This is a genomic window from Clavibacter sp. B3I6 (assembly GCF_030816895.1).
In the GTDB taxonomy this organism is placed as follows: domain Bacteria; phylum Actinomycetota; class Actinomycetes; order Actinomycetales; family Microbacteriaceae; genus Clavibacter.
Window position 1 is genome coordinate 2466387 of sequence record NZ_JAUSYL010000001.1, and the last position, 55835, is coordinate 2522221.

Annotated in this window: 50 protein-coding genes and 5 pseudogenes (2 of these 55 cut by a window edge); 22 read left to right on the forward strand and 33 right to left on the reverse strand. The window is 74.7% G+C overall.

Annotated features, from left to right (window positions below):
- A protein-coding gene (locus tag QFZ62_RS12005; RefSeq protein WP_307506027.1) for a hypothetical protein crosses the window boundary here: on the reverse strand, window positions 1–127 show its 5' end (the start). It extends 281 nt beyond the left edge of the window; 127 of the gene's 408 nt are visible here — the first part of the coding sequence; its start codon is at window positions 125–127; its stop codon lies off the left edge, out of view.
- A 179-nt stretch (window positions 128–306) separates the two neighbouring features.
- Between QFZ62_RS12005 and opgC the strand changes: the two genes are divergently transcribed.
- From opgC to QFZ62_RS12030, 5 genes are all read left to right on the forward strand, one after another.
- Complete coding sequence (opgC, locus tag QFZ62_RS12010; protein ID WP_307506029.1) at window positions 307–2835, forward strand: OpgC domain-containing protein; 2529 nt, start codon at window positions 307–309, stop codon at window positions 2833–2835.
- A 168-nt stretch (window positions 2836–3003) separates the two neighbouring features.
- Complete coding sequence (locus tag QFZ62_RS12015) at window positions 3004–3339, forward strand: STAS domain-containing protein (RefSeq protein WP_307506032.1); 336 nt, start codon at window positions 3004–3006, stop codon at window positions 3337–3339.
- Window positions 3332–3754, forward strand: coding sequence for an ATP-binding protein (locus QFZ62_RS12020; protein WP_307506035.1), 423 nt, complete (start codon window positions 3332–3334; stop codon window positions 3752–3754). Before QFZ62_RS12015 ends, QFZ62_RS12020 begins: the two co-directional genes overlap by 8 nt.
- The gene (locus tag QFZ62_RS12025) at window positions 3754–5082 is read left to right on the forward strand and encodes a PP2C family protein-serine/threonine phosphatase (RefSeq protein ID WP_307506038.1); all 1329 of its coding nucleotides are present in this window, start codon (window positions 3754–3756) and stop codon (window positions 5080–5082) included. Before QFZ62_RS12020 ends, QFZ62_RS12025 begins: the two co-directional genes overlap by 1 nt.
- Before the next feature lie 107 nt (window positions 5083–5189).
- Complete coding sequence (locus QFZ62_RS12030) at window positions 5190–6422, forward strand: PP2C family protein-serine/threonine phosphatase (protein WP_307506040.1); 1233 nt, start codon at window positions 5190–5192, stop codon at window positions 6420–6422.
- A 54-nt stretch (window positions 6423–6476) separates the two neighbouring features.
- Here the strand turns inward: QFZ62_RS12030 and QFZ62_RS12035 are convergent, their stop codons facing one another.
- Complete coding sequence (locus QFZ62_RS12035; RefSeq protein WP_307506043.1) at window positions 6477–7034, reverse strand: DUF2087 domain-containing protein; 558 nt, start codon at window positions 7032–7034, stop codon at window positions 6477–6479.
- 106 nt (window positions 7035–7140) lie between these two features.
- Between QFZ62_RS12035 and QFZ62_RS12040 the strand changes: the two genes are divergently transcribed.
- From QFZ62_RS12040 to QFZ62_RS12050, 3 genes are all read left to right on the forward strand, one after another.
- Window positions 7141–7314 carry an antitoxin gene (locus tag QFZ62_RS12040; protein WP_307506045.1) on the forward strand — a complete coding sequence of 58 codons (174 nt, stop codon included), beginning with the start codon at window positions 7141–7143 and terminating at the stop codon, window positions 7312–7314.
- 127 nt (window positions 7315–7441) lie between these two features.
- The gene (locus tag QFZ62_RS12045; RefSeq protein ID WP_307506048.1) at window positions 7442–7594 is read left to right on the forward strand and encodes a hypothetical protein; all 153 of its coding nucleotides are present in this window, start codon (window positions 7442–7444) and stop codon (window positions 7592–7594) included.
- A 124-nt stretch (window positions 7595–7718) separates the two neighbouring features.
- Window positions 7719–8000 carry a hypothetical protein gene (locus tag QFZ62_RS12050; RefSeq protein WP_307506051.1) on the forward strand — a complete coding sequence of 94 codons (282 nt, stop codon included), beginning with the start codon at window positions 7719–7721 and terminating at the stop codon, window positions 7998–8000.
- 75 nt (window positions 8001–8075) lie between these two features.
- Here the strand turns inward: QFZ62_RS12050 and QFZ62_RS12055 are convergent, their stop codons facing one another.
- The 5 genes from QFZ62_RS12055 to QFZ62_RS12075 all read right to left on the reverse strand — a co-directional run bounded on the left by QFZ62_RS12055 (window position 8076) and on the right by QFZ62_RS12075 (window position 14442).
- A complete protein-coding gene (locus QFZ62_RS12055) occupies window positions 8076–8267 on the reverse strand; it encodes a DUF2795 domain-containing protein (protein WP_094127534.1) in 192 nt (63 codons plus the stop codon).
- A gap of 22 nt (window positions 8268–8289) precedes the next feature.
- A complete protein-coding gene (locus QFZ62_RS12060; protein WP_307506054.1) occupies window positions 8290–9255 on the reverse strand; it encodes a glycosyltransferase in 966 nt (321 codons plus the stop codon).
- Complete coding sequence (rfaE2, locus tag QFZ62_RS12065; RefSeq protein WP_307506057.1) at window positions 9252–10856, reverse strand: D-glycero-beta-D-manno-heptose 1-phosphate adenylyltransferase; 1605 nt, start codon at window positions 10854–10856, stop codon at window positions 9252–9254. Before rfaE2 ends, QFZ62_RS12060 begins: the two co-directional genes overlap by 4 nt.
- Entirely contained in the window at window positions 10853–12343 is a 1491-nt protein-coding gene (locus QFZ62_RS12070; RefSeq protein WP_307506060.1) for an aldehyde dehydrogenase, read from the reverse strand. Before QFZ62_RS12070 ends, rfaE2 begins: the two co-directional genes overlap by 4 nt.
- 188 nt (window positions 12344–12531) lie before the next feature.
- Window positions 12532–14442: a glycoside hydrolase family 127 protein gene (locus tag QFZ62_RS12075; protein ID WP_307506063.1), complete on the reverse strand. Its 1911-nt coding sequence runs from the start codon at window positions 14440–14442 to the stop codon at window positions 12532–12534.
- A gap of 194 nt (window positions 14443–14636) precedes the next feature.
- Here QFZ62_RS12075 and QFZ62_RS12080 point away from each other — a divergent pair, with 194 nt between their 5' ends.
- Window positions 14637–15623, forward strand: a complete 987-nt coding sequence (locus QFZ62_RS12080; RefSeq protein ID WP_307506065.1) for a LacI family DNA-binding transcriptional regulator — start codon at window positions 14637–14639, stop codon at window positions 15621–15623.
- 218 nt (window positions 15624–15841) lie between these two features.
- Here QFZ62_RS12080 and QFZ62_RS12085 read toward each other — a convergent pair whose 3' ends face one another.
- The 4 genes from QFZ62_RS12085 to QFZ62_RS12100 all read right to left on the reverse strand — a co-directional run bounded on the left by QFZ62_RS12085 (window position 15842) and on the right by QFZ62_RS12100 (window position 21048).
- Window positions 15842–17638, reverse strand: a complete 1797-nt coding sequence (locus tag QFZ62_RS12085) for a beta-galactosidase family protein (protein WP_307506068.1) — start codon at window positions 17636–17638, stop codon at window positions 15842–15844.
- An 88-nt stretch (window positions 17639–17726) separates the two neighbouring features.
- Window positions 17727–19082 carry an ABC transporter substrate-binding protein gene (locus tag QFZ62_RS12090; protein WP_307506071.1) on the reverse strand — a complete coding sequence of 452 codons (1356 nt, stop codon included), beginning with the start codon at window positions 19080–19082 and terminating at the stop codon, window positions 17727–17729.
- A gap of 68 nt (window positions 19083–19150) precedes the next feature.
- Complete coding sequence (locus QFZ62_RS12095) at window positions 19151–20101, reverse strand: carbohydrate ABC transporter permease (protein ID WP_307506072.1); 951 nt, start codon at window positions 20099–20101, stop codon at window positions 19151–19153.
- Window positions 20102–20103: 2 nt separating this feature from the next.
- On the reverse strand, window positions 20104–21048 hold the full coding sequence (locus QFZ62_RS12100; RefSeq protein WP_307506074.1) for a carbohydrate ABC transporter permease: 945 nt from the start codon (window positions 21046–21048) through the stop codon (window positions 20104–20106).
- An 87-nt stretch (window positions 21049–21135) separates the two neighbouring features.
- On the opposite strand from QFZ62_RS12100, the gene QFZ62_RS12105 reads away from it, so the two are divergent.
- Both QFZ62_RS12105 and QFZ62_RS12110 read left to right on the forward strand, forming a co-directional pair.
- Window positions 21136–22185: a LacI family DNA-binding transcriptional regulator gene (locus QFZ62_RS12105; protein ID WP_307506077.1), complete on the forward strand. Its 1050-nt coding sequence runs from the start codon at window positions 21136–21138 to the stop codon at window positions 22183–22185.
- A gap of 86 nt (window positions 22186–22271) precedes the next feature.
- A complete protein-coding gene (locus QFZ62_RS12110; RefSeq protein WP_307506080.1) occupies window positions 22272–23408 on the forward strand; it encodes a glycosyltransferase family 9 protein in 1137 nt (378 codons plus the stop codon).
- A 3-nt stretch (window positions 23409–23411) separates the two neighbouring features.
- Here the strand turns inward: QFZ62_RS12110 and QFZ62_RS12115 are convergent, their stop codons facing one another.
- The 14 genes and pseudogenes from QFZ62_RS12115 to QFZ62_RS12180 all read right to left on the reverse strand — a co-directional run bounded on the left by QFZ62_RS12115 (window position 23412) and on the right by QFZ62_RS12180 (window position 38885).
- On the reverse strand, window positions 23412–24725 hold the full coding sequence (locus QFZ62_RS12115) for an alpha/beta hydrolase (RefSeq protein ID WP_307506081.1): 1314 nt from the start codon (window positions 24723–24725) through the stop codon (window positions 23412–23414).
- Between the two features lie 168 nt (window positions 24726–24893).
- Window positions 24894–26348 (reverse strand): glycoside hydrolase family 26 protein, encoded by a 1455-nt coding sequence (locus QFZ62_RS12120; protein WP_307506083.1) that lies wholly within the window; start codon window positions 26346–26348, stop codon window positions 24894–24896.
- A gap of 146 nt (window positions 26349–26494) precedes the next feature.
- Window positions 26495–27499: a glycoside hydrolase family 26 protein gene (locus QFZ62_RS12125; protein WP_307506086.1), complete on the reverse strand. Its 1005-nt coding sequence runs from the start codon at window positions 27497–27499 to the stop codon at window positions 26495–26497.
- A gap of 88 nt (window positions 27500–27587) precedes the next feature.
- Entirely contained in the window at window positions 27588–28097 is a 510-nt protein-coding gene (locus tag QFZ62_RS12130; RefSeq protein WP_307506089.1) for a luciferase family protein, read from the reverse strand.
- Between the two features lie 109 nt (window positions 28098–28206).
- Window positions 28207–28941: an SDR family oxidoreductase gene (locus tag QFZ62_RS12135; RefSeq protein WP_307506091.1), complete on the reverse strand. Its 735-nt coding sequence runs from the start codon at window positions 28939–28941 to the stop codon at window positions 28207–28209.
- 77 nt (window positions 28942–29018) lie between these two features.
- Window positions 29019–30397: pseudogene (locus QFZ62_RS12140) on the reverse strand (PfkB family carbohydrate kinase).
- On the reverse strand, window positions 30394–32349 hold the full coding sequence (locus QFZ62_RS12145; RefSeq protein ID WP_307506093.1) for a glycosyltransferase: 1956 nt from the start codon (window positions 32347–32349) through the stop codon (window positions 30394–30396). Before QFZ62_RS12145 ends, QFZ62_RS12140 begins: the two are co-directional and overlap by 4 nt.
- An 8-nt stretch (window positions 32350–32357) precedes the next feature.
- Window positions 32358–33428, reverse strand: a complete 1071-nt coding sequence (locus tag QFZ62_RS12150) for a glycosyltransferase (RefSeq protein ID WP_307506096.1) — start codon at window positions 33426–33428, stop codon at window positions 32358–32360.
- Window positions 33425–34525 (reverse strand): glycosyltransferase family 9 protein, encoded by a 1101-nt coding sequence (locus QFZ62_RS12155; RefSeq protein WP_307507793.1) that lies wholly within the window; start codon window positions 34523–34525, stop codon window positions 33425–33427. Before QFZ62_RS12155 ends, QFZ62_RS12150 begins: the two co-directional genes overlap by 4 nt.
- A gap of 21 nt (window positions 34526–34546) precedes the next feature.
- Window positions 34547–35038 (reverse strand): annotated as a pseudogene (locus tag QFZ62_RS12160) (D-glycero-alpha-D-manno-heptose-1,7-bisphosphate 7-phosphatase); the annotation flags it as partial.
- A 165-nt stretch (window positions 35039–35203) separates the two neighbouring features.
- Window positions 35204–35863: a hypothetical protein gene (locus QFZ62_RS12165; RefSeq protein ID WP_307506099.1), complete on the reverse strand. Its 660-nt coding sequence runs from the start codon at window positions 35861–35863 to the stop codon at window positions 35204–35206.
- Window positions 35857–36702 carry an endonuclease/exonuclease/phosphatase family protein gene (locus tag QFZ62_RS12170; RefSeq protein WP_307506102.1) on the reverse strand — a complete coding sequence of 282 codons (846 nt, stop codon included), beginning with the start codon at window positions 36700–36702 and terminating at the stop codon, window positions 35857–35859. The genes QFZ62_RS12165 and QFZ62_RS12170 overlap by 7 nt, the downstream gene beginning before the upstream one ends.
- 129 nt (window positions 36703–36831) lie before the next feature.
- Complete coding sequence (locus tag QFZ62_RS12175) at window positions 36832–38142, reverse strand: ABC transporter permease (RefSeq protein WP_307506106.1); 1311 nt, start codon at window positions 38140–38142, stop codon at window positions 36832–36834.
- Complete coding sequence (locus QFZ62_RS12180; RefSeq protein WP_307506109.1) at window positions 38139–38885, reverse strand: ABC transporter ATP-binding protein; 747 nt, start codon at window positions 38883–38885, stop codon at window positions 38139–38141. The genes QFZ62_RS12175 and QFZ62_RS12180 overlap by 4 nt, the downstream gene beginning before the upstream one ends.
- Window positions 38886–39053: 168 nt before the next feature.
- On the opposite strand from QFZ62_RS12180, the gene QFZ62_RS12185 reads away from it, so the two are divergent.
- Both QFZ62_RS12185 and QFZ62_RS12190 read left to right on the forward strand, forming a co-directional pair.
- On the forward strand, window positions 39054–40316 hold the full coding sequence (locus QFZ62_RS12185; RefSeq protein ID WP_307506112.1) for a sensor histidine kinase: 1263 nt from the start codon (window positions 39054–39056) through the stop codon (window positions 40314–40316).
- On the forward strand, window positions 40313–40996 hold the full coding sequence (locus QFZ62_RS12190) for a response regulator transcription factor (RefSeq protein ID WP_307506115.1): 684 nt from the start codon (window positions 40313–40315) through the stop codon (window positions 40994–40996). Before QFZ62_RS12185 ends, QFZ62_RS12190 begins: the two co-directional genes overlap by 4 nt.
- 302 nt (window positions 40997–41298) lie before the next feature.
- Here QFZ62_RS12190 and QFZ62_RS12195 read toward each other — a convergent pair.
- From QFZ62_RS12195 to bla, 3 genes and pseudogenes are all read right to left on the reverse strand, one after another.
- Window positions 41299–42084: pseudogene (locus tag QFZ62_RS12195) on the reverse strand (DMT family transporter); the annotation flags it as partial.
- Window positions 42065–42436, reverse strand: a complete 372-nt coding sequence (locus QFZ62_RS12200; protein WP_307506116.1) for a metalloregulator ArsR/SmtB family transcription factor — start codon at window positions 42434–42436, stop codon at window positions 42065–42067. The gene QFZ62_RS12200 and the pseudogene QFZ62_RS12195, both read right to left, overlap by 20 nt.
- A gap of 91 nt (window positions 42437–42527) precedes the next feature.
- Window positions 42528–43520 carry a class A beta-lactamase gene (bla, locus tag QFZ62_RS12205; RefSeq protein WP_307506119.1) on the reverse strand — a complete coding sequence of 331 codons (993 nt, stop codon included), beginning with the start codon at window positions 43518–43520 and terminating at the stop codon, window positions 42528–42530.
- 268 nt (window positions 43521–43788) lie between these two features.
- Between bla and QFZ62_RS12210 the strand changes: the two genes are divergently transcribed.
- Both QFZ62_RS12210 and QFZ62_RS12215 read left to right on the forward strand, forming a co-directional pair.
- On the forward strand, window positions 43789–44454 hold the full coding sequence (locus QFZ62_RS12210; protein ID WP_307506122.1) for a DedA family protein: 666 nt from the start codon (window positions 43789–43791) through the stop codon (window positions 44452–44454).
- Between the two features lie 71 nt (window positions 44455–44525).
- Window positions 44526–45609 (forward strand): annotated as a pseudogene (locus QFZ62_RS12215) (glycosyltransferase family 9 protein).
- 51 nt (window positions 45610–45660) lie between these two features.
- Here the strand turns inward: QFZ62_RS12215 and QFZ62_RS12220 are convergent.
- Together QFZ62_RS12220 and QFZ62_RS12225 are read right to left on the reverse strand one after the other, a co-directional pair.
- Window positions 45661–46725: a S66 peptidase family protein gene (locus QFZ62_RS12220; RefSeq protein WP_307506125.1), complete on the reverse strand. Its 1065-nt coding sequence runs from the start codon at window positions 46723–46725 to the stop codon at window positions 45661–45663.
- A gap of 94 nt (window positions 46726–46819) precedes the next feature.
- Window positions 46820–47491, reverse strand: a complete 672-nt coding sequence (locus QFZ62_RS12225; RefSeq protein WP_307506128.1) for a response regulator transcription factor — start codon at window positions 47489–47491, stop codon at window positions 46820–46822.
- Between the two features lie 124 nt (window positions 47492–47615).
- Between QFZ62_RS12225 and QFZ62_RS12230 the strand changes: the two genes are divergently transcribed.
- Complete coding sequence (locus QFZ62_RS12230) at window positions 47616–47897, forward strand: GlsB/YeaQ/YmgE family stress response membrane protein (protein WP_307506129.1); 282 nt, start codon at window positions 47616–47618, stop codon at window positions 47895–47897.
- A 114-nt stretch (window positions 47898–48011) separates the two neighbouring features.
- On the opposite strand, the gene QFZ62_RS12235 is transcribed toward QFZ62_RS12230, so the two are convergent.
- Together QFZ62_RS12235 and QFZ62_RS12240 are read right to left on the reverse strand one after the other, a co-directional pair.
- Entirely contained in the window at window positions 48012–48848 is an 837-nt protein-coding gene (locus QFZ62_RS12235) for a ferritin-like domain-containing protein (RefSeq protein WP_307506132.1), read from the reverse strand.
- Window positions 48849–48987: 139 nt separating this feature from the next.
- Window positions 48988–49815, reverse strand: coding sequence for a sugar phosphate isomerase/epimerase (locus QFZ62_RS12240; protein ID WP_307506134.1), 828 nt, complete (start codon window positions 49813–49815; stop codon window positions 48988–48990).
- A 176-nt stretch (window positions 49816–49991) separates the two neighbouring features.
- Here QFZ62_RS12240 and QFZ62_RS12245 point away from each other — a divergent pair, with 176 nt between their 5' ends.
- The 6 genes and pseudogenes from QFZ62_RS12245 to QFZ62_RS12270 all read left to right on the forward strand — a co-directional run bounded on the left by QFZ62_RS12245 (window position 49992) and on the right by QFZ62_RS12270 (window position 55004).
- Window positions 49992–50723, forward strand: a complete 732-nt coding sequence (locus QFZ62_RS12245) for a ThuA domain-containing protein (RefSeq protein WP_307506136.1) — start codon at window positions 49992–49994, stop codon at window positions 50721–50723.
- Window positions 50720–51808: a Gfo/Idh/MocA family protein gene (locus QFZ62_RS12250; RefSeq protein ID WP_307506138.1), complete on the forward strand. Its 1089-nt coding sequence runs from the start codon at window positions 50720–50722 to the stop codon at window positions 51806–51808. Before QFZ62_RS12245 ends, QFZ62_RS12250 begins: the two co-directional genes overlap by 4 nt.
- 114 nt (window positions 51809–51922) lie before the next feature.
- Window positions 51923–52535, forward strand: a pseudogene (locus tag QFZ62_RS12255) (nitroreductase family protein).
- Window positions 52536–52727: 192 nt separating this feature from the next.
- Complete coding sequence (locus tag QFZ62_RS12260; protein WP_307506139.1) at window positions 52728–52898, forward strand: hypothetical protein; 171 nt, start codon at window positions 52728–52730, stop codon at window positions 52896–52898.
- A gap of 134 nt (window positions 52899–53032) precedes the next feature.
- The gene (locus tag QFZ62_RS12265; protein WP_307506141.1) at window positions 53033–53491 is read left to right on the forward strand and encodes a cytochrome c oxidase subunit 4; all 459 of its coding nucleotides are present in this window, start codon (window positions 53033–53035) and stop codon (window positions 53489–53491) included.
- A 130-nt stretch (window positions 53492–53621) separates the two neighbouring features.
- On the forward strand, window positions 53622–55004 hold the full coding sequence (locus tag QFZ62_RS12270; RefSeq protein WP_307506144.1) for a serine hydrolase: 1383 nt from the start codon (window positions 53622–53624) through the stop codon (window positions 55002–55004).
- 87 nt (window positions 55005–55091) lie between these two features.
- Here the strand turns inward: QFZ62_RS12270 and QFZ62_RS12275 are convergent, their stop codons facing one another.
- On the reverse strand, window positions 55092–55835 hold the 3' end of the coding sequence (locus QFZ62_RS12275) for a catalase (RefSeq protein WP_307506145.1). Its footprint extends 921 nt past the window's final position; only the last 744 of its 1665 coding nucleotides appear in the window; its start codon lies off the right edge, out of view; it ends in the stop codon at window positions 55092–55094.

The window sequence follows — 55835 nt, forward strand, 5'->3', positions numbered from 1 at the left end:
CGGCGTTCCAGGCGAGCGCGATGGAGGTCTCGATCCCCTGGCGGGTGATGCGCCGCTCGGTGGGAGCGTGCTCGCGTGCGGTCGACACCGTGTTCTCCTCGGCCAGCCGACGGCCGCCCCTGCTCATCGAGCTCGTCGCTCGGCATCGAGGATATCCGGCGCGTCGCCCCGCCCGCCACTCGGCGGCGGCCCGCGGATGCGGGGCGGGCCCGCGCGGGGCGCGGCCCGGCGCATCACCCGCCCCCGCGTCCGCGTAGGCTCGGCCCGACGCGCATCTCGGGGGAGCATCGGCGTCGGGGGAGCAGGATGCGCACGCGGGACCACCAGGGGCACGGTCGGGCCGCCTCGCCGCGCCCGCGTCCGCGGATCCTCCGCGCGCTCGCCGTCGCGGGGCTCGCCGCCGCCGCGCTGGTCGCCGGCCCGATGCCGGCGACCGCCGCAGCCGCGCCCGCTACCGTCCCCGCCCGCGACCTCCCCGCCGTCCTCGTGCCCGACAGCGGCGCGTACCTCGGCGCCACCATCGACTGGAGCCGCGACAGCGCCGCCGCGCAGGCCGACCGGCTGGGGGCGCCCGCCGCCGTCTACGCGCACTCCGGATCCGTGCCGATGGCCGACGGCGAGATCACCTACCTCCGCCAGTTCGCGCAGCAGGCCGCCGCCGTCGGCGCGATCCCCGTCCTCACCCTCGAGCCGTCGGTGCCGCTCGCCGAGATCGACGACGACGCGGCCGCCGAGCTCGCGGCGGACGTGCGCACCGTCCTCGGATCCGCCGACGCGCCCGCCTACGTGCGCTTCGCCCCCGACATGAACACGCCATGGTCGGCGTGGGGCCTGCAGCCGGGCGCCTACCGCGCGGCCTTCGCGGCGGTGGCGGGCGCGGTGCACGCCGAGCTGCCCGGGTCCGCCGTGGTGTGGTCCCCGAGCTGGGGCGGCTCCTACCCGTTCGGCGCCGACCGGCCCGCGTCCGACGCGGACCTCCGCGCCCTCGACACCTCGGGCGACGGCGTCCTCGACCAGACCGACGACCCCTACGGCCCGTACCTGCCGGCCGCCGGGGACGTGGACGTGGTCGGGCTCTCCGTCTTCCACGACGACTCGCCGGAGGGCCGCGTGGTGATGACGCTCCCCGCCGACGGCGAGCTGGCGGCGCGGCTCGGGCCGACCGAGGTCCCCGCGGAGGGCGCTGCGCCCGACGACTTCGTCGCGCGCTTCTCCACCCCGGACGCCACGCCGCTCCTCCTCGAGACCGCCGCCCTGACGAGCCCCGCCGCGGAGGCGGGCGGGCCTGCGGCGCTCGACGTGCAGCGGGCGTGGTGGCGGCAGGTCATGGCGGCCGCCGGCGACGACGCCTACCCGACCCTCGCCGCGGTGCTCTGGACCGATGCGACGACCGCGCGGGACGGCGTGCCGATCCAGTGGGGCGTGAGCGAGGTCCCCGACGTCGCCGCGGCCTTCGCCGCCGACCTCGCGGGCAGCGCCCTCATCCCCGGTCCCGTCCTCGATCCCGTCGCCGCGTCCGCCGCCGCCTCGGGGCCGGGCGTCATCCCGCCGGGGTGGAGCGTCGCCGTCGCCGTGCTGGTGCTCCTCGTCGCGGCGGCCCTGTACGTCCTCGCGACGCGGCCCCGGATCCGCGCGCGCCTCGCGTACGCGGAGCCCGGCCGCCGCGACCTCCGCATCGACACGATGCGCGGCATCGCCATCGTGTTCGTCGTCGTCAACCACGTGGGCCTCGTCTCGGCCTTCCAGACCATCACGCAGGAGGGCGTGGGCGTCGTCTCCGGCGCCGAGCTGTTCGTGCTGCTGTCGGGGGTCGTGCTCGGCCTCGTGCACCGGCCCGCGATCGAGGCGGGCGGCATGCGGGAGGTCGCCGGGCGCACCACGCGCCGCGCGGTGAAGCTCTACGTGACCGCGCTCGTCGTGGTGCTCGTCGTCTTCCTCCTCAGCCGGATCCCCGGCGTCGACGGCACGGTCGTCACCACCTTCACCGACGAGGGCACGGGCGCGGCCGGCGCGGGCGCGTCCGGCACCGTCTACGACCTCTACGCGGGGAGCGAGCAGCTGTTCGCGTACCCCGTGTCCCTGCCCGCGGTGATCGACCTCCTGCTGCTGCGGGTCGGGCCGTGGCAGTTCAACATCATGGGCCTCTACGTGGTGCTCCTCGCGGTGTCGCCGCTGATCCTCCTGCTCCTCGCCCGCCGCCGGTGGCCGCTCGTGCTCGCGGGGAGCGTCGCGCTGCACATCGTGGGCGCCGTCGCCCCCACGCGCCTGCTGCCGTCCCAGTTCGAGGACTCGTTCCCGCTGCTGTCCTGGCAGCTGCTCTTCGTGGTCGGGATGGTCGCGGGGTACCACCGCCGGAGCATCCTCGCGTGGTGGTCGTCGCGCGCCGGCCGCGTGGTCCTGCCCGCGTGCGTGCTGCTCGCCGTGCTCCTCGGGCTGTTCGCGTGGAGCAACCCGTACCTCGCGGATCCGCTCGACGTGCGGCTCTCGCTCCTGCCGGACGCCACGTACCAGCAGGTCTACGACGCGTGGTTCCAGCGCACGCGGGTCGAGCCCGGGCGGCTCCTCGACGTGCTGCTGGTGGTGGTCGTGGGCTACGCGGCGCTCACCGCGTTCTGGCGGCCGATCCACCGGGCGCTCGGCTGGTTCCTCGTGCCGCTCGGGCAGGCGACGCTCTACGTCTTCATCATGCACGTGCTCCTGGCCCTGGTCGCCGCGAACATCCCGGGCCTCGCGTCCTCGGGGGTGGTGGTCGGCACGCTCGCCTACGTGGTGATCCTGGGGCTCCTCTGGCTGATGGTGCGCACCCGGTTCCTGTTCCGCCTCGTGCCGCGCTGACCGGCGGGGAGACGGGTCCTCGCGGCGCCCCACGGGATTCCCCAGCATGGGAGACTGAGCGCGAACGGGGTGCGGGACGACGGGCGGACGCGTGCGAGGGGCACGCGGGGACGCCCACCCGCCGACCGACCGGATCCGGTCGGCCCGACCGCGACAGGGGGAGAGCTGATGGCATTCACGACGACCACCGCGATCGTCGACGAGACGACGGTGGTGACGCCGGACGGGATGCTCAACATGGCATCCGCGCCCGAGCTGCGACGCGCGATCGAGGAGGCCGTGATCGACGGCCCCGCCCGCGTGGTGGTGGACCTCTCCTCCGTCCCCTTCATCGACTCGTCCGGCCTGGGCGCGCTCATCGGCTGCCTGAAGGTCGCCCGCGACCGCGGCGGCGACCTCCGCATCGCGGCGCCCGGCGCGCAGGTGTCGATGGTGCTCAAGCTCTCCAACCTCGACCGCGTCCTCCTCTCCTCCCCGACCCCCGAGGCGGCCTACCGTGACTGAGACCACGCGGACCATGACCCTCCAGGCGCCGCCGGACGACGTCGACGCCGTGCACGAGCTCGTCGCCCGGCTCTGGGACGACCGCCCCGACGTCAGCGACCTCGACCGCATGGCGTTCGAGACCGCCCTGGTGGAGCTCGCCTCCAACGTGATCGAGCACGCCGACAGCGGCGAGGGCGTCTCCTGCGTGGTCAGCGTCACGGTCGACGACGGCACCATGAGCGCCAGGCTCCGCGACGGCGCCGAGCCCGGTGACTTCCGCCTCGCCCCGCGCGAGATGCCGGGCGTCGACGCCGAGTCGGGCCGCGGGCTCGCCATGGTGCAGCTCCTCTGCGACGAGCTCACCTACGAGCGGGTGGGTGACGAGAACGTGTGGAGCGTGCGCCGGACCCGGATCGAGCCCGAGGCGAGCTGATGACCGCCTCCTCGTCGGTGCCCGCCTGGAGATCCCGCACCACCTGGCTGCTCGCCGCGGACGACGACGCCCCGGCGATCGACCTGGGCTCGGCCGGCAGCTCGACGACGATGGGCCCGTCCGCCCTGCTCAAGCAGGGGCCGATGGTGGTGCTGTACGCCGCGGCGCTCCTGATGGGGCTCGTGGTGCCGTCGCTGGCCGTCGCCGACCCGGGCGCGCTGCTCGCCTCCGCGGGCCTCCTCGCGGTGGCCACCCTGCTGGCGGCGCTCGTCACGGTCCGGCCGGACCTCGCCCGCCTCACGAACCTCGTGCCCGTGCTCGACTTCGCGGTCGTGGCCGTCCTGCGCCTCGCGACGGGCGAGAACGCGTCCATCTACGGGTCGCTCCTCGTGCTGCCCGTGGTGTGGCTCGGCGCGAACCGCGGGCGCTGGCACATCCTCACGGTCTTCGTCGGCGTCTACCTGACCCTCGCCCTGCCCGGGCTGCTGCACCTGCGGGGGCAGAACGAGAACGAGCTCTGGCGCGGGCTCTACAGCGCGCTCGCGTTCGCGTTCGCGGCCTTCGTGGTCAACGAGCTGTCGCGCCTCGCGCGGCGGAGCCTCGACGCCGCCCGGGACCGCGAGCGGGCGTCGGAGGAGGAGCTGGCGCGGGCGTCGGCGGTGCAGCAGGCGCTGCTGCCCAAGACGTCGGTGCCGCTGCCCGGCTACCAGGTGGCCGGGGCGTGCCTCCCCTCCAAGTCCGTCGGCGGCGACTTCTTCGACTGGTACCCGGTGAAGGAAGGGCTCGCCTTCACGCTGGGCGACGTGATGGGCAAGGGCGTCGGCGCCGGCATCATCGCGGCGACCGCGCGCGCCGTGGTCCGGAGCGCCAAGAACGTGCCGGATCCGGTGGCCGCCATCGAGCGCACCGCCGACTGCTTCACGGCGGAGCTCGGCGAGACGAGCACCTTCGCGACGGTCTTCCACGCGCGCGTCCGGGCCGAGGACGACACCGTCCTGTTCGCCGACGCGGGCCACGGCCTCTCGGCGCTGGTCCGGGCGGACGGATCCTGGGAGCGGCTGGCCTCGAACGACCTCCCCGTGGGCGTCCCCGGCGCCGCCGGCTGGACGACGCACGAGGTGCGGCTCGCGCCGGGCGACCTCATCGTCACCTTCAGCGACGGCGTGCTCGACCTCTACGACGGCACCCTCCGCGCGGTCGACCATGTGGTCGAGCTCGCGCGGGCGTCCTCGTCGGCCGAGGACCTCGTGGGGCGGATCACGGCGCTCGCCTCCGAGCAGGCGAACCCCGACGACGTGACCGTGCTGGTGCTGCGCCGCGAAGCCTGACGGCACGCCCGGCACGGGTCCGCGCGCAGGGCCGCCACCTAGACTCGGCCGCAGGCGCCGCGGTCCGGGGGATCGGCCGTCGACGGACTCAGGGGGATCGGATGGCCATGCAGGAACCCGTCGCGCGCTCGGGCGGATCGGATCCGGCGGGCCGGCCCACGGGCGTCCGCACCGGCGTGGACGAGCAGGCGCGGCTGCGTGCCGTGCAGTCCCTCCGGCTGGTGGGATCCACCGCGGAGGAGCGCTTCGACCGGGTGACCCGGCTGGCGCGCGAGCTGTTCGACGTGCCCGTCGCGGAGATCAATCTCCTCAGCGAGGCCGAGCAGTTCACCAAGTCGCCGCAGCCCGCGGGCGTCTCCCTGATCTCGGACCGCGCGCAGTCGTTCTGCGACATCACCATCCGCTCGCCGGAGATCCTCGTGGTGCCGGACGCGACGAAGGACGAGCGCTTCGCGCACCGGACCACCGTGACCGGCCCCCGCCACATCCGCTTCTACGCGGGACGCCCGCTCGTGTCCGGCGGCCAGGCGGTCGGCACGCTCTGCCTCGTGGACACGGAGCCGCGCGAGCTCCGGCCCGCGCAGGAGAAGCTCCTCGACGAGATGGGCGCCTGGGTCGAGCGCGAGCTCCGCGACAGCGCCGACGAGGAGGTCGCCGGGGAGGTGCAGCGGCGCCTGCTGCCCGTCGACCGGCCGCTGTGGCCGGACTACGACCTGGCGGGGATCAGCATCCCGTCCCGCGGCGTCGGCGGCGACTTCTACGCGTGGGGCGAGGACGTCGACGGCCTGCACGTGACCGTGGCCGACGTCATGGGCAAGGGCGCGGGCGCGGCGATCCTCGCGAGCGCCGTCCGCTCCGGGTTCCAGGCGCACCGCGGGCCCGACGTCGAGGGCACCGTCACCGCGGTGCAGGCGCAGCTCCAGCCCGACCTCGACGCGACCGAGACCTTCGCGACGTTCCTGCACTGCCGCATCGACGGATCCACGGGCCGCTTCGCGTACGCCGACGGCGGCCACGGCCTCACCGTGCTGCTCCGCGCCGACGGCACGCACGAGACGCTGCCGGCGCTCGGCCTGCCGCTCGGCGTCGTGCCGGACGCCACCTGGTCGGCGGGCCGCGGCGTGCTCCGCGCCGGGGACCGCCTCCTCGCCTTCACCGACGGCGCGCTCGACCTCTTCGACGGATCGCTCGACAGCGTGGCGCCGCTCGTGGAGCTCGTGCGCTCGGCGTCCGACGCCGCCGAGACGGTGCGCCGCATCGCCGACGCCACGGCGGACGCGGCGGCGCGCGGGCTGCTCAGCGACGACGTGTCGGCGGTGTGCGTGCGGCACGCGGACTGATCCGCGGCGCGACCGGCCGGAGGACCGCGGCGGCGGGGGCGACCGGAGTCGGGCTCAGCGTGCGGCGGGCTCCGCGGCGGGATCCACCGCGTCCGCGCCCGTCGTGCCGTCGTCGTCCGCCCGCGCGTACTCGGATCCCGAGCGCGTGCGGAGGAGCAGCCCGGCGTCCACGAGGTGGCGGCGCAGCAGCGCGTGGTCGTCGGCGTACGGCGCCAGCCGCTCCGTGAGGGCGCGCTCGTCGAGCACCTCGTCGGGCTCCAGGACGCGGGCGGCCACGTGCCGGAGCAGCGCGTCGAGGTCCGCGGGACCCGCGGGCCACTGCGCGATGCGGCCGTCGCGGAGGAACCGCTCGACGCCCTGGGCGGGCGGCGTCGCGGGCTGCTGGGCGAGGATCGCGCGGAACACGGCGTCGGGCGCGGTCGCCGTGCCGTCCGGGTCGAGCGCCACGAGGCCCGAACCCACGAGGGACGCGCGGGCCTTCCTCCGCTGCGCGGGCGTGAGCGGCGCGAGGGCGTCGTCGAGTCCGGATCCGAGCACCACGCGCGCGTAGGCCGCCCGCAGCTCGGCGTCGGCGAGCACGCCGGCGAGGCGGCGGGGGTCGATGCGGTCCATGGATCCAGCCTCGCATCCGCATGAGGGGGATGTCGCGCGCGCCGGATCGGAGCATGGTGGAGGTGCGTCCCGATCGGGGCGTTCCGCAGACGAAGAGGAGAACGGCATGGCAGATCTCGGAGACAAGGCCAAGGGACTCATCGACAGCGACAAGGGCGAGAAGGCGACGGACGGGGCCATCGACAAGGGCCAGGACGCCGCCAGCAAGGCGACCGGCGGCAAGTCCGACGGCGCCGCGGAGAAGGCCGGCGACGTCGCCGACCAGAAGCTCGGCCAGTAGTCCCGCACATCGAATCCGCACCGCCCGGTCCTCCGCTGGAGGGCCGGGCGGTGCTGCGTCCAGGCGTCCGCGCCCCCGTCGTCCCGCGTGCCTTCCGTGCCGCGGGGCCGCCCGGTACGGTCGGCGCATGACCGCCCTCCGCCTCGTCCTCCGTCTCCTCGGCCGTGCCCTGATGCGGATCCTGTACGTGCTCGGGAAGGGCCGCATGGGGGGCGAAGGGCAGAACCCGGCGAACGGCGACCCGATGGGGTTCCAGAAGCCCACCGAGTACCGCCCCTGATCCTCGCCCCCTCCCCGACGTCCCCGCGTGACATCCCTCCCGGGAGCTGTCAACCCCGTCCTCACCGATCCGGCGCGCGCATACCGTCGAGGGGATGGCGGGGACGCCCAGGAGGAGAGGGACGATGCTGCGGATCGAGGAGCGCCTGGAGGTCGTCGCGCTCTCGGCGACGGAGTGGCGGGTGTGCGACTCGCGCCTGCACGAGAACGACGCGCGGAGGCTCCGCGGCTACCTGCAGGCGCAGGGCGAGCGGGTCGAGCTGATGCGCATGCAGCCGGTCCCGGGGCTCTGCGACTGGTTCAGCTGCCTCGAGGACGCGCTGGCCGCGATCGAGGAGGAGCTCCCGGCGGAGGCCGGCGGGCGCGGCGGCGGGCGGCGCGGCGTGCGAGCCGGCGGGCGGGGCTGACCCCCGCGGAGCACGTGCGACGGCCCCCGTCCTCACCAGGAGGACGGGGGCCGTCGAGGTCGTGCGGGACGCGGATCAGCTCGCGTCGGAGACGGCGGAGTTGATCGCCGTGGGGGCGTCGTACTCCTTGTCCTCGATCTTCTTGAGGGCGTCGAGCGCGTCGGAGTCGGCGCCCGACTCCTCCGCCTTCTTCACGATCGCGTCCTTGGACGCGGGGTAGTCGAGGCCGCTGAGGTGCTTCTGGAGCTCGATGGGGTTGATGGCCATGGTGATGTCCTCTCGTCGGTGATCAGGAGCGGTCGGCGCGGTCACCCGCGCCTCCCTCGGATCGAGTCGACTCCTCGGCGGGCGCGTCGTCTAGGGGCGCTTCCTGGGGATCCGGCGACTCGTCGGCGAAGACCACGTCGAAGGCGTCCACCTCGCGGACGGGGATGGTGGTCGGCGCCTCCAGGTGCACGGCGCCGCTCGGCACGATCCCGGCGCCGCCGGAGCGCTCCATCACCCGCCACTGCGCGGCCACGTCCTCGCCGGAGTGGTGCTCGGGCAGGCGCTCCCAGAAGTCGAAGCCGCCCGTCTCCACGAGCGCGTCGCGGCGGTAGAGCACGCAGCCGCCGACCCACGCGATCCGGTACGCGAGCCACGTGTCGACCTCGAGGTCGAGGTCCGCGGCGATGTGCGCGAGGTTCGCGGCGTTGTGCAGCGGCCACCGGTCGAAGCCCGGCGTGTCGCGGCGGACGCGCTCCGGCTGCACGGCGTCGCCCCACGGCGTGAAGGCCGTGGCCTCGTGGGCGCGGCGGTCGTCGAGGTAGCTGAGGCCCTGCACGGCGGCGCCGACGAAGCCGATGCCGAGCGTCCGGAGCGCGTCGTGCATGCGGCGGAGCATGCCGGGCTCCAGCCACACGTCGTCGTCGAGGAAGAGCACGGCGTCGGCGGTCGCGCGCGCGAGGAGCGACGCGCGGTGCTCGGCGATCCCGCGGCGCGGCAGGTGCGACACCACCTCGACCTCGCGGCCCTGCGCCCGGAGCACGCGCACCATGCCCTGCACGCTCGGCTCGGCGTCGGCGCGGAAGCCGTCGGACTGGTCGCTCACGATCACGCGGAACGGCGGATCGTCCTGGCCGGCGAGGCCGGAGAGCGTGACCGCGAGCTCGGCCGTGCGGCCGGCGCTCGGGATCAGCACGTCGATCGCGGGCGCGTCCGGCGCCCGGCCCGCGCCCCACTCGCCGGACCAGCGGCGGCTCCGGCCCGCGGTCACCGGGGGGCTCCCGGCGCGGGCTCCGGATCCGTCTCGGACGCGGGGGCGGCGGCCTCGGGGCCGGCGGGGCCGGCGGGGCCGACGGGGCCGCCGGCGGGCGCGGACTTCGCCGTGCCCGCGGGGCGGGTGAAGCCGGGATCGGGGGCGGAGGCGCGGATCCGGTCGACCATCGAGCTCGTGGACTGCGACGGCACGTAGCCGAGGATGCTGACCTCGCCGCCGTACGCGCGCACCACGTCGGTCTCGTCGAGCATCTCGGGCGTGTAGTCGCCGCCCTTCGCGTAGACGTCGGGCTGCACCGCCTCGAGCAGCGGGATGGGGGTGTCGGTGTCGAAGACGGTGATCACGTCGACGCAGGACAGCTCGGCGAGCACGCCCGCGCGGTCCTCCGCGGTGTTCACCGGCCGGTCGGATCCCTTCAGCCGCCGCACCGAGTCGTCGCTGTTGAGCGCCACCACGAGCACGTCGCCGAGGCGCTTGGCCTGGCGGAGGTAGGTGGTGTGGCCGCGGTGCAGCACGTCGAAGCAGCCGTTGGTGAAGACGATCCGGCGGCCGGCGGCGCGCTCGGCGGCCACGAGGTCGACGAGCTCGGCCTGCGAGACCGTGCGCGAGCGCGTCTCGCCGAGGTGGTCGGCGAGGGTCGCGGCCGAGCACACGGACGTGCCGGGGAGGCGCACGACCACGTCGGCCGCGGCCTGCGCGAAGTCGGCGCTCACCGTGAGCGGGAGGCCCACGGCGCGGGCGAGCGTGAGGGCGGCGACGAACGTGTCGCCCGCGCCGGACGCCTGCTTCTCGGGCACGGGGTGCGCGCGCGTGCGGTACGGCTCGCCGGCGCCGAGCACCACGGTGCCGTCGCGGTCCAGCGTGACGACGGCGGTCGCGGATCCGGCCGCGGCGAGGATCGCGTCCCCGAGCGCGGCGACCACGGCGGCGCGGTCCTCGTCGCGCGCGAGCGCCCGGTCGACCAGGCGGCCGGCCTCGCCCGCGTTGGGGGTGATGAGGTCGGGGCGGAGCGGCGCCCAGATGGCGGGGTCGTGCGCGTCGACCACCGTGAGGGCGGGGCGGCGCTCGCGGGCGGCGAGCGACTCGAGCACCACGCCGTGCAGCGTGCCGGTGCCGTAGTCGGAGACGATCTCGGCGTCCACGCCCGCGGTGGCCTCGAGGGCCGCGCGGGCGAGGGCGCGCGCGTCGTCGCGGTGGACGGATCCGCGGTGCACGTCGTCGACCCGCACGATCACCTGGTCGTCGCCCACGATGCGCGTCTTGGTGGTGGTGCGCAGGCGCGGCGAGTGCACGAGCCCCGTCACGTCGACGCCTGCGGCCACGAGCAGGTCGCGCACGCGGTCGCCCGCGGCGTCCTGGCCGACGAGGCCGACCATCCGCACGGTGCCGCCGAGGCTCGCGAGGTTCACGGCCGTGTTCGCGGCGCCGCCGAGGGACTGGATCCGCTCGGTCACGTCGACCACGGGCGCCGGCGCCTCGCGGGTCATGCGGTCGCTGTGGCCGCGCCACCACTCGTCGAGGATGACGTCGCCGATGACCGTGACGGTCGGCCGGCGCTCGGCCAGGAGGCCGATGATCCCGCGCAGCTCGCTCGTCATCGGGCGTCGCCCGCGTCCGTGCTCACGGAGCCGGACGCGTCCTCGGCGGGGGTGACCGCCCCCGCGTCGAGCACGGGCAGCCCGAGGTGCACGACCGTCGTGGTGCTCATCTCGTCGAGGAGCTCGGGGCCGTAGCCGAAGCCGGATCCGCTGCGGCCGCGGGGCTGCGCGGCGCCGCCGGGTGCGCCGCCGAAGACGCCGTTGACCTTGATCGTGCCGACGGGCAGCTCGGCGGCCGCGCGCTGCGCGTGCTCCATCGACGCGGTGAGCACGCTCGCGGCGAGGCCGTAGCGGTCGGCGGACGCGCGCTCGAGGGCCTCGTCGAAGTCCTCGACGACGCGCACGGCGGCGACCGGGCCGAACGTCTCGTGCGTCATGACGACCATGTCGTCGGTGCAGTCGACGAGCACGGTGGCCGGGTAGCGGGAGCCGGGGCCGTCGGGCACGTGCCCGCCGACGAGCGCACGGGCGCCGTCGGTGAGGGCCTCCTGCACCTGCTCGTGCACGGCCGAGCGCATGCGCTCGTCGACCAGCGGGCCGAGGTCGCCGGAGGAGTTCCAGCGCTCGGCCTCCGCGACGAGCGCGGCGGTGAAGCGGTCGGCGATGTCGCGGTGGACGTAGATCCGCTCGACCGAGGTGCAGATCTGGCCGGCGTTCGCGAAGGAGCCGAGGGCGGCCTGCGCGGCGGCCCACTCGGGGTCGACGCCCGCGTCGACGAGGAGCGGGTCGTTGCCGCCGTTCTCGCGGATGACGTGGGTGGGCGTCCCGGCGGCGCGGCGCGCGATGGCCTCGCCCGCGGCGGTGGATCCGACGTGCGCGACCACGCGCGTGTCCTCGTGCGCGACCAGCTGGTCGCCGACGTCGCCGCCGCCGACCACGGAGACGAGCACGCCCTCGGGGAGCGCCTCGGCGAGGATCCGGCCGAGCAGCTCCCCGAGGTGCGGGCAGCGCTCGCTCGGCTTGTGGATCACCGTGTTGCCCATGACGAGCGCCGCGCCGATGATGCCGGCCGCGACCGCCACCGGGTCGTTCCACGGCGTGAGCGCGACCGTGACGCCGCGCGGGCGCGGCACCGAGAAGTCGACGTTCGGGAGCGTGCCGAGGAGGGCCTTCCCACGGTGGACGGGTCCGAGCTCGGAGTACTGCAGGAGCGTGTCGACGCCCGCGCCGACGCCGCCGAGCGCGTCGCCGATGGGCTTGCCGGTCTCGCGGACGTTGAGCTCCGCGAGCTCCTCCGCGTGCTCCGCGAGCGCGTGGGCGGCGCGGCGCACGGCCTGGCCGCGCTGGGCGGGCGGCGTCGCGGCCCAGGCGGTGGACGCAGCGACCGAGCGGCGCACCGCGGCGTCGACCTCCTCGGGGCTCGACGCGTCGATGGCGCCGACCGGGGAGCCGTCGCGCGGATCCGTGATCCGCAGCGTGCCGGGACCGGCCTCGACCTCCTCGGGGTCGATCAGGTCATCGATGTCGAGTGCGGTGTCCGTGGTCATCGGTCTCCTCGTGCGGGTCGGCGGCCCGTGCGGCGGGGCGCGGGCCGGGCGGCGCTCGCGCGCCCACCCGGCCCGTACCCACTTCCCCGCCCGCTCACACGGGGCGCGGCCACCGCCCTCGGCCGGACCGTGGACCGACGCGTCCGCGACCGCCCTCAGGGTCCTCGCTCCTCCGCCGACGCGCGCGCTCAGCTCTCCCGGATCCAGATGCGCATCTCGCCCTCGCCGCGGTTGGCCCACGAGAAGTAGGGGACGAGGCGGAGCGTGGCGCCGTGCTCCCGGGGGATGTCGATGCGGTACAGGCCCTCGCCTCCGAGGGTGCTGCGCCGACCGTCCGCCACGACCACGCCCATGCCGTCCGCCGACTCGGTCCCGAGGTCGGCGTCCCTCGGGAGGGTCAGCATGTGCAGGTCGGCGCCGTTGTCCACCTCCTCGAGCGCGTGGATGAGCGGCCCCCGCGCGACGGCGACCCGGCCCGCGTGGTCGACGAGGCGCGGGTCGGCCCGGAGACGACGCGGTGCCGTGTCGAGCTGGAGGACGAGCTCGTCGCCGGCTCGCCACCGCCGATCGACCGTCGCGTACCCGTCGTCCCCGAGCACGCCGGCGTCATCCAGGTCCAGCGCCTCTCCGTTGAGCTGCAGCGTCGCGGTCCGCGACCACGCCGGGATGCGCACCGTCAGCGCGAGCTCCTGCTCGGGAGCCTCCGTGACGCGCAGGACGACACGGCCGGATGCCAGGACGTCGGCCTCGACCTCGATGACCGCGGTCTCGTCGCCCGCGGCGACGCGCACCGTCCCCGAGACGGGCACGTGGACGACGAGCTCCGCGTCCCCGGTCGCGTAGGCGTAGGAGCCGAGGGAGGTGAGGAGGCGGGCCAGGTTGGGCGGGCAGCAGGCCACGTCGAACCAGGCGTGGCGTCCGACGCCGCCGCGGCTGGCCATCGGGTTGTCGTAGAAGAAGCACTGGCCGTCGTGCGAGAGGCCGGACAGGACCCCGTTGTACAGGGCGAGCTCGAGCACGTCGCCGTACCGGCGGTGGCGGTCGATGCGCAGCATGCGCTGCGCCCACATCATGAGCCCGATGGCCGCGCACGTCTCCGCGTAGGCGGTCTCGTCCGGGAGGTCGAAGTCGCGGGTGAACCCCTCGTTGACGGCCGAGCTGCCGATGCCGCCGGTGACGTACATCCGCCGGGTGGTGAGGTGCTCCCAGAGTCCGCGGCACGCCTCGAGGAGCGATCCGTCCTCCTGCTCGCGGGCGAGGTCCGCCATGGCCGAGTAGAGGTACATCGCCCGGACGGAGTGGCCGACCGCCTCGTGCTGGTCGCGCACCGGCGCGTGGGCCTGCAGGTACTCGCGGGTCCGGCCGGGGTGCGCGTCGCCGCTGAACTGGCCGCCGAAGTACCCGGGGGTGCCGCGGCGCTCGGCCTCGAGGTCGAAGAAGTACGGCTCGGTGCCGCGCTCCTCGACGAAGTAGGACGCGAGCTCGAGGTAGCGGCGCTCCCCGGTGGCCGCGGCGAGCTTCACCAGGGCGAGCTCGATCTCCTCGTGGCCGTCGTAGCCGCGGATCTGCCCGTCGCCCCGCCCGAAGACCGTGCCGATGAGGTCCGCGTAGCGGCGCATGACGTCGAGGAGGCTGGTCTTGCCGGTGGCCGCGTGGTGCGCGACGGCCGCCTCGATGAGGTGCCCCGCGCAGTACAGCTCGTGCGCGTCGCGGAGATCCGTGAAGCGGTCCTCCGGGGCGATGACCGTGAAGTAGGTGTTGAGGTACCCGTCCTCGCCCTGGGCGGAGGCGAGGAGGGCGATCACGTCGTCGAGGCGTGCGTCGAGCTCCGGGTCGGGGTGGGCGACGAGGCTGTAGCTGGCAGCCTCGATCCACTTGGCGATGTCGCTGTCCCAGAAGATGTGCGGCACCGGATCCGAGTCCTTCCGCTGATGGCGGAGGGACTCCAGGTGCCCGATGGTCTCGAGCTGGTGGTACTGGAAGGGGATGGTCTCCGTGCGGACGGTCTCGATGCGGGGGCTCCAGAAGGAGTCGGCGATGTCGACGTCGGCGAGGGCGATGGGCGTCGTCGCCCGGACGGAGGGGAGGATGCGGGGCATGGTGGTTCCTTGTCGATGTGGGTGGGGAGCGGCCGGAGGGGACGTCGTCATCCCTTGAGGGCGCCCGAGGTGGATCCGCGGACGTAGTGGCGCTGCCGTCTCACCCGGGCGGCGGAACACTGGGAAGAAAGTAGAGCCGAGCTAAGGTCGGGGTCCATGACCACGGGCGAAAACGTACGAAAGTCCGCGAGATCATGTCGCGAGTGACCATCACGGACGTCGCCGCGCGGGCGCAGGTGTCCATCTCGACCGTGTCGAAGGCCCTCTCGGGCAACCACGAGATCAGCGAGGAGACCCGCATCCGCGTGCGCCGTGCGGCGGCGGATCTCGGCTACCGGCCGCGGGGGAGCGCGCGCCCGGCCCGGGCCGGGTCGACGCGGGCGGTGGGGCTGCTGACCCAGGACAGCGTGGGGCGGCTCAGCCTCCCCGTGCTCCTGGGCGCCGAGAACGCCGTCGGCACCGAGCGGATGTCCGTCCTGCTGTGCGACAGCCGGGGCGACGCCGTGCGCGGGGCCTACCAGCTCAACACCCTGCTCGAGCACGGCATCGACGGCCTCATCGTGCTCGCGGACGACACCAACGACCAGCCGTCGCTCGGGCGCCTGGGCGTGCCGGTGGTGTACGCGTACGGCGCATCCACCGACGCCTCGGACTTCTCGGTCGTCCCCGACGAGCAGGGCGGTGCGCGGGACGCGGTCCGGCATCTCGTGAGCCGGGGCAGGACCCGCATCGCCCACCTCACCGGGCCCGTCCACTACGCCGCGACGGTGCGACGCGAGCAGGCGTGGCGCGCCAGCCTGCAGGAGGCGGGGCTGCGTCCTCCCGCGGAGCCGATCCGAGGCGAGTGGCTCGAGTCCACGGGCCACTCCGCGGTGGACGAGCTCCTCGACCGCGGCATCGACTTCGACGCCGTCTTCTGCGGCAGCGACATGCTGGCCCGCGGCGTGGTCGACCAGCTCCGCGACCGGGGCCGGCGGATCCCGGAGGACGTCGCGGTCGTGGGCTTCGACAACTGGGGCCTGATGGCCGGGGGCAGCCGCCCGCCGCTCACGACCGTGGACATGCGCCTGGAGCGGCTCGGGCGCAGTGCGGTCTCGGCGCTCTTCGACGCGATCGCCGGGCATGCGCGCAGCGGCGTCGAGCGTCTCCCCACGGAGCTGGTGCTGCGCGCATCGTCGTGAGGCGCTGCCGTCCCTCGTCGTGCGCGGACGGACCCGGTCCCCGTCCTCGGGGACCCGGAGCCTCGCAGGTGCCTCAGGGGCGTCCGCTCACGAGCTCCCCCGCAGCCTCGAGCGCTTCGCCGGCCCCGGGCCGCTCCTGTCGCAGCAGCGCCTCGGAGAGGCCGGCGAGCGGCGGCCCCCGGCAGGTCGCGCGGCCCTGGCCGCGCGACCCGCCCTCCCTACGGCTCCCGGTGCCCGAGCTCCGGCTGCGCGAGGAACGCGACGACCGGATCCGCCGCCGCGCCCGTCTCGAACACGACGAGGTCGTTGCGGCCCGCGCGGAGCTGCGCGCCCGGCACGTAGAGCGTGTGCTGCGGCCCGCGGGTCCAGTAGCGGCCGAGCGCGAAGCCGTTGACGAAGGTGACGCCCTTGCCCCACGAGCGCGTGTCGAGGAAGAGGTCGGCGGGCGCCTCCACGTCGAAGGACGCGTGGGCGAGCACGGGTCCGTCGAGGAAGGCGACGGGCCCATCAGCGGGTGCCGCGGCGGCGCGGGTCGTCGCCTCGGCGGCCAGCGCGTCGAGGTCGAGCGGACGGCTCTCCCAGCCGGTGAGCTCCACCCCGTCGAGCGTCGCCGGGCCGATGAGGCCCTTGGCCTCGCCGATCCGCACGCCGTAGTTGACGCGTCCCTGGTCCTCCACGAGCACCTCGAGGATCCGGCCGGGCGGCACGGCGATCGCGGTCTCGTGCTGGTCGCGCTGGATCACGCCGACGCGCACCCCGTCGACCGACACGACGGCGCGGTCGCGCACCTCGCCGAACGCCAGCACGCGCGTGCGGTCCGACGCGGGCAGCTCCACCCGGTGCAGCGCGAACCCGCGGAACACGCCGAGCCCGTCCATCGACGGCACGGCGTCGGTGGCGCGGGATGCACCCGCCGCGCCGTCCGCGACGAGCGCGGCCAGCGGCACGACCTGGTCGAACGCCACCTCGAAGGCGGGCGCGTCCCCGCGCTGCGCGGGCACCTCGTCGGGCACGGACCGGTAGCGGGAGATCACCTCGCGGAACGCGAGGTACTTCTCCGTCGGGGATCCCGTCTCGTCCAGCGGGGCGTCGTAGTCGTACGAGGTGACGTGCGACTGGTACGTGCCCTTGTGGTTCGCGCCGTTCGTGAAGCCGAAGTTGGTGCCGCCGTGGAACATGTAGATGTTCACGGACGCGCCCGCGGCGAGCAGGGCATCGAGCTCGGCGGCGGCGTCGGCCGCGGACGTCGTGTGGTGGTGCTCGCCCCAGTGGTCGAACCAGCCGTCCCAGAACTCGCTGCACATGAGCGGCCCGGTCGGCTGGTGGCGGCGCAGGGTCGCGAGGCGCTCGGTGGCGCGCGAGCCGAAGGACCCGGTGCGGTGCAGCTCGTCGAGGCTGCCGCGGGAGAGCATCTCGTCGGTCGGCTGGTCGACGGTCGTCAGCGGCACGATGATCCCGGACTCCCGCGTGAGGTCCACGAGGTGGCGGAGGTACTCCGCGTCGTCGCCGTACGCGCCGTACTCGTTCTCGATCTGCACGAGGATCACGGGCCCGCCGTTGTCGATCTGCCGCGGCGCGACGATCTCGTACACGCGGCGGAGGAACTCGTCGACCGCGGCGAGGTACAGCGGCTCGCTGCGGCGGACGCCGACGGCCGGGTCCTCGAACAGCCAGCCGGGGAGGCCGCCGCCGTCCCACTCGGCGCAGATGTAGGGGCCGGGGCGCACGATCGCGTGCATGCCCTCGGCGTGGACCAGGTCGAGGAAGCGGCCGAGGTCGAGCCCGGCGCTCGTGTCGAACGCGCCGCGCTCGGGGGAGTGCGCGTTCCAGGCGACGTAGGTCTCGATGGTGTCGAGGCCCATGAGGCGGGCCTTGCGGATCCGGTCGGCCCACTGGTCGGGGTGCACGCGGAAGTAGTGGAGGGCGCCCGCGATGACGCGGTGGGGGCGGCCGTCGAGCTCGAAGTCGTCGGCGCCGATGCGGAAGCGGGTGCTGGTGGCGGGGAGGCCGGGCATGGTCATGTCCTCGGGGGTCGCGGGGTGGCATGGGAGAGGGGAGGTGCGACTCGCGTCGCACCTCCCCTCGTCGATCACATCGTGCGGGCTACTTCACCTCGACGGAGAAGCCCTGCTGCTGGCCGTACTCGGCAGCCGCCTTGCCCCACGCCTCGAGGACGGGGTCGAGCGAGGTGCCGTTGGAGTACGCGGCCGAGGCCGAGTCGCTGAAGATGCTGTTCGTGTAGACCTGGAAGGGCAGGTACTGCCAGTCCGGGACGACGTTCTTCGAGGCCTCGCTGAGCACCTCGTTGATCTTCTGGCCGCCGAAGTACTCGGGGGTCTCACCGAGGAACTCGTCGCTGTTCAGGTCCTCCGTGGTGGACGGGAAGCCGCCCGCGTCGAAGGAGATCTGGCGACCCTCGGCGTCGGCCGTCGTGAACTTGGCGAACTCCGCCGCGACGAGCTTGTTCTCGGACTGCTGCATGACGGCGATGGAGGATCCGCCGCTCTCCGCGGTCGCGGTGTCGCCGGCCGTGTACTGCGGCATGGGGGCGACGCGCCACTGGCCGGAGCCCTCGGCCGCCTGCGCGATGAGGTTGCCGGGCATCCAGGCGCCGGTGATCAGCGTGGCGATGGATCCGTCGCCGAGGCCGCGGAACCACTCGTCGGTCCAGCCGGGGGTCTGGGCCAGCGAGCCGCCCTCGACGAGCTGGTTCCACATGGCGGTGTACTTCTTGGCGCCCTCGTCCTGCATGTCGATGGTGACCTTGTCGCCGTCGACCTTGTAGGGCTGGCCGCCGGCCTGCCAGATCATGCTCGTGGTGAAGCCGGCGTCGCCGGAGTCGCTGGTGATGTACTGGTTCGGGTCGGCGGCGTGCATCGTCTCCGCGGCGGCCACGTACTCGTCCCAGGTGGTGGGGACCGCGATGCCGTACTTGTCGAAGACGTCCTGGCGGTAGAACATCGCCATGGGGCCGGAGTCCTGCGGCAGCGCGTAGAGGGCGTCGCCCTCGGTGACGGCGTTCCAGGTGGACGCCGTGAACTGGTCCTCGAGGTCCGAGTAGCCGTAGCCGGAGAGGTCGGCGAGGGACTTGCCGAGCGCGAACTGCGGGATCGCGAAGTACTCGACCTGCGCCACGTCGGGAGCGCCCTTGCCCGCCTTGATGGCGTTCTGGAGCTTCGTGTACTGGTCGGCGCCGGTGCCGACGTTCTGCACGTCGACCGTGATCTTCGGGTGCTTGGCCTCGAAGGCCTCCGCGATCGGCTCGATGGCCGGGGCCCAGCCCCAGACGGTGAGGGTCGACTCGGTGTCGAGGGCGGTGGTCAGCTCGTCCGCGGTGGCGGTGTCGGCGCTGGCGCCGCCGCCGGATCCGGAGGAGCAGGCCGCGAGGGAGCCCGCGAGGACGAGGCCGAGGCCGAGCGCGACGACGCGCTTCGCCCTGCGGGGGAACGAGAGGGACATGGTGGTGCCTTTCACTTCTTCGTGGTGGTGAGGGGAGGTGCTGCGGTGGAGGACGTGCCGAGCGGGGACTACGCCTTGACGCCGCCGGCCGAGAGGCCGGACTGCCAGTAGCGCTGGAGGAAGAGGAACGCGATCACGATCGGGATGATCGCGAGGAACGAGCCCGTGATGACGAGGTTGTAGATCGGCTGGCCGCCCACGGTGGTGGACTGCGCGTTCCACTGGTTGAGGCCCACGGTGAGGGGGTACCAGGTGGAGTCGCTCAGCATGATCAGGGGCAGGAAGTAGTTGTTCCAGGTGGCGACGATCGAGAACAGCAGCACCGTGATGAGGCCGGGGCTGAGGAGCCGCAGGCTGATCGTGAAGAAGGTGCGGATCTCGCTGGAGCCGTCGATCCGGGCCGCCTCGAGGATCTCCTCGGGCACCGAGTCGACCGCGTAGGTCCAGATGAGGTACAGCCCGAAGGGGCTGATGAGCGACGGCAGGATGATCGCCCACGGGGTGTTCGTGAGGCCCATCTGGCTGAAGAGGAGGAAGGTCGGCACCGCGAGGGCCGTGCCCGGGATCGCGACGGCGCCGAGCACCACCGCGAACACGATCTTCTTGCCCGGGAAGTCGAACTTCGCCAGGCCGTAGCCCGCGAGGGTGGCGAGCAGCGTAGCGCCGCCCGCTCCGACCACCACGTAGATCAGCGTGTTGCCGAGCCAGCGCACGAACTCGCCGTCGCCGTAGGTCAGCACGCCCTGGATGTTGTCCCACAGCGCGAAGTCGCCCGCGAACCAGAGGCCGAACGAGCTGAACAGCGCGTCCTGAGTCTTGGTCGAGTTGACCAGGAGCCAGAACAGGGGGAGCACGGAGTAGATGAGCAGCAGCGCCATGACGAGCGTGAGCACGATGCTGCGACGCTCGCGCGGGGCGCCGGCGCTCTTGCGGCGCTTCGGCGTCTTGTCGGCCGGTGCGTCGCGGGTGGGCGTGCCGGCGTCGGGCGCGGCGAGGGGGGTTCCGGTGAGGGTCGACACGGTCAGCTGTCCTTCCGGGTGCCGACGAGCTGCACCACGTAGGCGACCACCATCGTCAGGACGCCCATGATGATCGCGATGGCGGCGGAGTAGTTGAACTGCTGTCCCGCGAAGGACAGGTTGTACGCGTACATGTTCGGGGTGAAGTACGAGCTGATCGCGTTCGGCGCCAGCGTCTGCAGGATGTTCGGCTCGTTGAAGAGCTGGAAGCTGCCGATGATGGAGAAGATCACGCCGATGACGAGCGCACCGCGGATGGCGGGGAGCTTGATGCCGGTGACGATGCGGAAGGGGCCCGCGCCGTCGAGCTCGGCGGCCTCGTAGAGGTCGGGCGAGATGACCCGGAGGGCCGCGTAGAACAGCAGCATGTTGTAGCCGACGAACTCCCACGTGACGATGTTGCCGATCGACGCGAGGATCCAGCTCTGCGAGAGGAGGTCCGGGAGGTCCCAGCCGGTGGCCTGCTCGACGTTGCCGACGAGGCCGAAGCGGTTGCCGTAGATGAAGCCCCACATGAGGGCCGCGACGACCGCGGGCACGGCGTAGGGCAGGAAGATCGAGATGCGGAAGAACGCCGTGAAGTGCAGGCGGGCCGAGTCGAGCGCCAGCGCCGCGAAGAGGGCGATGGCGAGCATGATCGGCACCTGCACGACGAGGAACAGGGCGACGCGGCCGAGCGCGTCCCAGAAGTTCGGGTCGCCCAGCGCCTGCGTGTAGTTCGCGATGCCGACGAACGAGTTGCCGCCGATCATCCGCTCCTGGAACAGGCTGAGGTAGATCGAGTAGCCGACCGGCGCGATGAGGACCACCAGGAAGACCACGAGGAACGGGGCGACGAAGCCCAGTCCGGTCCAGCGCCGCTTGTCGCGGCGCATCGGGCTCCCGCCGGGGCGGGCCGCCCCGGCATCGGGCTTCGGCCGGGTGGCCGGAGTCGACATCGTCGTCATGTGCTTCCACTTCGTCGGGGGATGTCGGCGCGGCCACCTCGTCGGGACGATTGGGTGTTTGCGCAAACATCTGTGATGCTCGCAACCATGACATCTCCACCGCCGGTCGTCAAGTCGAGTGGCCGGCGCACGCTCGGCGGCCGCACCGTGTCCATGGCGGACGTCGCCGCGCACGCCGGGGTGTCGGCGCAGACGGTCTCCCGGGTGTCCAACGGCGCCCAGAACGTGGAGGCCACCACCCGGCAGCGTGTGATGGACGCGATGGCCGAGCTCGGCTACCGGCCGAACAGCGCCGCCCGGGCTCTCAAGACCGGGCGCTTCCGCAGCATCGGCATCATCATGTTCACGCTCTCCACCCTCGGCAACATGAAGACGCTCGACGCGATCGTGACGGCCGCGTCCGGCGCCGGGTACACGATCACGCTCATGCCGGTGCCGCATCCCACCGAGGGCGAGGTTGCCGGCGCGTTCAGCCGGCTGCAGGAGGAGGCGGTCGACGGGGTCGTCATCATCATCGAGGCGCACATGCTCGACCGGGCCGACGTGATCATCCCCGCCGGGCTGCCCGTCGTGATCATCGACTCCGACGCGGGCGACCCGTTCGTGGTCGTCGACACCGACCAGGAGCAGGGCACGCGCCTCGCCACGCAGCACCTGCTGGACCTCGGGCACACCGCGATCGTGCACGTCGCGGGGCCCTCCACCTCGTACTCGGCGGCCCGACGCGCGGCCGAGTGGCGGCAGACCATGCTCGACGCGGGGCTCGCCCCCGAGGATCCGGCGCAGGGCGACTGGACCACGCGGTCCGGCTACCGGATCGGCCGGGAGCTCGGCCAGCGCGCCGACATCACCGGCATCGTCGCCGCGAACGACCAGATGGCCCTGGGGATCATGCACGCGCTGCACGAGCTCGGCCGCGACGTGCCGGGCGACATCAGCGTGGTCGGCTTCGACGACACCGAGGAGTCGAGCTCCTTCTGGCCGCCGCTCACGACCGTGCACCAGGACTTCACCGAGATCGGCCGCCGCTCCATGCAGGTGCTGCTGGAGATGCTCGAGGGGCGCGAGCCGTCGCACGACCGCATCGTGCCCACGCGCCTCGTGGTGCGCGAGAGCGCGGGGGCGCCGCGGGCCTGACGCGCGCCGGCGCCGCCCGCGTTTCGACCGGGCCGCCGCGGGGAACGGGGAGGGGGACCCGCCCGCCCGACCAGGAGGCCATCCCCGTGCCCGTCGTCGCCCCGCTCCACGAGACCTTCCCCGACGTCCGCTCCATCGCCGTGCTGCGCGGCGGCGGGCTCGGCGACCTGATCTTCGCGCTGCCGGCGATCGCGGCGCTGCGGGCCGCGTACCCGGGCGCGCGGATCACCCTGCTCGGCACGCCGCTGCACCGCGCGCTCCTCGCGGGTCGGCCGGGCGCGCCCGAGGACGTCGAGGTGCTGCCGGTCGCGCACGGCGTGCGGGACGTGCCGGGCACGGATCCCGACCCCGAGGAGATCGAGGCGTTCGCGGCGCGGATGCGGGAGCGCCGCTTCGACCTCGCCGTGCAGGTGCACGGCGGCGGCCGGAACTCCAACCCGTTCCTGCTGCGCCTCGGCGCGCGGCACACCGTGGGCACCGCGACGGACGACGCCGAGCGGCTCGACCGCGTCATCCCGTACGTCTACTACCAGCACGAGGTGATGCGCGGGCTCGAGGTCGCGGGGCTCGCGGGCGCGCCGATCGCGGACCTGGAGCCGGTGGTGGAGGTCACCGACGCCGAGCGGGACGCCGCCGCGGCGCACGTGACGGGCGCGCCCGGCGGGCTCGTCGTGATCCACCCGGGCGCCACGGACAGCCGCCGCCGCTGGCCCGTCGAGTCGTTCGCGGAGGTCGCGCGCCGGGCCGCCGCGGACGACGCCCAGGTGGTCGTCGTGGGCGACGCGACGGACGCGGCCGACGCCGACCGCATCGTGTCGCTCGCGCGCGACGGGCTCCCGGCGGAGCAGGCGTCGCGCGTGACGTCGCTCGCCGACGCCCTCGCGCTCGGCGAGCTCGCGGGCCTCCTCACGCACGCGGACGTCGTGCTCGGCAACGACAGCGGCCCCCGCCACCTGGCGCAGGCGGTCGGCGCGCGCACGGTGGGCGTGTTCTGGTTCGGCAACGTGATCAACGCGGCGCCCGTCGGCCGCACGCGCCACCGGATCCACATGGGCTGGACCACGACCTGCCCCGTCTGCGGCGTCGACGTGACCCAGGTCGGCTGGACCGCCGAGCGCTGCGAGCACGACCCGTCGTTCGTCGCCACGGTGCGGGTGGACGACGTGCACGCGGACGTGGAGCAGCTGCGGCGGGCGTCGCTCGGGGAGCGCGTGACGGCGTAGTCGTCAGCGGCCCGCCGGGTCGAGCGCCTCCGTCGCGTGCGGGGTCGTCGCGATCGCGGCGTTCCGCAGCGACTCCGTGCCCGCGTCGAGGTAGCCGTACGTCGTCTCGTGGGCCGCGTACTCGGCCGCGCGCTCGGCCCTGTCGCGGATGGCGGACCAGGCGGGCGAGTCGGGGTCGTCGTTCCAGGGCGAGTGCAGCACGGGCGCGTGGCCGGTGACCGGCAGGAGCCCGCGTGCGGGGTCGCCGTCGACCGAGATGACGGTGGCGCCGAACCCGGGCGCGCGCGGATCCTGCCGGGAGAGCCGGCCCCACACGGCCTCGTCGTCGTCCACCGCCTCGCCCGCGTACACGTGGCGGGCGTGGAGGTCGCGGGCGTCGTCGATGGAGTCCTCCACGCCCGCCGATCCGAGCATGACGAACGAGTAGACGCCGAGGTCGCGGGCGGCGAGCGCGTCGGCGGCCATGGTGGATCCGTACGAGTGGGCGATGACGCTCACCGACGCGAGGTCGCCGCCGGCCCGCGCCGCGTGCAGGCCCGCGATCTCGCCGGCGAGGAGGGGCGCGCCGCGCTCCGCGTGGTCGCCGAGGGTCGCGGCGACGCCGGGCGGCGGCGTGCGGTAGCCGATCCACGCGACCACGGCGTGCGCGGCCGGGGCGCCCACGGCGGCCTGCGCGTCGAAGACGTTCTGCGCGGTCTCCGTCCAGAGCTGCATGTCGTCGGTGTACGTGCCCATGCCCGGCACGGTGAAGGTCACCTGGCGCGCGGTGTCGAGGTCGCCCACGGCGATGGCGGCGAGCGGCGGATCCCGGAGGGTGAGCGACACGAGCGTCCGCGGGGGCGCGGTCCCGCCGCCCACGGGGGCCGTCGGGTGCAGCGCGTCGTGGATGGCGGTGAGCGCGGCGAGGCGGTTCCGCGCGTCGACGTCGTCGGCCCGGGCGGCGACGGCGGCCCGCTCCGTGCGCATCTCGGCGCGCAGCTGGCGCCGGTTGGCGGCGTCGCGCGACGCGTAGTCGACCCCGTCCAGGTCGCCGATGAGCTCCGGGGAGCTCCGGATCAGGGCGCGCTGCTGCCTCCGGTCCTTCGCCGCCCACCACCGGACGACGCGCTCCGGCGAAGCGTCCATCACCTGCAGCTCGAGCGCGGGGTGCGCGGCGATCATGCGCTGGGCCTCTGACGCGGAGAGCGCGGCGTACCGGTCGAGCTGAGCGAAGCCGGCCTCGACGCCGGATCCGGGCGGGGCGGGGAGGATCACGAGGCCCACGAGCACGGCGGCGAGGGCCAGCGCGGTCTCGCGTCGCCGGTGGGCTCGGGTCACCACCGCCTCCTCGTGCCGCGCACCTCCGTCGGGTCGGGGGCGGCGCTGATCCGAGGGTAGGGGCGGGCTCCCGCGCGCCCGCCGTGCGCGGGCTGGGTGCCGCCCGGGTGCCGGGCATGCGGATCCGATGACGGTCGGGACCTGCCCGCGACGGTCGCGGGCGACGGATCAGCGGCGGCGGAGGGCCAGCGCGTCGCGGAGGGAGGCGGCGGAGGCGGCCGTGCTGTCGATCCGCCAGTCCTGCTCCTTCTGGAAGTCGAACCAGACGAACCCGATGACGTCGGGCTGCGCGTGCAGGTAGGCGACGAGGTCGCGCGTCCATGCGGCCTTCGAGCCGCCGACCTCGCTCGAGGCCACCTCGGCGACGAGGAGCGGCTTCCCGGGCGCGAGGGCGCGGAGCCGGTCGAGGCCGGGGCCGAAGAGCGCGGCCGGCTCGGTCCAGCGCTGGCCGGGGGCGGCGGATCCCCAGTTGTAGCCGTCGAGCGCGACGACGTCGACGTACTCGGCGCCGGGGTAGAGCGAGGCGAGGTCGGTGGATCCCGGGTAGGGCACGTTCGGGCTCCACACCCACCGCACGTTGGTCGCCCCCTGCGCGACGACGAGGTCGTGCACGTGCTTCCAGGCGGCGGCGGCGGATCCGGGCGCGTTGCCGTTGACGCCGTCGGACCACGGGTACCAGTTCCCGTTCATCTCGTGGGCGAAGCGGAGCTGGACGGGCCCGCCGTAGCGCGCGAGGTCGGCGCCCCAGGAGCGGATGTAGGCGTCGTGGTCGCCCGCGAGGATGCGCGCGTTCGCGTAGGCGGGCTGGGTCGCTCCCGCCCCGCCCTTCCAGGGCTCCCACGTGACGAGGGCCTCGGCGCCGCGCGCGGCGACGCTGGCGATGCCCGCGATCGGCGCCGGGTGCGTGAAGTCGACGTGGTTCATCACGATGGACGGGCTCTCGCCGAGGAGCGCGGACGCCTCGTCGAGCTCGGCGTCCGCGGCCAGGCCGCCCGGGGTGGAGAGGCCGAGGCGGAGGCGCGCCGAGCTGATCCCGGGGCCGGACGCCGGCAGCGCGACGGGGGCCGCGGTCGGGGCGGGGGCGGGCGCCGGGGCAGGCGCGGGAACCGGGGTGCGGGATCCGGTGCCGGGGGCCGGCGACGGCGCGGGGGAGGGCTTCGGGGTCGGCGACGGCGACGGCGACGGCTTCGGCGTGGGCGACGGGGTCGGCGCGGCCTTCGTGACGGTGAACGCGGCGGTCGCCCTCTTCGCGCCCGAGGTCGCGGTGATGCGGATGGTCGAGAGGGAGCCCTTCGGGATCACGATCCGCGAGGTGAACGCCCCGGTCGCGGTGGTCGTGAAGCGGGCGGACGCGCTGCCCGCGGTGAGGGTGCCGGCCTTGCGGACGGCGAACCCGGATCCGGTCACGGCGACGGCGGTGCCGACGGTGCCCGAGGGGACCGACAGGACGATGGCGGGGACCGGGGCGGGGAGGGCCGTCGTGCGCGCGGTCGCGGCGATGGCGGGGGCGGCCAGCACGACGGCGGAGGCCACGACCGCGGGGACGATGACGGTCGCGACCACGCGGGTGGCCACGGGCGCGATGACGTTCGCGACCACGACCGGGGCGCGTCGGCTGGGCATGGCGGCTCCACGTCCTCTCGAGGGTTCCATGCGAATGTATTCGAGAAGGGCACGGAGCGATAGGGGCGGGCGCGGGACGGATGCGCGGGCAGCCGACCGTCCCGCCTCCCGGCCATCGCCGTCGCCGTCGGGCCCGCCTGACCCGCTCATCGACGGCGCAGCGCGAGGGCGTCGCGGAGCGCGTCGGCCGAGGAGGCGGAGCTGGCGATGCGCCAGTCGGCCTCCTTGTCCATGTCGAACCAGACCAGCGCGGTCACGTCGGGCTGCGCCTGCAGGTAGGCGACGAGGTCCCGGTTCCACGCGGCCTTGGATCCGCCGACCTCGGAGGACGCGGTCTCGGCGATCACCACGGGCTTGCCGGGCGCGACGCCGCGCAGGCGCGCGAGGCCCGGGGCGAACAGGTCGGCCGGGGCCGTCCACCCGTGCCCGGTGACGCCGGTGCCCCAGTTGTAGCCGTCGAGCCCGACGACGTCGACGTAGGCGTCGCCCGGGTAGAGGCCCGCGAGGTCGGTGGATCCGGGGTACGGCACGTTCGGCGTCCACACCCAGCGCACGTTGGTCGCGCCCTGCCCCACGACCACGTCGTGGACGTGCCGCCAGGCCGCGGCGTACGAGCCCGGCGCGTTGCCGTTCGCGCCCTCGGCCCACGGGTACCAGTTCCCGTTCATCTCGTGCGCGTAGCGGAGGAGGACGGGGCCGCCCCAACTCGCGAGGGCCGTGCCCCAGTCGCGCAGGTGCGCGTCGTGGTCGCCCGCGGCGATGCGCGCATTCGTGAAGGCGGGCTGGCCGACGCCCGCGCCGGCCCGCCACGGCTCCCAGGTGAGGAGCGACTCGGCGCCGCGCGCGGCGACGGCGTCGAGGGCCGCGAGCGGCGGGGCCTGCGTGAAGTCGGCGTAGGAGAGCACGATGCTGGGGCTCTCGCCGACCTGCGCGGCGACCCGGTCGAGCTCGGCGCCCGCCGTGGGGCCGCCCGGGGTCGCGACGCCGAAGCGGAGGCGGGCGTCGGAGGTCGGGGGTGTGCCGGTGGTGTCGGTCGTGCCGGCGGGCTCGGCCGCGCTCGCCGGTGCGGCGGCGCCGAGGAGACCGGCGGTGAGGGCGAGTCCCAGGAGGAGGGTCGTCGCGGAGCGGAGGGGATGGGGGTCGTGCTGCATGTGATCCAGTTCCTGCGGATGCCCGCTGGTCCGAGGCTAGGCGCTGGGCCGGTCCCGGGACGGCGGAAGTCCGCTCAGGCCCGGACGGTCAGGGGATGGTCGGGTCGGTCGGCGACATCGGGACGTGCGCCGGGCGCTCATCGCCGGGGTCCCGCGCGAAGGCGATCGCCTCCTCGATGAACCCGACCACGATGTCGAGCTCGGCCGCGTCGCGCGGCCCGTAGACGAGGAACTCGGTGCCGAAGTCCTCGTACTGGTGGGGCGTCGCCCAGCCGAGCGCGGTCAGCTCGGCGCCGCGCGCGACGGGCAGGCACAGGTGCACGGACGTGTCGTCGACGCCGTGGAGGTGCACGGGCTCGACGCGGCCCTCGGGTGCGAGCGAGGTCCACGGCACGATCGGCGTCTCGAGATCCCGCAGGAACAGGCCGCGGGAGGAGGCGGGCGACACCTGGCTGTGGCTCTCGTAGACGCCCGGCAGCGCGAACGCCCGCGCGACGAGGCGGCCCCACAGCTCGGGCGTCGCGCGGTCGGTGAGCTGCCGCTGCGGACCCTCGTCGGAGAGGGTGGGGCGGGGGCCGGGGCGGGGTGTGGAGCTCACCCGTCGAACGTATCGGCGTGACGCCCTCGGCCCACGACGACACGAGCCCGGCACCCGCGCGATGCGGGGCCGGGCTCGTGTCATGCGCGTGGCGCGGATCAGCCGCGGATCAGGGCCAGCTGTCCTCGAGCTCGTGGGTGATGACGAGCTCGCGGATCTCGCAGCCGCGGGGCTGGCCGAGGATGAACATGACCGAGTCGGCGACGGCGGCGGGGTCGTTGAGGTTCGCGTCGGAGCCGGGCTTGTACTTCGGGTCGCGGTCGTCGAAGAAGTGGGTCTTCATGCCGGAGGGGATCAGCGTGGTCACGCCGACCTCGCCCTTCGTCTCGGCGGCCAGCGCGCGGGTGAAGCCGAGGACGCCGAACTTGGAGGCGCAGTAGGCGGTGGCGTCGGAGATGGCCTTGATCGCGAGCGACGACGCGACGGTGACGACGCGGCCGTGCGACTCGGTGAGGAACGGCAGCGCCGCGCGGACGACGGCGACGGTGCCCATCAGGTTCACGCCGATGACCTTCTCCCACTCGGTGGGGGCGACGTCGACGAGGCGGCCGCAGCGGTCGATGCCGGCCGCGGTGACGACGGCGTCGAGGCCGCCGTGCTTCTGCGCGATCTCCGTCACGAGCGCCTCGGTGGCGCGGGTGTCGGAGACGTCGATGCGGTGCGCCTCCATGCCGGTGACGCTCGAGGTGTCGAGGTCGAGCACGATGGGCTCGCCGCCGGCCGCGAGGACCGCCTGCGCGACGGCCGCGCCGAGGCCCGACGCGCCGCCGGTGATGAGGACGCGGCCGGTGCTGGGGCGTCCGGTCGCCGCGGGGGCGGGGGCGGTCTGGGGGGAGTCGGTCATGGGTGTTCCTCTCGTGGTGCGGATCCCGCGCCGGTCGAGCGGCGCGGGCGGTGCGGATCGTGGGGTCGTGGGGCTGCTCAGCCGACGCGGGCGAGCGCGCCCGCGAGCTTCGTGGTCGACCGGCCGGGGTGGTACGGGACGGTCACGGCCTGGCCGCCCCACTCGGCGATGACCGCCGACTCGGGGAGGTCCTCGGCGCGGTAGTCGCCGCCCTTGACCCACAGGTCGGGCTTGATGGAGCGGAGCGCCTCCTCGGGGGTGTCCTCGGAGAAGAGCACCACCGCGTCGACGACGCCGAGCGACAGGAGGAGGTCCACGCGGTCCTCCTCGGTCATGATCGGCCGCTCGGGTCCCTTGAGGCGACGCACCGAGTCGTCCGAGTTGAGGAGGACGACCAGGCAGTCGCCGAGCGCGCGCGCGGCCGCGAGGGTGCGTGCGTGGCCGGCGTGGACGAGGTCGAAGCAGCCGCCCGTCGCGACGACGGTGCCGCCGGCCGCGCGGGTCGCGCGGACCACCTGGAGGGCGCTCGCCGCGTGGCCGCCGATGGGTCGGGCCGCGGGCGGGCCGACGAGGGTGGCGACGCCGCCCGCGTCCACGTACTCGGCGGCGGAGGCGACGGCGTCGCGCACGGCGTCCTCGACGGTGGATCCGCCGGCCAGGGCCGCGAGGGCGGTGGCGGCGAGGCGGTCGCCGGCGCCGCACGGGTCGCCCGTGGCGACGAGCGGAGCGGGGACGACGACGGGCATGGACGTGGATCCGTCGGCGCCCGCCGACACGAGGAGCGCGCCGCGCTCGCTCATGGTGACGGCGACCGTCCGCACGCCCCAGCGCTCGCGGAGGAGGCGGGCGGCGTCGGCGGCCGCGGAGACGTCGCGCCCGGCGAGCCCGGAGAACGCGCGCGCCTCGGCGAGGTTCGGGGTGGCGAGGGCGGTGTTCGGGACGGGCGGCTCGCCCGCGGGGTGCGGATCCCACACCAGGGGCACGACGGCGGCGCGCGCGTCGAGCGCCTGGCGGAGGCGGGGATCGCGGGTCACGCCGCGGCCGTAGTCGGCGACGACGACGGCGTCCGCCGTGGCGATCGCGTCGAGCATCGCGTCGGTCGCGGCCGGGGTGGGCGGCGGCGCGCAGCCCTCGTCGATGCGGGCGATGGCGTGGCCGTCGGCGCGGACGCGGGTCTCTTCACGGGCGTGGGCGCGCCGGACGGGCCGGCGACCACGTCGATCCGGTCGAGGCACGCGCGCAGCGTCTCCGAGTGGCGGTCGTCGGAGAGCACGGTGACGAGGCGCACGTCGTGGCCGTCGCGCGCGAGCATGGTCGCGACGAGGCCGGCCCCGCCCGCGCGGGGCGTCGACTCCTCGACCTCGATGACGGGCACGGGCGCGTCGGGGCTGAGGCGGTGGGCGGCGCCGGTCATGTCGACGTCGAGGAGGACGTCGCCGACCACGACGATCCTCATGCCGGCACCTCCGCGGTGGCGGGGGCGGTGGATGCGCCGGCCGCTGCGGACCCCGGCGACGCGGGCGCGGCGTCCGCGGTGGCGGACGCGACGGCCGCGGCCCGGTCGTTCGCCTTCAGGCGGCTCTCGAACGAGCGGCAGATCGCGTGCACGGCGACGAGCTGCGCCTCCTGCACGTTCGCCGACGGACCGTCGAGCGCGATGTGGTCGTCGCACGCCTCCACGAGCGGGTTGGGGCCGGGGCCCGTCATCGCCCACGTGGTGGCGCCGGCGGCGCGCGCGGCGGCCGCGGCCTTGAGGAGGTTGACGCTCCGGCCGCTGGTGGAGAGGAGCACGACGATGTCGCCGGAGCGCGCGTGCGCGTGCACCTGGCGGGCGAAGACCTCGTCGAAGCCGTAGTCGTTGCCGATCGCGGTGACCGCGGACGACTCGGAGTGCAGCGCGATCGCGGAGAACGGGCGGCGGTCGCCGTCGAACCGGCCCACCAGCTCGCTCGTGAGGTGCTGGGCCTCGGCCGCGGATCCGCCGTTGCCGGCCGCCAGCAGGCGCGCGCCGTGGCTCATCCGATCGGCCATCTCGCTGCCCCACGCGGTGAGGCGCGGCGCGTGCGTGCGGAGGGCGTCGAGGACCGGGCCGAGCGCGTCGAGGTGCGCGTCGACCACGGTCGGGTCGGCGGGGAGGTCGTCGAGGGCGGCGTCCTGGATGGCGGACCGGTAGGCGTCCGCGGTGCGGGCGGCGACGGTCGACCACGAGTAGCCGTGCTCCATGCGGTCGCGGCCGGCGCGGCCGAGGCGGCGGCGGCGGGCGGGATCCGCGTGCAGCGCCTCGAGGGCGTCCGCGATGGCGGCGGGGTCGCGCGGCGGTACGAGGATCCCCGTCACGCCGTCGACCACGCTGTCGGTGAGCCCGCCCACGGCGGACGCCACCACGGGCACGCCCGAGGCCATCGCCTCGAGCGGCACGATGCCGAACGGCTCGTACCAGGGCGCGCACACGACGACGTCGGCGGTGCGCATCACGGCGGGCATGTCGGCCTGGGAGACGCGGCCGTGCAGGCGCACGCGGTCGGCGACCCCGGCGGCGCGGGCCGCCTCCATCAGGCGGCGGGCCTCGGTGTCCTCGCCGGCGCTCGCGGCGTCGCCGGATCCGCCGACGATCACCAGCTCGATCTCCCGGCGGCCGCGGCGGTCGAGGATCCCGAGGGCCTCGATGGCGAGGTCGACGCCCTTGCGGGGCACCAGGCGGCCGATGACCATGACGCGCATCGGGCCGGAGGCGGCGCCGTCGTCGTCGGGGGAGCGCGGCGTACCGCCGACCAGCGGCGCCCTGCCGTCCAGGGGCGTGAAGTGCTCGACGTCGACGCCGCACGGGATCACCGTGATGCGGGCCGCGTCGACGCCCGCGCGCACGAGCTCCGCGGCCTCGTCGGAGCAGGTGGCGATGACCGCGTCGGCGCGGCGGCCGACGCCGGGCTCGAGGGCGGCGCGCTCGGCGGGGCTCGTGTCCTCGGCGCCGAGGTGGCGGCGCTTGACGGATCCGAGGGCGTGGAAGGTGTGCAGCACGGGCGGGGCCGCGGCGGCGCCGACCGGGGAGGAGGCGAGGCGCGCGGCGGCGTCGAGGGCGGCGATGCCGGACATCCAGAAGTGGCTGTGCACGACGTCGGGCCGGTTCGTGCGCCAGTCGGCGAGGAGGCCGTCGGCGAGCTCGCCCATGTGCGGCAGGAGGTCGTCCTTCGAGACGGCGCGCGCCGGTCCGGCGTCGAGGTGCACGACCTCCACGCCCGGCGCGAAGGCCACGCGGGCGGGCAGGCCGGGGTCGTCGCGGCGCGTGTAGACGGTGACGGTGTGGCCCTCGTCCGCGAGCGCCGCGGACAGCGCCGCGACGTGCACGTTCTGGCCGCCGGCGTCGACCCCGCCGATGGTCGCCAGGGGGCTGGCGTGCTCGGAGATCATCGCGATCCTCATCGTGTCGTCCTCTCGTCGAGCGGGTGGTGCGTGGGGAGCGTGGGGGCGGGGGAGAGCGGGGGCCCGGACCGGCCGGCCCCGCGACGGGCGCGACGGCCGGCCGCGGCGTCGACCGCGTCCTGCAGGACGGCGTCCATGTCGTGCAGGAACCGGCCGAGGGAGTACCGGGCGAGCGCGGCCTCGCGGGCGACGCGGCCGCGGCGGGTCGCCTCGTCGGGGTCCTCGGCGAGCAGCCGCGCGACGCGCACGAGGTCGGCCGGGTCGGCGGAGATCGCGCCGGCGTCCGGCGGCACCGCGCGCGACGCCTCGGTCGCGTCGAGCACCAGCACGGGCATGGCCATGTGCATCGCCTCGAGGAGCGACAGGCCGAGCGAGGTCCACCGGTGCGGGTGGACGTAGGCCCGCAGCCGCGCGAGCTCCGGGTGCATGCGCGCCGTCGGCAGGTCGCCGCGCGGCACGAGGCGGCCGCCGAGCTCGGGGAAGGCGCCCGGCAGCAGGTCGGTGCCCATGCCGAACACCTCGACGGGCGCGACGTCCGCGAACGCGGGCAGGAGGTCGGTGCCGGTGATGCGGCCGCGGCGCACGGGCTCGTTGATCACCGCGCCGAAGGAGGCGACCTCGCCCGTGTACAGCGCACCGGGGTCGGGCACGCCGTGCTCCACGACCGTCGTGGGCGCGGATCCGGTGTCCCACATGAGCGCGTTGAAGCGCGTGACGTGGATCACGGGGATGTCGGTGCGGTCCGCGAGCGGGTGCACGGTCTCGGTCGGAGCGCCGCGCGGCGTGTTGTGCTCGAGGAACACGGCGGCCACGTCGGTGCCCAGCCGGCGGCCGAGGAGGCGCTCGGCCTCGTCGATCTCCGCCACGCGCTGGAGGAGCACCAGGTCGACGCCCGTCTCGTGCAGGAGCGCGGGATCCACCTCGCGCGCGGTAGCGGGCCAGTCGCGTCCGCCGCGGCCGAGCCCCCAGGCGTCGCGGGCGGGCGTGGTGGGGAACAGGACCTCGTGCGGCCCGAGGACGAACGAGTCGGTCCAGCCGCCGTGGACGTGCCACATCAGGATCCTCATGCGGGCACCTCCGCGGTCGGGCGCGAGGCCGTGCCGCCGGTGCCGCCCGTGGTGGCGAGCAGGCGCTCGACCGCGTCGGCGACCTCCGCGGGGGAGACGCCGGCGAGGCACGGGTGGCCGGGGACGGGGCAGTCGCGCGCGCGGCTGAGCTTGCAGGGCGCGTCCTGGTCGCCGAGGAGGATCACGGGCACGCGGTACGGCGCCCAGCGGATCGGCGGGACGACGGGCGAGAACAGGCTGACGACCGGGAGGCCGGTCGCGGCGGCGAGGTGCGCGGGTCCGGTGTTGCCGCTCACGAGCACGGCCGCGCGGCGCATGAGCGCGCCGAGGCCGGCGAGGTCGGTGCGGCCGCCGAGGTCGAGGGCGGCGGATCCGGCGACGTGCGCCGTGAGGTCCCGCTCGTCGGGTCCGCCGGTGACGACCACGGGGATCCCCCGCGCGACGAGGAGCGCCACGGCGTCACGGTGCTGGTCGGCCGGGTAGGAGCGCGCGCCGACCGCGGCGCCCGGGTGCACGAGCGCGAAGGGGCCGTCGGGGAGGAGCGCGGCGACGTCGTCGGGGAGGGCGGCCTCCGTGACGGCGAGGCGGCCGTCGTCGTCGGCGGGGAGCGCGTGGCCGGCCGCCGCGGCGATGGCGAGGGCGCGCTCGGGCTCCGGCTGGTCCTCGTCGAGGTCCTCGCCGGGCTTCAGGCGCACGTCGAGCAGGGAGCCGGCGTAGTCGACGCTCGCCCCCGTGATCCGCCGCACGCCCGCGAGCCGCAGCAGCAGCGCGAGCGGGAGGGGCGACTGGTGGAAGGAGGTGAGGATCACGGCCTCGTCGGGCGCGACCTCGGCGAGGATCGCGTGCAGGGCGTCGACGGACGCGGCGTCGGCCGCGGGCGCGGGGGAGGAGATCCACGGCGCGTCCCACACGTGGACCGCGTGGACGCCCGGCAGCAGGCGGCCGGCGGACGCGCCGCGCGGGCCGCAGAGCAGGTGCACCTCGACGCGCGGGTCGGCGGCGACGGCGCGCACCGCGGGTCCGGAGATCAGCACGTCGCCGACCGAGTCGAGCCGGACGACGAGCACGCGGCGGGGCGCCTCGTCGGGGAGGAGCAGGTGCACGGCGTCGAGGATCGTCGGGGCGACGAGCTCCGCCTCGGCCACCTCCTCCTCGCGCGTGACGGGCGTGGGCACGAGCACGCCGCGCGCGCCGGCGTTCCGGGCGGCGCCCATGTCGGCCGCGATGTCACCGACGACCGCGACGGCCGACGGATCGATTCCCCACGTCCGGCAGGCCTCGAGGACCATGCCGGGGGCGGGCTTCCGGCAGTCGCAGCCGTCGTCGGATCCGTGCGGGCACAGCAGCACGAGGTCGAACGCGCCGAGCAGCTCCTGCACGCGCGCGTTCACGGCGTCGGCCTGCGCGCGGGTGATGAGGCCGCGCGCGATGCCGGACTGGTTGGTGACCATGCCGATGCGGAGGCCCGCGGCGCGCACGGCGTCCACGGCCGCGCGGGCGCCGGGCATGAGCTCGACGAGGGCGGGATCTCCGTTGTACGGGACGTCGACGACGAGCGTCCCGTCCCGGTCGAACAGGACGGCCTGGAGGTCGTTCCCGGGCGAGCGCATGACGGCCACGTACCCGACTGCTCCTCCTCCCAAACGCGCCCGCGAGCACTTCTCCTCCTCCCGTCACACTTCTCCGCGGGTCGGAGAGCAGCGCCCCCGCGCGGGGAGCAGCAGCGCCCTCGGACGGGGGCGCGGGAACGGGGGCGCGGGACGGGCGGGGCGGCGTCAGCGCGCGGCGACCTCCGTGATCCACCGCGACCGCGCCAGCAGCATCGGCATGAGCGGCGCGATCAGCAGCGCGCCCAGCCCGCCGACGGCCATGTCGCCGATGGTGTCGGCGTACCCGGTGAGGATCTCCGGGTCGAGCCACGCCTGCCCCGCCCACTCGCCGAGCTCCCACAGCGCCGAGAGCGCGAGGCCCACCGTGAGGCTCAGGAACCCGAGCGGCAGCGGCCGGCGGTCGACGACGACGCCGGCGCGGTCGGCCAGCAGGATCACGAGCGCGGCGAGGGCCGCCGTCGTGACGAGGTGCGCGGGGATGTCCCACCACGGCAGCATCTCGTAGAGGTCGAGCCGGTTGCTCGCGGCGGAGACGAGCGTCGTGATCCCGACGGCGAGATCCAGCCCCGGCCGGGCCCCGAGGGACCGCGGCGCCACGAGCCCGAGGAGCGCGAGCGCGAACATCGCGGAGGTGACGCCCGTCCACGTGAACACGGAGAAGAGGAACGTGAGCAGCCCGATCACGCGCACGACGTCGGCGAGGACCGCCGTGATCCCGCGCGGCGGCTGCAGGAAGGTGAGCCCGGCCAGGCCGGCGAAGGCCGCGACGTCCTCGGGCGGGGCCGGCGTGTCCGGCGGACTCGCGGCGGCGGGATCCGTCAGCACCGCACCACCGCCTGCAGCGCCTCGTGGTCGCTCGGCGCGCGCCCCGCGACGCGCGTGGTGTTGATGCCGACGCGCGCGACCTCGACGTCGGGCGTGACGAGCATCCAGTCGATGCGGCGGGTCGTGCGCTTCGGGGCCTTGTAGTTCGACCACGTGCCCCACTCGGGCGTGAGGCGCTCGCGGGCACCGTCCCACGCGTCGACGAGCGCGCCGGACTCCACGAGCAGCCGGTGCGGCTCGGTGTCGACGCCCGCGTTGGTGTCGCCCGCCACGATCGTGGGCACCTGCACCTCGGCGACGATCTCGAGCATCATCCGCGCGCTCGCCTCGCGCGAGCGGCGGGACAGGTGGTCGAAGTGCGTGTTCACATGCCGCAGCGGGAGGCCCGTGGCGAGGTCGGTGAAGTCGGCGACCACGGCGATCCGCGGCACCATGTTGCCCCAGCTGCGGGATCCGGCGACCGCGGGCGTGTCCGACAGCGCGACCTGCCGCCAGCTCGTCAGCTCGAGGCGGCGCGTGTCGTAGAAGGTGGGGCAGCCCTCGCCGTGCCCGTCCGGGTTGCGGCCGTGGCCGATCCGCCGGTAGTGGGGGCCGAGCGCCTGCGACACGGCACGCCCCTGCGTGGGCATCGCCTCCTGCGTGCCGAGGAGCGCGGGCTGCTCGCGCTGCAGGAGCGCGGCGAGGAGCGGGCGCCGGTTCGACCAGCGGTCCGGGCTGCCGGGGCGGTAGTGCGCGAACAGGCGGCGGATGTTGTACGTCATCACGTGCAGGTCGGGGGCGTCGACCGGGCCGACGAGCACCCGCCCGTCCTGCAGGGTGCCGTCGGCGCTGAGGGTCATGCGTCCATCGTCCCCCAGCGGGGCCGCGGTGGGCGCCGATGGGAGGGGAACCGTCACGTGCTGCGGACCCGCCACCGGCTGAGGAGGGGCGGCACCCACGGCCGCCGCCCCTCCGCCGCCCGTCGGCCGCTACTCGTACCGCAGCGACGTCACCGGATCCGCGCGCGCCGCCCGGGCCGCGGGCAGCGTGCCGGCGAGGAACGCGATCGCCATCACGACGAGCACGATGGTCGCGATCGAGGCCGGGTCGAACGCGATGAGCGTCAGCCCGGGCAGCCCCGAGAGCAGGCTGCCGGCGAGGGCGGCGCTGATCCCCGTGCCCGCGGCCACCGCGATCACGACCCCGACCGCGCTGCCGAGGAACCCGATGAACGCGGCCTCGATGCTGAACAGCGCGAACACCTTGCCGCTGCTCTGCCCCATGGCCTTCATCAGCCCGATCTCGCGGGTGCGCTCCTGCACCGACATGAACAGCGTGTTCACGATGCCGAACGACGCCGCCAGCAGCGCGATGATCGCGAACCCGTTGAGCACCAGCACGATGCCGTCGATCACGGTCTGGAACGTGCCGAGCTGGTCGGCGACGGTCGTGCCCGTGTAGCCCGCATCGGCGAGGCGCGCGACCAGCGCGTCCACGTCGGCATCGGTGGCCGCGGCGTCGAACCGCACCGTCGCCTGCGCGTACCGGTCGGGCTCGTCCGCGGGGAGGCCGGTGTCCTGCGCGGCGGAGACCGCGTCCGTGAGGGCCGCGTTGGTCGTGATGCTCGCGCCCGTCGTCGAGGCGATGCTCTCCTCCGCGACTCCCACCACCGTCGCGTCGACCAGGTGCTGGGCACGTGCCGCGTCGGTGACCGCGAGCGTCACGGTCGACCCGACGGCGGCCTCGTCGTCCGCGAAGCCGAGCGGCTCCACGAACGAGGTGGGCAGCACGGCCTGCAGCTCGGTGGATCCGCCGTCGGGCGCGGCGCCTGCCGTGAGCGTCATGGTCTGGCCGGGCGCGAGGCCCGTGGCGCCGACGACGTAGGGCGCGCTGTGGCCCGCCTGCACGTAGTCCGGCGAGAGGGAGACGGTCGGCTGCACGTCGAGCACGCCGCCCACGCCCTGGAGGGCGGTGATGTCGTCGGGCGTGAGCGCGACCACGGTCTGGCCGGGAGGGCCGGTCCGGGTGCTCGCCACCGTGTCGGGGTCGTACTCGCGCGGGCCGGTCGCGCCGGGCCCGGTGGCGGCGGGGTCGTCGCTCGCGCGGGTCACGGTGAGGGTGTCGGAGGACCCGACCGCGCCCACCGTGTCGTCGATGTAGCGGTCGATGCCGGTGCCGATCCCGTTGGTGAGGGTGAGGGTGAAGGCGCCCACGAAGATCGAGAGGACCGTGAGCACGAGCCGCGTCCTCGAGCGGAACGTGTTGGCGACGGCGGACCGGATGAGGTCGAGGGGCCTCATGCCGCCACCGCCTCGGTCGCGGCGGCGGCACGTGCGGCCGGGAGCCGCGGCCCGTCGTCGCCCGAGTCCTCGACCAGCAGGCCGTCGCGGATGAGGATCCGCCGGTCGCAGCGCGCGGCCAGGTCCTCGTCGTGCGTGACGATGATGAGCGTGATCCCGCGCTCGCGGTTGAGCGCGAACAGGATGTCCTCCACCACCTGGCCCGTCGCGGAGTCGAGGTTGCCGGTGGGCTCGTCGGCGAAGATGATCCGCGGGTCGTTCACGAGCGCCCGCGCGATCACGGTGCGCTGCTTCTGCCCGCCCGACAGGTCGCCCGCGCGGTTGCGGGCCTTGTCGTCGAGCTCGAGCTGGGCGAGCGCCGCCATGCCGCGCCGCCGCCGCTCCGTGCGCGGGGTGCCCGCGATGGCCATCGGCAGCATCACGTTCTCGAGCACGGACTGGCTCGCGGTGAGGAAGAACTGCTGGAACACGAAGCCGAAGGTGCGGTTGCGCGTGCGGTCGAGCCGGCGGCCGCGGAGCTCGGACGTGTCGACGCCCTCCAGCTCGACGGATCCGGAGGTGGGCGCGTCCAGGAGCGCCAGCGTGTGCATCAGGGTCGACTTGCCGGATCCGCTCTTGCCCACGATCGCGAGGCTCTCGCCCTGCCGGATGTCGAGGCTCACGCCCTTCAGCGCGTCGAAGCGGTTCTGGCCGCGGCCGTACGACTTGCGCACGTCCCGTACCCGGATGATGGGGGTGTCCATGGTCCTCCTCGGTGGTCGGGCGCCGGTCGTCCGGGCCCTGGGTCGAGCCTCGCCGGGGCGCCCGCGGCGCGCGTCGCCCGAGCGCGTCCGGCCGGTACCGCGGTCGCGGTACCGGCTCTGGTCCGGCGGGGCGACGCGCGGGGAGCACGCGTCCGGGATCATGAGGGCATGCCCCGTCCCGCGCCGCGTCCGCCCGTCGCGGTCCCGAGCCCGCGCATGCGGCCGCTCGTCGGCGGCGACCCGCTCACCGGGGGTCCCATGTCGAGGCGCCGCCGCCCACCCGTCTGGATCGGCGACCTGCTCGCGTCGATCCTCGTCGTGGTCCTCGCGTTCGCGCGCTTCCCCGGCGGCGAGTACCGCGCCGACGACCCGCTCACGTTCGCGCTGGCGCTCGCCCCCGTCGCCGTGCTGCCCTTCCGGCGCCGCCGGCCGATCCCCGTGCTCGTCGCGTGCCTCGCGCTGTTCGGCGCCGCCGCGTTCGCCGGGCTGCTCGCGCCCGGGATCGTGCTGTCCGTGGCGATCGCCATGTTCGTGGTGGCGAACCGCCTCGACCGGCGCGCTGCCGTCACCGCCGCCGCCTGCTCGGTGGTGGCCGTCGTCGGGCTCAGCCTGCTCGCGGCGGTGGGGTCCGTGTTCGACCCCCGGACCTTCCAGTTCGCCGTCATGACGGCGTTCGCCGCCGCCGCCGGTGACGCCACCCGGTCGCGCCGGGAGTTCATCGCGGCCGTGACGGAGCGGGCCGAGCGCGCCGAGCAGACGCGCGAGTCCGAGGCCCGCCGCCGGGTCACGGAGGAGCGGCTGCGCATCGCCCGCGACCTGCACGACGCGGTCGCGCATCAGATCGCGGTCATCAGCCTCAACGCCGGCGTCGCGTCCTCGGCCGTCGACACCCGGCCCGAGAAGGCGAAGGAGGCGCTCGTCACGATCCGCAGCGCGTCGCGCGCCGTGCTGCGCGAGATCGGCGACCTGCTCGAGATGCTCCGCCACGGCGAGGACGCGGGCGAGGGGGCCGGATCCGCCGCGCAGCCCGGGCTCGACCGCCTGGAGGCGCTCGTCGAGCAGTTCGCGACCACGGGCCTCGAGGTGTCCGTGCGGATCGAGGGCGACCGCGGCGCGCTCCGCGGCGCCCCCGACCTCGTGGCCTACCGCGTGGTGCAGGAGGCGCTGACCAACGCGCACAAGCACGGATCCGCCGGGCGCGCGCACGTGCTCGTGGAGGTGGGCGACCGGGAGGCGCGCATCGTGGTCACCAACCCGGTGCCCGCGCCCGCGGGTGGTGCCGGTGGCGACGCCGTGCGCGTCGACGGCCACGGGCTGCTCGGCCTGCGCGAGCGCGTCGACGCGGTCCGCGGGAGCATCGAGGCCGGATCCGCACCCGGGGGCTGGCGCCTCGCCGCCACCCTGCCGCTCACGAGGGAGGGCCGCGCATGATCACCGTGCTCGTCGTCGACGACCAGCCGCTCATCCGGCAGGCGGTGTCCGACATCCTCGACGTGGATCCGCGCACGAGCGTCGTCGGCACGGCCGTCGACGGGCGCGACGCCGCGGAGGCCGCGCGCCGGCTCCGTCCCGACATCGTGCTCATGGACATCCGCATGCCCGAGCTCGACGGCATCGGGGCCACGGCGGAGATCTGCGCGGACCCGGCGCTCGCCGAGACGCGGGTCCTCATCCTCACGACGTTCGAGGAGGACGAGTACCTGGTGGCCGCCCTCCGCGCGGGCGCGAGCGGGTTCATCGGCAAGGGCGCGGAGCCCGAGGACATCGTGCGCGCGGTCGTCGCCGTGCACGCGGGCGACGCCCTGCTCTCGCCCACCGCGACCCGCGGCCTCATCACCCGCTACGTGCTGCCGGGCGGCGCCGGGTCGCCGTCACCCGCCATGTCGCGGCGCCAGGCGGAGCTGGAGCACCTCACCGAGCGCGAGCGCGAGGTGCTGCTGCTCGTGGCGCAGGGCCTCGCGAACCCGGAGATCGGCGAGCGGCTCTTCATCTCGCCGCACACCGTGAAGACGCACGTGAACCGGGTGATGGGCAAGATCGGCGCGCACGACCGGGCGCAGCTCGTGATCCTCGCGTACGAGACGGGGATGCTGCGGCCCGGCGAGGGGTAGCGGGACGCGGCCCTCGAGACCGCTGTCCCCGACCCCGCGGCCCTCAGTGCCCGTGCCGGTGGTGGCTGTCCGGGTAGTGCTCGTGCGTGTGGGTGATCGGCTCGTGCGTGTGCAGGTGGCGGGTGGCGCGTCCCGGGAGCCACGGGCTCCGCGTGGTCGTGCTGGTGGTGCGCGTCGTGGGTGTGCCAGTGGTCGTGGGTCACGGCGTCGTGCGTGTGCTCGTGCTCGTGCCGCTCCGTCAGGTGCAGCCAGACGCCGACGGCCATGAGGATCCCGGAGAGCACCAGCGGCCAGGTCACGGGCTCGCCGAGCACCAGCGCGAGGATCGCGCCGAAGAACGGGGCGACCGAGTAGTACGCGCCGGCGCGGGCCGTGCCCACGTGCCGGAGGGCGACGATGAAGAGGACGAGGCTCACGCCGTAGGCGAGGAAGCCGACCGCCATCGCCGCGGCGACGTTCCCGAGCGCGGGCAGCTGCGCCCCGAGGAGGAACGCGAGCACGAGGTTCACGGGACCGGCGACGCCGCCCTTGACCGCGGCCAGCCAGGTGGCGTCGGCGAGCGCGACCTTCCGGGTGAGGTTGTTGTCGATGCCCCAGGAGAGGCAGGCGCCGAGGATCGCGAGGGCCGGCCAGGCGCTGCCGAGCTCGACGCCCTGCGGGACGGTGAGGACGACCGCGCCCGCGACGATCGCGACCATGCCGAGCGCGATCCGACGGTCGAAGTTCTCCTTGAACACGAACCAGGCCAGCAGCGCCGTCGCGACGCCCTCCGCGTTCAGCAGGAGCGAGGCGCCGGACGCGGGCATGCCCCCGAGGCCGACCAGCAGGAGGAGGGGGCCGAGGATCCCGCCGAACATGATCGCCCCGGCGAGCGGCAGGCGCTCGTCGCGGGCGAGGTGCACGCGCGGGGACCGGCGGACGAGGCGGATCAGCCCGAGCCCGATGCCGGACCCGGTGTAGAGGAGGCCGGCGAGCATCCACGGGCTCACGGAGTCGAGCAGGAGCTTCGCGGCGGGGGTGCCCGCCCCGAACAGGACCGCCGAGAGCAGGGCCGCCTGGACCCCGCGGCTAGCGAGCGCCGTCCGCACGCGCGGCCTCCTCGTGGTGGTGGGCGGGGGATCCGCCGAGCTGGTGCTCCGCCTGGAAGATCGCGTCGGTCACGAGCTGGCGCGCGTGCTCGTCGACGAGCCGGTAGAAGACGCGCGTGCCCTCCTGCCTCGTCGCGACCACACGCGAGAGCCGCAGCTTCGCGAGGTGCTGCGACACGGCGGCGGGGGACTTGCCGACGCGCTCGGCCAGGTCGTTGACGGGGAGCTCGCCGTCGCGGAGGGCGAGGACGATCCGCACCCGCGTCGCGTCGGCCAGCATCGCGAACACCTCGACCGCGAGCTCGACGTGCTGGCTGTCGGGATGGCGGCCGCACCTGTTATCTGCATCCATGCGCAGATCCTTTCACATGCGGCGGCGGTGATGCGCCGCAGCCGACCGGTGCGCGCCCGGACGCTCATCCGCCGCCCGCGCGATCGCTCCGTCAGCCGAGCGCGCCGAGCGCCTCCGCGGCGGCCTTCGCGGCGCCGGAGACGAGGGCGTCGTCCGCCTCCGCGTCCTGCCGGTCCTTCGACGAGTGCACCGCGATCACGAGGGGCGCGGCGTCCGGCCGCCACACCACCGCGATGTCGCCGCGGCTCGCGTAGGCGCCGGAGCCGGACTTGTCGCCGACCGTCCACTCCGCCGGCAGCTCGGCGCGCACGAGCGTGGCACCCGTCTGCGTCGCCCGCAGCCAGTCGGTGAAGAGCGCCCGCTCGTCGGCGTCGAGCGGATCCGCCATGGCGTTCGGGCCGCCGAGCGCGTAGGCACGGAGGTACGCGGCGGCGGCGCGCGGGGTCGTGGTGTCGCGGTCGTCGCCCGGCGTCGCCTCGTTGAGGTCCGGCTCGGTGCGGGAGACGACCGTCGTGTCGTCGCCGAGGGCGGTGAGCGCCGCATCCAGCTCGGCCGGACCGCCGAGCGCCTCGAGGAGGAGGTTCGCGGCGGTGTTGTCGCTGCGGGTCATGGCGGCGTCGGCGAGCTCCCGGAGGGTCATCGTGCCGCCGACGCGCGTCGCGGTGACGGGCGCGTAGGCGAGGATGTCGGCCGCCTCGACCGGCACGGCGCGCTCCAGCCCGGCGATGCCGACCCGGTCGAGGAGCGCGGCCGCGAGCGGCGCCTTGATCGTGGATGCGTACGCGAACCGCTCGTCCGCGCGCCAGGAGACCTCGGCGCCCGTGCCCGTGTCGACCGCGTGCACGCCCAGGCGCGCGCCGAAGCGCTCCTCGAGGGCGGCGAAGGCGGCGTCGGCGGCGGCCCGGTCGACCGCGGGGGCCGCGGTTGCGGGCGGCGCGGAAACGGCTGATGGGGTCGTGCTCGGGGACTCGGCGGCGGGGGCCGCGCAGGCGGCGAGGAGAGCGGCGGCGAGCGTCGCGGTGACGGCGAAGGCGAGGGCGAGGCGTGCGCGGCGGGCGGGAGCGGGACGGGCGGGGTGGATCACGGGGGAGCTCCTCGGGAGGCGGCGGGCGGAAGGCGGGCGCCGGGCGGCGGGCGGTGGTCGGCCGCGGATCCAGCCTCCCGTGGACGCGCCGCCCCGTCGTCCCCCGCGCGGTCGACCCGCATCCGCCGCCGGGATCACGCCGAGGATTCAGCGGTTGCGGAAGCGCGTCTCCTAGGCTCGCGGGTCGGGGTGCCCGTCGATCGCGCGCGCGCCCCGATGCCCGTCCGCACGACCCGACGCCCGACCCCCCGACAGAACGAGAGGCCGCATGAGCGCCATCCACGCCGTCATGACCGGTGAGATCCACCCGAGCGAGGGGTACGACGGCTTCATCGGCTGGGTCCTCTCGCTCATCGAGACGCTGGGGGAGGTGGGCGTCGGCCTCGCGGTCCTCATCGAGACGTTCGTGCCGCCGATCCCCTCCGAGGCGATCCTCCCCGTCGCCGGCTTCCTCGCCTACGAGGGCCGCATGAACGCCTGGGGCGCCTGGGCCGCGGCCACGATCGGCGCGCTCGCGGGAGCGCTCATCTGGTACGCGATCGGCGCCGCGCTCGGCCGCGACCGCACCCGCCGCCTCGTCGGCCGGATCCCGCTGCTCGACCACGCCGACTTCGACAAGGCCGAGGCCTTCTTCGTCCGCTGGGGCGGCACCGCGGTGCTCCTCGGCCGTTGCGTGCCGCTCGTCCGCTCGTTCATCTCCATCCCGGCGGGCATCGAGCGCATGGCCATCTGGCGCTTCTCCCTCTACACGGTGATCGGATCCGGCGCCTGGAACGCCATCTGGGTGGGCCTCGGCTTCGCGTTCGGCCCGGCGATCCGCCCGGTGCTGGAGGAGTGGAGCGGCCTGATCTCCTACGCGGCGATCGGCGTCATCGCGCTGCTCGTGCTGTGGTTCGTCGTGACGCGGCTGATCCGGCGGGCGCGGGCGGCCTGAGGGCGCGTCGGGCGCGTGCTCCCGCGCCCGGCCGCCGGCCGCCGCGCCTCCCCTCTGCCAGGCTGGATCCCATGCAGACCCGAGGCGACAGCGCCGCCCTCCCCGACGACGCCCGCCCCGCTCCCGAGAGCGCCGACGGCGCCGCGGGCCCCGACAGCCCCGCGGGCCCCGACAGCCCCGCCGAGATCCTCGTCCTCCGCGCCATCAAGCTCGGCGACATCCTCGTGGCCGTCCCCGCGCTCCGCGCCATCCGCCGCGCGCACCCGGGGTCGCGGATCCTCCTCGCCACCACCGGCTGGCTCGCGCCCGTGGTGAAGCTGCTCGGCATGGTGGACGAGCACCTCCCGCAGCAGGGCTTCGACCACCCCATCGCGCGCGCGCCCGGCACGGTCGACCTCGCGATCAACCTGCACGGCGCCGGCATCGAGAGCCGCACCCTGCTCCACGAGCTGCGCGCGCACCGCACCCTCGGCCATGCGGCGCCGCAGTTCGACGGCATGCCCGCCGCCGACGGCCCCGAGTGGGAGGACGGCGTGCTGGAGCGCTACCGCTGGGCGCGGCTCGTGTCCTGGCACGGCATGCCCGCCGATCCGGACGACGTCGGCATCGAGGTCCCCGCCGAGCCGCCCGTCGTCGAGCACGCCGTCGTGATCCACGTGGGCGCCCGCCTACGGATCCCGCCAGTGGCCCGTCGACCGCTTCGCCGAGGTCGCCCGCGAGCTGCAGGCGGAGGGCCGCACGGTCGTCTTCACCGGGTCCGACAAGGAGCGCGAGCGCGCCCTCGAGGTCGCCGCGCTCGCCGGCATGCCCACCTCGACCGTGCTCGCGGGTGAGCTGGCCCTCGACGCCTTCGCGGGCGTCATCGCGGCCGCCGACCTCGTCATCTCCGCCGACACGGGCGCCGCCCACCTCGCGAGCGCCTACGGCATCCCCTCGGTCGTGATCTTCGGCCCGGCCCCGCCCGAGGAGTGGGGCCCGCCCGCCTCAGGCCCGCACATCGTGCTGACCGACGCGTCGCAGCGCCTCGGTGACACGTTCTCCGCGATCCCGGACCCGGCGCTCCTCGCGATCACGCCGGCCCACGTCCTCGAGGCGGCCCGCTCCCTCGACGGCCACCGCGTGATCCGCCCCCTCACGGGCGAGCCGCGCGACTGATCCGGCGCGAACCTCGCCCACGAGCGTCGCCGCCGCCTCATCCGGAGCCGCTCAGCGGTAGTCCGCGTGCACCGTGCGGGCCGCCCCGTCGAGCCGCACCGTCCCGCCGTGGGGGAGGATCCACTGCGGACGCGTGTGCCCGAACGGCACGCCCACGCACACCACGGCGCGCGGGTTGTAGCGGGCGACCTGCTCGATGACGGTGTCGCGCTGCTCGGCGCGGAGCCGCGCGCGCTCCTCGGGCGACGGCACGGGTGCGCCCAGGACGACGGTCGGCGGCCGGGCGACGAGCACGCCTTGGACGGCGCCGAGGATCCCGCGCTCGCCGAGCGCGCGCACCCACCGCTTCACGCTGTCGGCGGACGGCACCTCCTCGCTCGTCTCGAGCAGCAGGATCCCGCCCTCGAGCCTCGCCGCGTCGGGCATGCGCCCGGCCATCGCGATCTGCTCGATCACCTCGATGCAGCCACCCCAGGTCGACCCCTGCACAGCTGCCGCCGGTCCCGCCCACGTCCACGGCTCGGTCGTCTCGCGCTCGCCGAAGTCGGTGAGCGCGCGAGGATCCGTCCAGTCGACCCCGTGGTCCTCCGACTCGCCCGGCTCCCTGATCTCCAGCTCCCCGCCCTCGATCAGCGCGGCACGCAGCGAGCGGAGGTGCACGTCGTCGATGCCGGGGCCGGCGCCGAGGTGCACCTGGGTGGATCCGCCGTAGAAGCTCGGGATGCCGAGCCCCGCGAGCAGGTTGTGCAGGTTCGTGTTGTCGCTGTAGCCGAGGAACGGCTTGGGGTTGAGCGCGAGCTCCTCGATGTCGATGTGCGGGATCACCGTCACCTGGTCGTCCCCGCCCACCGTGGAGATGACCGCGCGGATGGAGTCGTCGGCGAACGCCGCCGTGATGTCCGCGGCGCGGTCCTCCGCGCTCGCGCCGAGCCGGCGCGTGGTCGGGTACTCGACGGGGATCAGCCCGGTCGCCTCCTGCAGTCGCCGCATCGCCTGCTCGTGCACCTCCGGCGCCATCCCGGGTGCGGCGAACGCGGGCGACAGCACCGCCACCCGGTCTCCCGCCTTCGCCTTGGGCACGGACTTGCGGAAGCGGGAGGAGGTGGAGGGGATCATGCGGGTCATGCTCGCAGAGCGACCTCCGCGGTAGGCGGGCATCCCCACAGCGCGGACGAGCGGATCGTGCGCCTGCGGTCTCGGGGCGCCGCCCCTACGGCCCGCCCAGCCAGTGGTCGATCCGGTGGTGGTCCGGGCTGAAGCCGTGGCCCACGCCCCAGATGACCGCCTGGGTGCGGCTCTGCACCTGGATCTTCCGGTAGATGGAGCGGATGTAGCTCTTCACCGTGTTGGGGGAGAGGTAGGTGAGGGCGGCGACCTCCTGGTTGCTCTTGCCCTGCGTGATGAGCGCGAGGATCTCCGACTCGCGGTCCGTGATCCCTTCGCGCTTGCCCGGCCAGTCGAGCGACGGCGCGCTCGCGGCCCGGAGCGGCGCCTCGTTGAACAGCTCCTCCCCGGCCTGGATCCGCTCGAGCGCCTCCACCAGCTCGCGGGCCGGCAGCGCCTTGGAGAGGTAGCCGTGCACGCCCTGGCGGCGGGCGTCGGCGATCAGCTCGGGCTGGAAGTTCCAGGTGTAGACGACCACGTGGGTCGCGCGCGGGTTCCGCACGAGCTCCGCGATCTCGTGGTGGTCCGACTCCGGCTGCGCGAACGAGTCGTAGAGCACGATGTCGATCTCGTCGGAGAGGGCGGCGTTCGCGTCGATCTCGGCGACGACCACGCGGTCGCGGTAGTCGTCGAACATGTGGGCGAGGCCCTTCAGCACCACGTCGTAGTCGTCGACGAGCGCGATCGTGACGGGGCGGGTGCGGGTGGCGGCGGGCATGGCTCCAGGATCCCACCCCCAGGGGTGTGCTGACACACCCCGGAGGGTGGTTGGTTGGAGTCATCGGCCCGAACGGGCATCCACCGCGCGTCTTCCCTGACGTGCCCGCACAGAGGAGAACACCATGCTCGGACTCATCATCAGCCTCATCGTCGTCGGCCTGATCGCCGGCTTCATCGCCCGCGCGGTCGTGCCCGGCCGCCAGAACCTCGGCATCCTCAAGACGATCCTGCTCGGCATCGTCGGCTCGTTCGTCGGCGGCTTCCTCGGCTTCCTCATCTTCCAGCGCGACGCCATGGACGGCTTCTTCCAGCCCGCCGGCATCATCGGGTCGATCATCGGCGCGATCATCGTCCTGCTCATCTACGTGAAGGTCGGCGGCAGCCGCAAGTCCGTGCGCCGCTGAACACGACCGGGCGAGCCCTGGACGCGCTGGCGCGGTCCGGACGACCGCCGGTAGTGGAGCAGTGAGGAGGGGCGGGTGGCCGAGGAGGCCGCCCGCCCCTTCCGCATGCCCGGATCAGACGGCCGGGCCCGCGGGGTCGGCCCCGTCGCCGGACGGCCCCATCAGCCGCGCCCGCGGATCCACCAGCACCGACCTCGCCGCCGCGCCGAAGCCGCGCATCGCCTGGCCCCAGAACGCGCGCGGCACGACCCCGCAGGCGCGCAGGGCCGCGCGGTGGTCGACGACGATCACCGTGGCCGCGCCCGCCGCGACGACCGTCCAGGCCGCGCCGACGAGCGCGCGCAGCGGAGCGGGCATGTCCCGGAAGCCCGTGCGCAGCCGGTCGATCTGGAAGCGGACGTGGTTCCGCTCGTCGTCCGCGATGCGCTGGCCGAGGGCCCGGAGCGCGGGGTCCGGCGCGTGGTCGGCCAGCGCCGTGAAGTAGCCGGTCGCGACCGTCTCCGCGATGAGGAACAGGCTGATCTCCGTCCGCAGCCCGATGAGGTGCCGCAGCCGGGTGAACGCGGCGTCCGTCCAGTGCGCGGGGAGCGCGGGCGCGTCCAGGTGGTCGAGCGCGCGGAGGAAGAGGGCCGCGTGCTTCTGCTCCTCCTGCACGAGGAGCGCGAGCGCGTGCGTGTACGCGGGGTCGCCCGCGGCGGTCGCCATGCGGAGCAGGTGCGTGCCGTCGCCGCTCTCGCCGAGCGCGAAGCGCTGGAACGAGCGGACGAACGCGCGCCGGGTGCGGGCGTCGAGCGGCGAGGGCGCGCCCGCGGGGATCAGCTCCTCGGGGGCGAGGTGCCGATCGGCGTTCGCGTGGAAGTGGGCGATCCAGTCGACGGCGGTCGCCATGCGCGGCGTCCCGGGGGTGCTCGGGTGATCCTGATGCGGGTCGGTGTGCGTGATCGAGGTCATGCGCCCACGCTAGGAACGGCCCGCCTCCCGCCTCGCCCGGCGGGAGGCGGATCCCGCGGCGCCGCTCGCCGCATGCGCCAGCCGCAGGATCACCCGGGAGATGCAGCGTCATCCGGCCCGGGATGCACCGCGACGGGGATCAGGCGAACACCCGCTGCACCACCTCGTGCTCCTCCTCGAGGCCGTCCCACTCGTCGGATCCGTCAGGCCGGCTCGACTCGTTGACCATCGCGAGCGCGCCCGTGAAGCCCGCGTCCTGCAGCACGCGGAGGGAGCGGGCGTAGTCGACGTCGTCGAGGCGGCCGTCCTCGTGGCGGTGCGCCTTGGCGTGGCAGGTGACCGCGTGCCCGGCGATGCGGGCGAGCTGCTCGTGCTTGTCGGGCATGGTCCAGTTGCCGAGGTCGATGAGGACGCGCACGTCCCCGGCGTCGGCCAGGAGGGCGAGCACGGAGTCCGCGTCGGGCATCATCTCGCGCCAGTTCTCGACGACGACCTGGATCCCGGGGTGCCCGTCCGCGAGCCGCGACAGCCGCCGCGCGCTCGACGCGAGCAGCTCCCGGGTGGGCGCGCTCCGGCCGGCGCCGACGCGCGCGTAGTGCGCGCCGAGGGTGAGGGCGTCGTCGAGCAGGCCGGAGATCCACTCCTCGTGCAGGTCGGCGTCGGTGGGGTGCACGAGGTCGCCGTCGTCGACGAGGAACGCGTCGAGCACGATGCCGGACGACTCGAGCGACGCCCGCAGGTCCTCAAGGTAGGAGGCCTCCCGCGTGGGCAGCTGGAAGTGGGCGAGCTGCACGGCGCGGTAGCCGCGGCGTGCGAGCTCGGCGGGGAGGTCGAGGAGGTCGAGCGCTCCGGCGGCCCGGCCGCCGGGGACGACGGGTCCGGATCCGTCCGGGCCGGCGACGCGCGGATGCCCGAGCGTCCCGTCGAGGGACCAGGCGTGGACGGCCTTGTCGGTCGGGCCCGTCACCGGAGGGCTCCTGGTGCGTGGACGATGGCGGTCATGCGGCCTCCCGGGTCGCCCGCGTCGGCGCGGGGCATGCGTACGATCGTAAGCGCGGGCATGCGCCACGTCACGGCCGATCTCGGGCGCGACGCGGTCGGCCGAGGCCCGCTCCCCCCGACCACCGCCCGATGAGGAGCGCCATGGACATCGTCGTCTGGAACGAGAACGTGCACGAGACCCGAGGGGACGCGACCGTGCTGTCGCACTACCCGGACGGGATCCACCAGGTCGTCGCCGACGGCCTCCGCGAGCTCCTCGGGGCCGACGCGCAGGTGAGCACCGCCACGCTGCAGGATCCCGAGCACGGCCTCACCGAGGAGCGCCTCGCCGCCACCGACGTCCTGTACTGGTGGGGCCACGTCGCGCACGGCGAGGTGGACGACGCCGTCGTCGAGCGGGTGATCCGCCACGTCCACGCCGGCATGGGCCTCGTCGTCCTCCACTCCGGCCACTACTCGAAGGTGTTCACGCGCCTGATGGGCACGACGTGCTCGCTCAAGTGGCGGAACGACGGCGAGCGGGAGCTCGTCTGGACCATCGCGCCGCAGCACCCCATCGCCGAGGGCGTGCCGCACCCGATCGTCATCGACCGGCAGGAGATGTACGGCGAGCAGTTCGACATCCCGCGCCCCGACGAGGAGGTGTTCCTCTCCACCTTCGCGGGCGGCGAGGTCTTCCGCTCGGGCGTCGCGTACCACCGAGGCCGCGGCCGCGTCTTCTACTTCTCGCCCGGCGACCAGGAGTACCCCGTGTACCACCACCCCGACATCCGCCGCGTGCTCGCGAACGCCGCGCGCTGGGTCGCGCCCACGCAGGGTCGCGCCGACCTCACGGCCGACCAGCACCCGCGCGACTGGTTCCTCGCCCGATGAGCGCCGCGAAGGCGACGCCCGCCGTGCCGACCGCACCCGCCTACGACGGCCCCCGCGTCCGCGTGATCCACGTCGGCCTCGGCGGCTGGGGCGGCGACTGGGCGCGGAACGCCGTGCCGGCCGTCGCCGAGGTCGAGGTGGCGGCGATCGTGGATCCGAGCGAGCCCACCCGCGAGCGCGTGCGCGCGCTCCTCGGGCTCTCGGCCGAGGCGGCCTTCGCCTCGCTCGCCGACGCGCTCGCCGCGGTGGAGGCGCAGGCCGTCATCATCACCGCGCCGGCCGTCACGCACGCGCCGCTCGCGCTGGAGGCGCTCGCCGCGGGCAAGCACGTCATCGTGGAGAAGCCGTTCGCCAACACGACCGCGGAGGCCGCCGAGGTGGTCCGCCGCGCGGAGGAGCTGGGGCTGTTCCTGCAGGTCAGCCAGAACTACCGCTGGTACCCGGCGCCGCGCCGCGTGCGCGAGCTGCTCGCGGCCGACGCGATCGGCGAGGTCGCGACCATCGAGATCGACTTCCGCCAGTGGGACAACGACGAGCCCGACGACTACCCGCACTACCGCTTCCCGCAGCCGATCATCAACGACATGGCCATCCACCACTTCGACCTGATCCGCATGGTCACGGGCCGCGAGGCCGTGCGCGTGTTCGCGCGCACCAGCCGGCCGTCGTTCAGCCACTTCCGCGACCCCGCGGTCGCGAGCATGGTCATCGAGCTGGAGGGCGGCCTCATCGTCGACTACCGCGGCAGCTGGCTGCACCGCGGGCCGGTCACGCCGTGGGCGGGCGAGTGGCGCATCTCAGGCGAGGACGGCGAGCTGACCTTCACGAGCCGCGGCGAGGGCGTCTCGGCCGACCGGGTCGGGATCCGCGACGCCGCCGGCGCCGAGCGCGAGCTCGACCTCGAGACCCTCCCGCTCATCGGCCGCGCCGCGGGCCTCCGCGCCTTCGCCCTCTCGATCCTCGGCGGTCCGCCGCCCGAGACGAGCGGCCGGGACAACCTCGGCAGCCTCGCCCTCATGGAGGCGGCCGGCCGCTCGGCGGAGTCCGGCCTCTTCGAGGACGTGCGGGACCCGCTCGCCGGCTGACCCGGATCCGGACGGGGCGCGCGTCACCGAGGAATAGCCGCGCCCCGTCCCGCCTTGTGCTCCGCGAGGCCCGACGGCGTGCCGACCCCGCCCGCCACCGACCGGAGGATCCGCATGACGCTCACCGACGACACCACCACCGCACCCGCATCGACCGCGCGCACCGCCGACACGGCCGTCCCGATCGTGCGCGAGCTCGACGCCCGCTGGAGCCCCCGCTCCTTCGACCGCGCAGCGACCGTCTCCGACCAGCAGCTCGACGCGCTGCTCGAGGCCGCGCGCTGGGCGCCGTCCGGCAGCAACCAGCAGCCGGCGCCGCTTCATCGTCGCCCGTCGCGGCACGCACGCGTTCGACACCATCGTCGACGCGCTCGTCGGCTTCAACGCCGCCTGGGCCGTGAACGCGTCCGCGCTCATCGTCGCCATCGCCGAGACCTCCACGGTCGAGGGCGAGAAGCGCCCCTACGCCGCCTACGACCTCGGCCAGGCGATCGCCCACCTCTCCGTGCAGGCGCAGGCCGAGGGCCTCCACACGCACCAGATGGCCGGCGTCGAGTTCGACAAGCTGTCCGCCGCGTTCGACCTGCCCGAGAACCTGCAGCCGCTCACCGTGACGGCCGTCGGCGTGGTCGCCCCCGCCGACGCGCTCGAGGGCCCGCTCGCCGAGCGCGAGACCCTGCCCCGCACGCGCCTGCCGCTGTCGGAGCTGGTGCTCGTCCGCGAGTAGCCCGCGCGCACGCCACCGCGGCCGTCGACCTCCGGGTCGGCGGCCGCTGTCGTGCGCGCCGCATCCCTCCTGCTCAGCGCTGGTGTCAAGCCCGTCGTCGGCGCCCGACCGCGCTCCTAGCGTCGAACGTGGGCGGCAGGACCCGTGGATCACGGGCCGCGGAGGGCCGCCGGGGAGGCACGCATGTCCGACATGACCATCACGAGAGCGCACGGCGCGACCGAGCCCGCCTTCTTCCTCGAGCACCCCTTCGACCTCTGGGGCTTCGACGGCATGCCGGAGGACGGCCCGTACCCCTCCCAGGAGGCGGCGGAGTCCGCGGCCCGGCTGGTCCTCGAGGCGGTGTGCGGCGCCGACGACTGAGGCCCGGCATCCCGGGGTGGGCACTCCGCGTCGCGCGCAGCCGATAGCGCAGCCGCTCCCCGCGGGTCAAGGTCCTGGGCGCGGACGCCGGACGGGTGTGCGATCGATGCACGCTCACCGATCCGAGGGGGACCATGCGCGCCAACGTCCGAATCCTGTTCGTCCTGGCCTCGTTCTTCACCCTGGCGGGCATCGCCTACGTGGTGTGGAACATCGCCTACGAGGCGCAGGGCCTGAACACCGACCCCAACAGCGGGGAGGGGGCGTCGGTCGTCGAGTGGGTCGGCACCGTCACGCTCTTCCTCTCGGCGGCGTTCGCGGCCTTCATCGGCTTCTTCCTGCAGCGCGTGCACAAGGCGCAGGAGGGCGAGCTGCCGCAGGACCGCGAGGACGCGAACGTCGACGACGGCGACCCGGAGCTCGGCTTCTTCTCCCCGCACAGCTGGTGGCCCATCACCCTCGCGGGCGGCGGCGCGCTCGTGTTCCTCGGCCTCGCGGTGGGGATCTGGATCGCCCTGTTCGGCGCGATCCTGCTCGTCATCGCGGTCGTCGGCTGGACCTACGAGTACTACAGCGGCTGGCACGCCCGCTGAGGCGCCTCCCCGGGAGGGCGCGGCCGTTCGCGTAGAGTCCGGCAGGCGACCCGCGTCCGGAGTCCGGCGTGCGCCGCCGGCGATGACCGGTCGCGTCCCGTGACAGACCGACCGGATCCGGAGCCCCCGCATGAGCGACATCCTCGAGTACGTCCGCACCTGGCTGGACCTCCGCGTCTGGCAGACCCGCGTCCCCGGCGCGCAGGTCGCCATCGCCCGGCACGGCGAGGTCGTGCTGTCGGAGGCGTTCGGCGTCGCGGATCCCACCACCGACGCGCCGCTCACGCCCGCGCACCTGTTCCGGGTGGCGTCGCACTCGAAGTCGTTCACCGCGACCGCGATCCTGCAGCTCGCCGAGCAGGGCGCCCTCCGGCTCGACGACCGCCTCGGCCAGCACGTGCCCGAGCTCGCGGAGGGCGGATCCGAGCTCGCCGACGTCACGGTCACCTCCCTCCTCGAGCACGGCGCGGGCGTCCTCCGCGACGGGTTCGACGGCGACCACTGGCAGCACGCCGGCCCCTTCCCCGACCGTCGCCACCTGATCGCGATCGCGAGCGCGCCCGGCGTCGCCAAGGTCGCGCCCGACACCGCCTTCAACTACTCGAACGTCGGCTACGCGCTGCTCGGGCTCGTGGTCGAGGCGGCGTCCGGCCTGTCGTACGCGGAGTACCTGGCCGAGCGGATCATCGCGCCGCTCGGCCTCCGCGACACCGCCTCGGAGTACCTGCCGGAGCGCGCGTCCGAGTACGCGGCCGCCTCCACGTCGCTCCGCACCTCGCGCGAGCGCACCGTCCTCCCGCACGTCGACACGCGGGCGATGGCCGCCGCGACCGGCGTCACGAGCACCGCGTCCGAGCTCGTCGCGTTCTTCTCCGCGCTCGTCCTGCCCGGCGACGAGCGGCTCCTGACCGACGCGTCGAAGCGGATCCAGCAGCGCCCGCGCTTCGCCACCGGCCAGGATCCGGCCGGCCCCCGCCGCTACGGCTACGGCCTCATCGTCGAGCGCGTCGGATCCGGCGCCCCCGAGACCACGGTCGTCGGCCACTCGGGCGGGTACCCGGGCCACATCACGCGCACGGCGGTGGATCCGGTGAGCGGCTGGGCGGTCAGCGTCCTCACGAACGCGATCGACGGCCCCGCGGCCGCCCTCAGCACGGGCGTGCTGGAGCTGCTGCTCGCCGACTCCGCCGTCTCCGACGAGGAGCGCGCCGCCGTCGACGCGCCCTTCACGGGCCGCTTCGCGAACATGTGGGGCCTGCAGGACCTCCAGGTGGTCGGCGACCGCCTCCTCCGCATCGACCCGACGGCCGAGCACCCGCTGGAGTCGGTCGACGTGCTCGAGCGCACCGGCGACTCGTCGGCGCGCATCGTCGAAGGCGAGGGCTTCGGATCCGTCGGCGAGGAGGTCACGGCCGAGCGCGCCGCCGACGGCTCCGTCGACCGGATCCGCGCGGGCGGCGGCATGACGCTGGAGCCCGAGCTCCGGTCCTGGGTGCCGCGGTCGCGCGGCTGATCCGCCGCACCCCGTGCACGCCGGAGGGGCGGGTGGCCGTGGCCACCCGCCCCTCCCGTCGTCCCGCGTCGCGCGCGGGTCCGCGACCTACGCCGCGTCGACCAGGTTGCGCCGCGCGTCGGGCACGCAGTGCGTCATCATCAGCCCGGTCACGTCGCGCGTCCCGTTGTGCCCGAGGTTCGCGAGGCGCTGCTGCTCCTCCTCCGACAGCGTCTGCGACTGCAGCGGCGGCAGGTCCTTCACCTCGTCGAGCGTGATGCCGAGGCCCTCGCCCACGCGGCGGCCCAGGTCGTCCTCCACGAGGTAGAAGTGCCAGAGCATGCGCTCCTGCACGGGACGCGCGGCCTGCGAGATGAGGTCGGTGAGGTTCGCGACGAGGTCGTCGCGCTCCCAGCCCTCCATGAGCAGGTAGCGCTGGCCGGCCTGCAGGTAGTCGGCGGTCAGCGGGATGCGCTTGCGCGTCAGCCGGCCGGTGATCTCCGGGCCCTGGTCGTCGTGCGTCGGGTACTGCCCCTCGCGGAGCCCGCCCGTGATCGACGGCTCGTAGTTGATGTGCGGGTTCTGGCCGCCGTGATCCTGGTGGAACGTCATCTGCCCGTCGCGCTGGTTCGTCGCCACGTTCGCGTGGTGCGGCGCGTTCACCGGCAGCTGCAGGTAGTTCGGGCCCACGCGGTAGCGCTGCGCATCCGAGTAGGAGAAGGTGCGGCCGACGAGCATCTTGTCGTCGGAGAAGTCGAGCCCGTCCACGAGCACGCCGGTGCCGAACGAGAGCTGCTCGTTCTCGGCGAAGTGGTTGGTCACGTTCCGGTTCAGCACCATCGTGCCCACGGC

Bases quoted from the DNA above. Each gene is read 5' to 3' on its own strand.
- QFZ62_RS12125 (WP_307506086.1), bottom strand. From the start codon at position 27,499: ATGCAGCACGACCCCCATCCCCTCCGCTCCGCGACGACCCTCCTCCTG.
- QFZ62_RS12025 (WP_307506038.1), top strand. From the start codon at position 3,754: ATGACCGCCTCCTCGTCGGTGCCCGCCTGGAGATCCCGCACCACCTGG.
- QFZ62_RS12260 (WP_307506139.1), top strand. From the start codon at position 52,728: ATGACCATCACGAGAGCGCACGGCGCGACCGAGCCCGCCTTCTTCCTC.
- QFZ62_RS12015 (WP_307506032.1), top strand. From the start codon at position 3,004: ATGGCATTCACGACGACCACCGCGATCGTCGACGAGACGACGGTGGTG.
- QFZ62_RS12055 (WP_094127534.1), bottom strand. From the start codon at position 8,267: ATGGCCATCAACCCCATCGAGCTCCAGAAGCACCTCAGCGGCCTCGAC.
- QFZ62_RS12030 (WP_307506040.1), top strand. From the start codon at position 5,190: ATGCAGGAACCCGTCGCGCGCTCGGGCGGATCGGATCCGGCGGGCCGG.
- QFZ62_RS12045 (WP_307506048.1), top strand. From the start codon at position 7,442: ATGACCGCCCTCCGCCTCGTCCTCCGTCTCCTCGGCCGTGCCCTGATG.
- QFZ62_RS12220 (WP_307506125.1), bottom strand. From the start codon at position 46,725: ATGATCCCCTCCACCTCCTCCCGCTTCCGCAAGTCCGTGCCCAAGGCG.
- QFZ62_RS12225 (WP_307506128.1), bottom strand. From the start codon at position 47,491: ATGCCCGCCGCCACCCGCACCCGCCCCGTCACGATCGCGCTCGTCGAC.
- QFZ62_RS12035 (WP_307506043.1), bottom strand. From the start codon at position 7,034: ATGGACCGCATCGACCCCCGCCGCCTCGCCGGCGTGCTCGCCGACGCC.
- QFZ62_RS12185 (WP_307506112.1), top strand. From the start codon at position 39,054: ATGCCCCGTCCCGCGCCGCGTCCGCCCGTCGCGGTCCCGAGCCCGCGC.
- QFZ62_RS12085 (WP_307506068.1), bottom strand. From the start codon at position 17,638: ATGCCCGGCCTCCCCGCCACCAGCACCCGCTTCCGCATCGGCGCCGAC.
- QFZ62_RS12080 (WP_307506065.1), top strand. From the start codon at position 14,637: ATGTCGCGAGTGACCATCACGGACGTCGCCGCGCGGGCGCAGGTGTCC.
- QFZ62_RS12075 (WP_307506063.1), bottom strand. From the start codon at position 14,442: ATGCCCCGCATCCTCCCCTCCGTCCGGGCGACGACGCCCATCGCCCTC.
- QFZ62_RS12265 (WP_307506141.1), top strand. From the start codon at position 53,033: ATGCGCGCCAACGTCCGAATCCTGTTCGTCCTGGCCTCGTTCTTCACC.
- QFZ62_RS12120 (WP_307506083.1), bottom strand. From the start codon at position 26,348: ATGCCCAGCCGACGCGCCCCGGTCGTGGTCGCGAACGTCATCGCGCCC.
- QFZ62_RS12040 (WP_307506045.1), top strand. From the start codon at position 7,141: ATGGCAGATCTCGGAGACAAGGCCAAGGGACTCATCGACAGCGACAAG.
- QFZ62_RS12070 (WP_307506060.1), bottom strand. From the start codon at position 12,343: ATGACCACGGACACCGCACTCGACATCGATGACCTGATCGACCCCGAG.
- QFZ62_RS12180 (WP_307506109.1), bottom strand. From the start codon at position 38,885: ATGGACACCCCCATCATCCGGGTACGGGACGTGCGCAAGTCGTACGGC.
- QFZ62_RS12230 (WP_307506129.1), top strand. From the start codon at position 47,616: ATGCTCGGACTCATCATCAGCCTCATCGTCGTCGGCCTGATCGCCGGC.
- QFZ62_RS12175 (WP_307506106.1), bottom strand. From the start codon at position 38,142: ATGAGGCCCCTCGACCTCATCCGGTCCGCCGTCGCCAACACGTTCCGC.
- QFZ62_RS12105 (WP_307506077.1), top strand. From the start codon at position 21,136: ATGACATCTCCACCGCCGGTCGTCAAGTCGAGTGGCCGGCGCACGCTC.
- opgC (WP_307506029.1), top strand. From the start codon at position 307: ATGCGCACGCGGGACCACCAGGGGCACGGTCGGGCCGCCTCGCCGCGC.
- QFZ62_RS12245 (WP_307506136.1), top strand. From the start codon at position 49,992: ATGGACATCGTCGTCTGGAACGAGAACGTGCACGAGACCCGAGGGGAC.
- QFZ62_RS12235 (WP_307506132.1), bottom strand. From the start codon at position 48,848: ATGACCTCGATCACGCACACCGACCCGCATCAGGATCACCCGAGCACC.
- QFZ62_RS12145 (WP_307506093.1), bottom strand. From the start codon at position 32,349: ATGATCTCCGAGCACGCCAGCCCCCTGGCGACCATCGGCGGGGTCGAC.
- QFZ62_RS12170 (WP_307506102.1), bottom strand. From the start codon at position 36,702: ATGACCCTCAGCGCCGACGGCACCCTGCAGGACGGGCGGGTGCTCGTC.
- QFZ62_RS12190 (WP_307506115.1), top strand. From the start codon at position 40,313: ATGATCACCGTGCTCGTCGTCGACGACCAGCCGCTCATCCGGCAGGCG.
- rfaE2 (WP_307506057.1), bottom strand. From the start codon at position 10,856: ATGACGAGCGAGCTGCGCGGGATCATCGGCCTCCTGGCCGAGCGCCGG.
- QFZ62_RS12250 (WP_307506138.1), top strand. From the start codon at position 50,720: ATGAGCGCCGCGAAGGCGACGCCCGCCGTGCCGACCGCACCCGCCTAC.
- QFZ62_RS12210 (WP_307506122.1), top strand. From the start codon at position 43,789: ATGAGCGCCATCCACGCCGTCATGACCGGTGAGATCCACCCGAGCGAG.
- QFZ62_RS12135 (WP_307506091.1), bottom strand. From the start codon at position 28,941: ATGACCGACTCCCCCCAGACCGCCCCCGCCCCCGCGGCGACCGGACGC.
- QFZ62_RS12150 (WP_307506096.1), bottom strand. From the start codon at position 33,428: ATGAGGATCCTGATGTGGCACGTCCACGGCGGCTGGACCGACTCGTTC.
- QFZ62_RS12270 (WP_307506144.1), top strand. From the start codon at position 53,622: ATGAGCGACATCCTCGAGTACGTCCGCACCTGGCTGGACCTCCGCGTC.
- QFZ62_RS12100 (WP_307506074.1), bottom strand. From the start codon at position 21,048: ATGACGACGATGTCGACTCCGGCCACCCGGCCGAAGCCCGATGCCGGG.
- QFZ62_RS12200 (WP_307506116.1), bottom strand. From the start codon at position 42,436: ATGGATGCAGATAACAGGTGCGGCCGCCATCCCGACAGCCAGCACGTC.
- QFZ62_RS12090 (WP_307506071.1), bottom strand. From the start codon at position 19,082: ATGTCCCTCTCGTTCCCCCGCAGGGCGAAGCGCGTCGTCGCGCTCGGC.
- QFZ62_RS12050 (WP_307506051.1), top strand. From the start codon at position 7,719: ATGCTGCGGATCGAGGAGCGCCTGGAGGTCGTCGCGCTCTCGGCGACG.